The following is a 54,281-nucleotide window of genomic DNA, read 5'->3' as shown; positions in this document are numbered from 1 at the left end:
GCGAGATACTCAAAAAACTACAGCCCGTGGAATAGATTCAAACCGAGGACGTGGTCCGGAATCCCTGGGTCACCCCAATGTGGACCGGCCCGCGAACCGCCGAATCCCCTGCACATCGCACCGACCATCCGCCCGAAGTCGAGTCAGGCTAGCGGCGCACGGACCCGGTCAGGGCCGCGTGTGCACGCTGCGGCCCGGGCTCGCGGAGGAGCCCCTCGGCGAGCGCCGCCAGCCGGTCCCGAGCTTCGCCGTTCAGGGCGAGCATCCGTCGCGCCGCTCCGGCGAGCCGATCGGGAGTCGCGGAGTTGGGGTCGAGCACTGCCGCGACGCCGGCGTCCTCCAGGGCGGCGGCACCCGCGAACTGGTCGGTCGAGAATGGCAGGACGACGAGCGGAACGCCCGCCGTCATCGCCTCCGTGACGCTGTTATTACCGCCGTGGCTCACCGCGAGGTCGGCACGACGCAGCAGGGTGATCTGGGGCAGGAAGCCGCGCACGAGCCAGCCGTCGGGGATCCGGCCGAGCACTGACGGGCCGGTCGCGCCGACGGCGAGGGCCACCCGGACCGGTCGTCCGTCGACCTCCACCTCGGCGAGCGCGGCGGCCACGCGCGCGAGCACGTCGTCGCGCACCGCAAGAAAGCTGCCAAAGCTCACGTAGACGAGCGGGTCGCTCGACGCATCGAGCCACGCCTGCACCTCGGCATCGGCGGGCTCCTCTCGGACCGCCGAGCCGAGGAACGCATGCGGAGGCAGCTGCGCGGTGCGGGCGGGGTCGTGCAGCTCGCCCGGGTAATTCAGCAGCAGTACGTCGCCGGTTTCCGCGAAAGCATCCGTGCTGCGGGGCGCGGAGGGGTCGAGCGCGGCGAGCGCGGCGTTCCACTCGGCGGTAAAGGAGTCGCGCACCTCTTCGCAGAGAGTGCGCAACGCATCGAGGTCGTCCGGTTCCGGCGCGAAGGCGTCGGGCCAGACCGGCGGGAAGCCGTAGACCTCGCCGGGCACGGTCAGCGCACTCGGATGCCCGAGTACAACATCGCCGTAGGGCACCCGGAGCGCCCGCAGCACGACGCGCGCCGTGAAGGCCAGGTGGTCGACGACGATCGCGTCCGGCCGCACCTCGTCGAGGATCTCGCGCAGTCGAGCGGACACGCCTGCCGGATCCCAGAGCAGGTCGGTCAGCCGCTCGCGCGCCTGATAGGTGAGCGTCGGAACCATGCCGCGTCGCGTGGCGTCGAAGAAGCCGCGGAGCGAGGCGCCCTCGTCCGGCGCCTGGTCCTGAGTGCGGATCGTGCCCGGGTTCGACCCGCGTCCGAGGCGTAGCGGGACGTGCTCGAAGCCGAAGCTGTCCACGATCGAGCGGGTAGCGTCGCCCGTCGCGACGACCACCCGCTCCTCCGCCCGCTGCCAGGCCGTCCCGAGCGTCGCGAGCGGGAGCAGGTGAGAGGCGTAGTCGGGACTGACGATGAGCAGGGTCACGAGGCCCTCAGGACGGAGCCCGAGCGGAGGGGATGCTCCTGGTCCGCTGTCGCACGCGTGTAGACCTCCGCCAGGGCGCGCGCCATTGCCCGCACCGTGTAGCGGTCGGCGACCATCGCCCGGCCGCGGGCCGCGGCGCGTTCGCTGAGCGGGCCAGCCGCCAGGTCGAGCGCGGCACCGGCCGCTCCCGCGAGCGCCGCGGAGTCCGAGGTGTCGATGAGGAACCCGGTCTCTCCCTCCTCGACATACGTCGCCGGTCCGCCGGTCGCGGGCGCGACCACGACCAGACCTGCGGCAAGCGCTTCCAGCAGAGCGATGCCGAACTCCTCCTTCATGCTCGCGCAGACGTACGCCCCGCCGGACGCGGCCAGCCCGGGCCGACCATGCCGAACGGCTCCCAGCCAGCGCGCGACCGTGCCGTTCGGGCGGTGCCCGGCCACAAGGAGACCCTCGCCCGCGACGGCAGCGATGCGATCAAGCTGCTCGCGCTCGTCCGGACTCGGCTCGGTCACGTCTCCGCCGACAAGGAGGAGGTTCGCCCGGGCACGGAGCGCGGGATCCGCCGCCCATGCCTCCGCCAGAGTCGCCATCCCCTTTACCCGGTGCAACCGGCCGACGCTGAGTAACAGCGGCAGGTCACGCCTCGCTTCCGGGAGCGCGGCGAGCAGCCGATCCAGCAGCGCGAGGTCGTCACCCTCGTCGGGGGCGACCGACTCGCCCGCTGCCGACGCGCGCGCGGCCTCCTCGCCACGCTCGACCAGGCGTACGTCGATCCCCTCGGGGACGATCGAGTGCCGCTCGGGATGCGCCGTGATGTCGATGCCGAGCAGATCCTGCATCGTCTCGGCGAGGCTCCCGCGGGGGAGGAGCACGGTGTGGGCGGCGTCGGCGGCAAGACGCTGCACCAGACGCACCCGGAACCAGAAGTGCTCGCTCGCGTCGCGCTCGCCGAAGTCGGCGCGGGTCAGCGCTCCGGAGGCGTCCAGCCCGGCAATCAGCGCGTGCGGGTCCGGAGCGAGGGTGAACACCACGGGGATGTCGAGCTCGCGCGCGACCGCGGCGGCTGCCAGCGATCCGACGTCCGCCATCCGCAGGTGCAGCACGTCGACGCGCCCCGCCGCTCGCAGGATGCGACGGATGCCGCGTTCGGCGGCGATTCGGCGGCTCCAGGCCTGGGGCATCGCCACGGCCGGGCCGGCGAACGGTACGGGAGCGAAGGCGTGCCCGGAGGAGGAGAGTTCGCCGAGGGCGCGCTCGGCTTCGGCCGGGGTCCCGCGCGAAAGGGTGAGCACGCGCTCGATCCCGTCCTGCTCCACGAGCGCATCGCCGAGACGCACGAGCAGCGTCGCGATACCGCCATTGTCGCCCGCGCCCACGCGGGTGAGCGTGCCGTCGATATCAGCGTGCACGAAGAGCTGCGCGATCGTCGCTCCGGCCGTCGGGGCAGGAGCGGGGGCCAGGTCCGCGAGCGCCAGCCGGGCGAGCGGCCCGATCGGGGCGGCCTCCTCCGCCAGCCGGGTCAGCAACAGTTCGGCGTCATCGGAGCGGCGCTCGCCCAGGGCCTCGGTCGCTGCGGTCCGCGCGTTCAGGCTCTCGCGGCGATCGGCGGCGAGGTGCAGGAGGGTCCGCTCGGCGATCGCGCCGGGAACCAGTCCCAGGGTCTCCACGTAGCGGCCGCGCGCCTCAGCGTCGCTCTCGCCGATGAGGGCGCTCTCGAGCGCCACGGCGAGCAAGTCGGGGGTCGAGGAGGCCCAGAGAACGAGCGTGCGCTGCGCGAGCATGCCCGCGAAGTCGCCGTCGCGGACCATACGCAGCAGCGGACCCACCGCGGCCGGGCGCGGCAGCCGTCCGCCGAACGCCCAGGCAGCGTGCTCGCGGAGGAAGGGGCGCTGGTGCTCGAGCAGCAGCAGCAGCGAGAGATCGGCCTCCTCGTCGAACACCTGCGCGAGCGAGTGCACGGCGGCGATGGCGGTCAGCTGATCGGAGGGGTCCAATGCCGCCCGGGTGAGTAGGCGCACAGCGCGGCCCCCGCCATCGCTGACCGCCGCGACGGTGAGCTCATCCGCCGCTCTGATTGCCTCAAGCAGGGTGGGTGCGGCGCGGACGGCGTCGAGAACGGTCTGCGTGGCCATGGTTCACCTGGTCTGTCGGAGTGGATCGTGGGAGGCGCGCGGCTTCCGGGAGCGTCAGGGAGCAGCGGCCCCCCCTATCGAGCATGCCGCGGAGCCGGCTGGGATTTCGCCACTTGCGTCTGAACTCCCACCGCGATAGGCCCGGCTGTCAAGGGGGTACTGCCGAAGCCAGGGATGCCCTGTACCGCGGCCGGGCCATCGGTGGACGGCGTGCATCCAGACACTCGTCGTTCCTCCTCCACGGGCGCTGAGAACCGCCCGCCGGACATTGCACACCTCCGCAATCGAGCTATAGCGTGTCTTCCACCAACTCGCGTTATATCGCGTCACGATCACGCGCCTCATCAGGCGCAGGAGGAGGAGCTCATGTCGCTCGAGAAATGGCTCGTGCAGGCGGGCGAATCGAAGGTCATCGACCTCGATGTCGTCCGCTCGGTCTCGATCGCCCTGGTCGGCGGTCAGATTGACGTCATCGCCCACGACGAGCCCACGGCTCACGTTGAGGTGGCCGAGGTGAGCGGTCGCGCTCTGAAGGTCTCGATGGACGGCGACCGTCTCGAGATCGACCACATTCAGCTGCGCTGGGACACCATCGTCGATGTCGTGAAGGGTCTTGGCCGCCGCGGCGACCGCGCCGCCATCAGCCTCCTCGTCCCCCGCGGCATCGCCCTGAAGTTCGACACCGTCTCGGCCGACGGCCTCCTCTCCGGCCTGCACAGCGACGCCCGCGTCTCGACGGTCGGCGGCGACATCGTCATTGACGGCCTGCACGGCGACATCGAGGTGAACACCGTGCACGGCGAGCTCTCGGTCCGCCATCACACCGGCCGCGTGAGCGCGCGCACCATCTCGGGCGACGTGACCGCCGCCGGCGCACTGACCCGTGTCTCGGTCGACGGTGTCTCGGGGAGCGTCTTCGTCGATGCCGATGGCACTCCCGACCACATCCAGTCCAACACCGTCAGCGGCGACCTGACGGTCCGCATCGATGAGGGCCTCGGCGCCCGCTACCGGATCAACACGGTCTCGGGGACCCTGCAGCTCGACGGCTCGATCGTGAAGGGCACCTTTGGGCGCGGCTTCACCTCGACCACCGGCTCCCTCGACTCGACGTGGGTCGACGTCGCCGCCAACTCCGTCTCGGGCGACGTCACCGTCGTCCGCCGCGCAGCCGCCTCCGCCACGGCCTCCGTCGGCGAGGAAGGCGGCTGGGGCTCGCCCGGCTCCGCTCCCTCCGATGAGCAGCGCCCGTCCGACGGAGGTGTGCTGTGAGTCCCGTCTTCGGTCACGGCCGCCTCCGCCTCTACCTGCTCAGCCTCCTGGCCGAGGAGCCGCGTCACGGCTACGAGCTGATTCAGGCTCTGAGCGAACGCTTCGGCGGAACCTACGCCCCCAGTGCGGGGACCGTGTATCCGCGCCTGGCGAAGCTCGAGGAGGAGGGCCTCGTCACGAAGGAAGCCGACGGCCGCAAGACCGTCTACTCCATCACAGAGGCGGGCCGCGCGGAGCTGGCGAACCGAGCGACCGACCTGGGCGACATCGAGGAGGAGCTCACTGACTCCGTTCGCCGCCTGGCCGACGAGGTACGCCTCGGAGTTGCGGAGGCGATGAAGAGTCTCCGCGCCGATCTCGCGAGCGCCGCCCGCGCGTCCGGCGGGCGACGCCCCGAGCACACCGCCGAGGAGCACGCCGGTACACCCGCATCCCCGGCGCAGGACAAGCCGGACGCGCAGGAGCACCCCACGACAGACGCGCGCACCGCGTCGCGCCTGGCCCTTCGTGACGCCGAAGTGCTGCTCACCGAGTTCCGCGACGAACTGCGGGCCGAGTTGCGCACCGCCGCCGCCACGGGATCCGTCACCCCCGCGACCGCCACCGCCCTCCACACGGCGCTCACCCAGGCTCGCGCGGCGGTCCGCTCCACCCTGACCTAACCCCGCCCGCCAGGGAATTCCGAACCGTCGAGGGAGCCAGCGTTCACGGGCCGCCTCGACGGTTCGGGGTTCCCTCAGCAGCGGACAGCCGTGGCCCTAGCGGCCGGCCTCGTGGATGTCGCGCGCCTTCGTGACGCGCGCGGGGTCGACCGGGTTCATGCCGAGCACGATCTTGCCGCGCGAGTGACGCTTCTCCAGGTCCTCGAACGCGTCCTGCACCTGATCGAACGGGTAGAAGCCCGAGACCAGCACGCGCAGCTTTTGATCGCGGACGAGTCCCACCAGTTCGCCGAGGATCTCGGTGTCGCGCCGGGCGGTCTCGGCGTCGGGCCAGACGGCCCGCAGCTCGATCTCCTTGCGGTCGTCGCTGGAGTGGAAGCGCCCGTCGATAATGCCGAGTTCGTCGGCCAGCTCGGGATTCGTGCCGCCGAAGTTGTCGAGGAACACGCTGACTCCGTCGGGGGCCGCCGCGAGAATGCGCTCCGCGATCCCGTCGCCGTAGATGATCGGCTTCACGCCGATCTGGCGCAGGTAGTCGAAGTTGCGCTCACCGCACGTGCCGATGACGGTCGCGCCGCGGAGCTTGGCGAGCTGGATCTCGAGGCTGCCCACTCCACCCGCCGCCGCCGAGACGACGACGGTGTCGCCGGCCCGCACACGCGTAGCCTCGAGCGCGCGCCAGGCCGTGACTCCGGCGAGGAACAACGCCCCGCCGACCTCCCAGCTCACCGCAGCGGGCTTGGTGACCAGATTTTCCCGTGGCACGACGACGTGCATGGCGTGCGAGCCGACGAGCGCGTGGCCAACCACATCGGTGCGTAGCTTGAGGTCGCTGACCCCCTCACCCAGGCCGATGACGACGCCCGAGAAGTCGGTGCCCTGGCGCATCGGGAACGCCGCGGAGTGGTCGGAATCGAACTCCCCCTGCCGGATGAACGCCTCCATGTGGTTCACCCCGGCGGAAAGGACCTCGACGAGGACCTCCCCGCGGCCCGGGCTGGGGCGCTCGACGTCGGCGATGTCGAGGACCTCGGCACCACCGAAACGGGAGTACTGGACAACGCGGCTGGAGGTCTGGCTGAGGCGGGACATGCTTCATCATCGTCCCGCGACGCCGAAAGTCCTGACCCCCAAATGGGGTCGTGCAACTCAGGAGGCGTCGCTCGGGCAGTACAGCTGGGTGCGCGGACCGGAGCGGTCGATGACGTGCTCGGACATTGGCTGTCCACAGAGCGGGCAGGCCTGACCGGCGGGCGCCTCCTGCTCGGGCTGATCGTAAGGGCCCAGCGGCGGCGGGCCGATCCAGGGGAAAAGCCGCGCGTTGAAGCGCTGATAGAGGGAGCCGGTCTTCTTCCGCGTCATATCCTTAGTGTACTAAGCATCAGCCCACGAGGAGAGGAAGCCGCTGTGGATCCCGCCGCGCCCACTGCCGCCACACCCGCCGACGCCGACCCGCTCGCCCTGCAGAACCAGGTTTGCTTCTCGCTCGCGGTCGCAGCGCGCACCGTCATCGGCCTCTACCGCCCGGTGCTCGAGCCGCTCGGCCTCACGCATCCGCAGTACCTCGTGATGCTGGCGCTCTGGGAGCACAGTCCGCGCTCGCTGGCCGACCTCAGCATCGCCCTGCGCCTCGAGCCAGCGACCCTCAGTCCCCTGGTCAAACGTTTGGAGGCGGGCGGCCACGTGACCCGCGCCCGGAGCTCCGGCGACGAACGCCGCCTCGATGTCGCCCTCACCGCCTCCGGAGCCGCACTGCGTGAGCAGGCGTTGCAGGTCCCTCCACAGATCCTCGAGCGCCTCGATCTCCCCCTCGACGAGGTGACGGCACTGCGCGACAGCCTCACGCGCCTCGTCGGAGCCGCCATGCAGCCGCCCACCGAACCCGCGGTCTAAGCCTCAGAGCCGGCACCACGGACCCGCCGGGAAAACTCCCGGTCACAGCGCGGGATCAGCCCCCGCTCGGCGCACTCTCGGCCTTCTTGACTGCCCTCCTGCACGGAGTAGTGTCGTCGCACGTGACACACGAGGGTCCCCCGACCGGCGCGGACGGATCGCCGACCGACGCGACCGAGCTGCGCACCGCGAAGCACTTCTTCATCGGGGAGCCGCTGCCGAGCGACAAGCTCGAGGGTCAACTCCTTCAGAAGCGGTTGGCGCTCCCCATCTTCGCGAGCGACCCGCTCTCCTCTGTGGCCTATGCGCCCCAGGAACTGCTGATGATCCTGCTGCTGGGCGGGCTCTCCTTCCTCACGTTCGCGCCCTGGGTCGCGGCCTGCGTCGTCGTCCTGCTCGTCGTCGTGGTGCTCAGCTACCGGCAGTTGATCCGGGCCTACCCCTCGGGAGGCGGCGACTACGAGGTCGCGCGCACCAACATCGGCGAGACGGCCGGCCTCACGGTCGCGTCCGCGCTGCTCGTCGATTACGTTCTGACAGTCGCGGTCTCGGTGGCGTCGGGCGTCGACAACATCATTTCGGCCGTGCCCGAGCTGGCTCCGCTGCGCGTCGAGCTGGCCATCTTCTTCGTCGTGCTCCTCGCGGCGGTCAACCTCCGCGGTGTCTCGGAGTCGAGTCGCGCGTTCGCCGTGCCGACCTACCTCTTCGTCGCGAGCGTTGCCGTCATGGTTGTCGTCGGCCTGGTCCGGACCGCTGTCGGCGACACGCCGGTCGCGGAGTCGGCGGGCTTCACCGTGCAGGGCGAGCAGCTCACCCAGGCGGCCGTCGTGCTCCTCCTGCTGCGCTCCTTCGCCAGCGGCTGCGCGGCGCTCACCGGAGTCGAGGCCATCTCCAACGGCGTCCCCGCCTTCCGCGCACCCAAGGTCAAGAACGCACAGCGCACCCTCGTCGCGATGGGCGTGATCGCGATCACCCTCTTCATCGGACTCACCGCGCTCGCTCTGCTCTCGAACGTGCACTACGCCGAGAACGCCTGCCACCTCGTCGGATTCACCGACTGCGCCACCACACCGCAGCGCTCCGTCATCGCCCAGGTCGCCGCGGCGACCTTCGGCAACAACACAGTCCTGTTCTTCATCATCCAGGCCGCGACCGCCGCCGTCCTACTCCTGGCGGCGAACACCGCCTTCAATGGCTTCCCACTGCTGGGCTCAGTGCTCGCCCGCGACGGCTACGCACCCAAGTCGCTGAACACCCGCGGCGACCGCCTGATCTACTCCAACGGAGTGATCATCCTGGCGCTCGTCGCCGCACTCATCTTGCTCGTCTACCAGGCCTCGCTGACGAGCCTTGTGCAGCTGTACATCATCGGCGTCTTCGTGTCGTTCACCCTCGGGCAGTCGGGCATGGTGAAGCACTGGGTGCGGATGATTCGCTCCGGCGAGGGGTCGCGGACCGTCTCGACGAGCCTTGCGATCAACCTGTTCGGAGCAACACTGACCTTCGCGGTCCTCGTCGTCGTCACGATCACCAAGTTCACCCACGGCGCCTGGCTCGTCTACCTCGTCATGCCGATCCTGGGCTTCCTGATGGCCGGCGTGTACCGCTACTACCGCGACGTCGAGAAAGAGATCGAGGTCGACCCGACCACGACCTTCGGCGCCAACGGCGACCACGCGATCGTGCTCGTAGGCCGGATGAACAAGCCGACTCTGAAGGCGCTCGATTACGCCATCGCCGCGCGGCACGAGACTCTGGAGGCGGTGCACTCCTCCATCGATGACGCCCAGACCGCGCAACTCAAGGCCGACTGGGAACGGATGGACATCCAGGTCCCGCTGCGCTGCGTCGCCTCGCCGTACCGCGACATCTCGTACCCGCTGATCAAGTACATCAAGGCGCACCGGCTCGAACACGGCTCGGAGATCACCACGGTGTACATGCCGCAGTACATCGTCGGGCACTGGTGGGAGGCGTTCCTGCACAACCACAAGTCCCGCCGGATTCGCCAGAAGTTGCTGTTGCTGCACGGCGTGACCGTGGCGCTAGTGCCGTGGCTGCTCGACTCCTCCGAGCTGATCTACGGACGTCGCTCGCGCCCGATCCCGGGGCAGACCCGCCGCGGCGAGCCGGTACGACCGGTGACGCGTCGGCCGATCCCGCCCGCGTCGTCCCTCCCGCAGGGTGCGGCCGGCGAGGGCGCCCCGCGCATCGGCGTGCAGCGGCCGTCGTCCGCTGCCCGCGCCCGCTCGAAGCGCCGCTAACGCCCCGCGCGCGACACTCCACAAGTTGTCGCACTCGAGTTCGAGTGCGACAACTTGTGAACACTCGCAAGACGCCGTCGTCCGCACGCTCCCGCGAATAGCCAAAAGTTGTCGCACTCGGCGCCGAGTGCGACAACTTTTGGCTACTCGACGGCAGTGCGCAGCAGTGCGGGGCCGGAGGTGCGCGGCCCCCGGAACGGGTAGAGGGCCCGCGGCATGTGCCGCGAGCCCCCGGTTTCCCCTTGTGCCTTCCCCCGAAGGCGGCCCGCCCCAACGGGCCGTGTCCGACGTTATCGGGGGACTGCGCATCGACACATCCACCTCGCGACGGATGCTTGTCCTCCACCGAGCGGGGATGCTAATGCCGCTCGCGACTCAGGCCGAGGGCTGACGGACCGTCAGCCGCCACAGCGCGGCGACAGCGACGACCGCGCCTCCCGCACCCGACAGGACGAGGACCGCGGCTCGCACCGCGAGCGAGCGGCACGCACTCCCGAACGGATCGACGTCGGCCCCGGCGAGCATGATCCCTGCGGGGACGACCGCGGCAGCGAGCACCACCGCCCCGGCAACGACCCGCGCCGGCTGGCGTCCATCCGGCTCGAGCGGCTGAGGTCGGCGGCCGACGTACCAGGCCGTCGCGCCGATCCCGAGGCCGAGCAGCCCGAGCATGTCGCCGCCGCACTCAGCCCACTCGTAGCCAACGAACGGCCCGAGCTGCTGCCGCAGCATCGGCACGGCCGAGACGAAGAGGCCGCCCCGACGGGTGAATCCGTCCCCCAGCACGTGACTCGCCGCCCCGATCACAATGCCCACGGCGGCGAGGACGGCCAGCCGCATCCGGGCGCGCATGCCGCTCGGTGGAGGGCACCGCGGGCGGAACCGGGAGCGGACGCGGGCGGGCGCGAGGTCGCGCCACGCCGGAGCGACGAGTGAACTCCAGAGAATGAGGACGAGCAGGCCCAGCAGGAGATCACCGGTGACGACGTCAAGGAGCGAGTGCGTCGACACGTTTGCGGCTCCCAGGGGGAGATAGAGCCCGACGTCCGGCACCATCGCGCCGATGGCGACAGCGGCAGCAGGGATCCGCCCGTTCGAGAACGCGAGCGCGACGACGGCATGGCTCGGTGTGAAGGGCACGACAGGCACGCTAGCTAAACCGTGTCCTCACCCGTCGCCCGGGCACAGAGCGTCGGTCGCCCCTCACCAGCAGCAATCGCCCGGCCCCCTCCCCCTCGGCTGTCGCGCCGGTGGTATCCGCCGTCAGGAGGAGCACGATCCCTGGCACGAAGAACCAGGCCCAGTTCCCACCAACGAGCATCCCGGCGACGAGGTGGAGCCTTCCCCTGGCCCCACTACGCCCGCGCGCCGCTTCCTCGTCGGAAGTCCGGCCCGCTCCCTCCCCGTCCCGCGCCCTCGTCATGCCTCGACGCTAGGGCGAGCATCCCCCGCGCCGCTTCCCCCACCAGAGGGAGCCGACCGCGCCGCTTCCCTCGTTATCCAGAGCCACCCGCGCCGTCTCCCCCGCCAGGGGGAGCCCTACTCGGGGGACTTAGAGCGTGGCGACCGTAGAATCGCACGGAAGTTCGGCCCTCCGGGCCCGGCGATGACGGAACGGAGCGGGTGTGCGGAAGGCGTTCGCGGTCCTCCGCCTGACCCTCGCCGGCCTCGGCGCGGTCGGACTCGTCGGCGACTTCTTCTACACGCTCGGCTTCCGGGCGTTCCAGATCGACAACTTCTTCGCCTACTTCACGACCCAGTCGAACATGGCCGGGGTCATCGTGCTCGGCCTCTCGGGGTTGCTCACCCTGGCGCGCGAGCGGGAGCCGCGCTGGCTCAGCACCGCGCGGGCACTGGTCATCACCTACATGGTCGTCTCGGGAATCGTCTTCGCGCTCATCGCGGTCGAGTCGAACGCCCGCGGTATCCGCGTGGATGTGCCCTGGTCGAGCGCACTGCTGCACTTCATCATCCCGAGCGCCGCGATCCTCGATTGGATCCTCGGGCCGGGTCGGCGTCCCGTCTCCTGGCGTGCAGCCCTCACCGTGTTGGGCTTCCCGATTGTCTGGGGCGTCATCACCCTGGCGCGGGGCGCCCTCATCGGCTGGTACCCGTATTTCTTCCTCGACCCGGCGCAGGTCGACGGTCCGGCGATGTTCGTGCTGTACGACGTGATCGTGCTGACTCTGATCTCGGGCATGGCGGCGTTCGTCCTCGCGCTCGGGCGCGTGCGACCGCTCCGCGCCGAGCCCTCGCCGGACTGGCACGGCCCGCTGGCGAGCCTGCGCGAAGTGGTCAGCCGGGGACGACGGCGAACGGCTCCAGCGCCGCCCGCGCGAGGGTAAGCAGCTCGTCGTCGCTCAGCTCCTGTATCGATAGCGCCTGGTCCGCGCCGACCAACCCGACGAGAACCGCCGCGCCCGTGGACGGCTCAAGGTTCAGCCATTCGGTAATTCCCGCCTCGGAGCCCACGAGCGACCAGCGGGCGGGAGCCGCGGTGTCCCAGAAGGGCGCGTCGAAGCGCAGCCAGAGCGTGTCGACAACTCCCGAGCCGAGTGCGGCGATCGCCGCGCGGTGCGCAAAGGGCAGCGGCGGATCGAACGCGACCGCGTCCGTCTTCAGCACGCCGATCGGCACGGTCACCAGGACACGGTCCGCCGCGAAGGACTCCCCCGTGCCCAGTCGGATGCTTGTTCCGGTCTCCGTGTAGCCGATCCCGCTGACCGCGACGCGCAGCGAGACCGCGACGTCTGTCAGCAGCGTGTCGATCAGCCGCGCGAGCCCGTCGGTGAGCAGTGCGGTGGAGGCATCGTCCGCGTCCTCGGTCACGACGGCGTCGGCGGAGGCATCGCCCAGGCCATACCAGGACGAGAGCTCTTCGGCCGCGGCACCGGTGCGCAGGGCGGCACCACCCGCGAGGAAGGCGGCGACCCGCGCAGCGTCGCCTGAGTCGGCTTCGGCCGGGTTGGGGGCACCGGAGCCGGCGAACGACTCGGCGAGGGACAGGTCCTCTGGCTGCTCCGCTCCCCACCTCAGCGCGCGGGCGAGGGCGTCGGCCGCGGTGGATCCGGTGTCGAGGACGTCGCCGTCCGTGTCGGTCGCGCGATGACTCGACAGGTCGAGCGCTGTCATGACGACTCCCGCGTCGGCGACGCTCTCGCGCAGGGCCGCGCCGGCGCCGGTGAGTGCCCAGGCTCCGCCCTCGACCGCGATCGGCCAGCCGTCGGGTCTCGACGTGGCGATTCGGCCACCGGTACGATCGCGCGCCTCCACGACGGTCACGTCGAAGCCCGCGTCGAGCAGGCGCCGGGCGGCGACGGCTCCGGCGAGCCCAGCGCCGACGATCGCGATCCGCTCGCCTGGGTCGGCAACGGCGGTGATCTCGATCGCCGCCCGCACTCCAGAATTCCACGCCCCCTGGAGCGTGCCGGGGGATACGGTATCGGTCGCCTCCCCCGCGAAGAAGAGGCGGTCGAGCACGGCCGCGCCGAGGTCGCTGCGGTGCTCGGGAGTCGCGCCGACGGGGAGGAAGGAAACGGAGCCGAGCGCGTAGGGATCAGTGCCCCAACTGGTGCGGACGAAGGCGGCAGCCGGCGGAACCGCGGAGGTACTCACCGTGGGCACGGGCGCCTTGGTCACCGAGCGCGACGGCGCCGGACGCGACGGCGTGCACCCGGCAAGCACAACGAGACCGGCTCCCGAGACGGCTCCCGAGAGGAAGAGGCGGCGTCCGATCGTCATCCGGGCCATCCTACGGTCTTGCCCCTCAAGGAGGGGAGCCATCCGCCGCCCTCGTGCCCTGCTTCGGCACGGAAGGCAAGGCCGCGCGGGTGGCGCACGGCGAGTGGTAGGACTGGGACATGAGCAACGACATCCGCGAACTCCCCGAGGGCGAGACGTATCTCGCCCTTTTCCAGGGCGGGCCCTTCGATGGCCAGACCGAGACCCGCGTCAGCACCGACGGGGGGTACGAGAAGGAGGTCGACGTCTACGCCGCCGTCGACGGCCAAGAGACGCACCTCGTCTACACTGCCGTCGCCGCGAAGGAGGTCGGCGAGTCGGTGCACGTGACCTACACGATCGACTCCAGCGACTCCGACCCGATCGAGGACCCGGAGGATCGCGGCGGCGGATTCCAGTAGCGCCCGCATGTCGGATGCCGCCCCTGCCCTGCGCTCTGCAGGGCAGGGGCGGCATCCGCGTCTGGGGACGCGCCACTCGGTGGCCATCCATCCTCCGGCACATAGGCTGATGCTTCCTCACGTCGTTGTGGATCATCCACCGCCGCTGCCCCCTGGAGCCACTGCCTTGCCCGATCCCCTCACCCGCCCGTCACTCCTGCGCGCCGCCGCAGCCCGAGAATGGCTCCGCCAGCGCGGCGGCGACTTCGACCACGACCCCGCATTCACCCTGATCGGCCACGAGGCCGTCGCCGCGGACATCCGACTGTGGCGGATCTGGCACACGTCGGGCTGTGTCCGACTCGAACCCGATGCGTGGGGCGATCCCGCCGCCGTGCTACTCCTGCTCCCGCTCGAGGGCGCGATGACCGTCGCACTCGGAGGGGAACGAGCAATCGTTGGCCGCGGATCCTTCGCCGCCCTGCCCACCGGTTCCGCCGCGTCAATCAGCACCGGTGGGTCGACGGCGCGGCTCTCCCTCCTGGTCCGGCCGTCAGTGCCACCCAGCGGCCTGGTCGTGTCCTCCTCGTCGGCCCTCGGTGTCCTGACGGCGGCGGCGAACGCGATCCTCGAAGCACCGCCCGTCCCGTCCGACCCGGCTGTTCCCGGTCTGCGGACGGCTCTGCAGGGGCTGGCCACCGCCGTTCTCGCCGAGTGAGTACCGAGATCACGGCGACCGTGTCAACCCTCCTCGCCTGACCCATCCGGTCGGTCGTCGTCCTCGAGCATCGAGTGACGCCGAGCGACGGCGCCGGAAGGAGCACGGACCCATGACCGAGATCACCGCCCACCACGGCCTCTTCAAGGACACGAAGCTGCATGTCGACGACACCGGCGGCTCGGGTCGCCCGGTCGTCCTCATCCACGGCTGGCCGCTCTCCGGCGAATCCTGGAAGGAGCAGGTTCCGGCGTGTGCCCAGGCCGGCTACCGCGTCATCACCTACGACCGCCGCGGCTTCGGGCGCAGTGACAAGCCGCTCACCGGGTACACCTACGACACGCTCACGGAGGACCTGCACGCCCTGCTCACCGAGCTCGACCTGCAGAACGTCACTCTCGTTGGCTTCTCGATGGGCGGCGGAGAAGTGGCGCGCTACTTCTCGAAGTACGGGGCCGAGCGCCTGCACAGCGTTGTTTTCGCCTCCGCCGTCCCTCCCTATCTGATGAAGACCAGCGACAACCCGGACGGTCCGCTCGAGAAGTCGCAGGCGGCCGGAATGACGGCCGGGCTCACCAAGAGCCAGGACGACTTCTACGACCAGTTCACCACCGAGTTCTTCTCGGTCAATGGCGAGCTGAAGGTCACTGAAGCGCAGCGCCAGGAGGCGCTCACTCTCGCCAAGCAGTCGTCCAAGGTCGCCGCACTCGCGTGCATGACGGCGTTCGCCAGCACCGATTTCCGCGACGATCTGACTCGCGTCTCGGTCCCGTCGCTCGTCATCCACGGCGACGGCGACGCTACCGTCCCCTTCGAGGGCTCGGGCGCACGCACCCACGCCGCTGTTCCGTCCTCCGAGTTGTACGTCGTCAGCGGAGCCCCCCACGGCGTGAACGTCAGCCACGCCGAGGAGTGGAACCGCGTCGTCCTGGAGTTCCTCGCGAAGTAGGCACTCGCGACGGGGCGCTCCGCTTCGATGGTGGGTCCCGTCGCGCGTTCGACATCGAGGTCAGATGCGCCCGAGGGGCCTATTTCGCACGTGCTGGCGCATCCTGACCTCGGTGACGAACACTCAGGACAGTCGCGTGATAACCGCTCGGGCGATCCGCCGACCTGAGCGGTTGGCTCCGATCGTCGACGCCGTCGGTCCATAGCCGGCGAAGAATACTCGGGGGTCGGTGAGGGAGGCACCGTCCACGACCGCGATCCCGCCCTCGCGCTCTCGCAGGCCGAGCGGGGCGAGGTGCCGCAGTTCGGGCCGGAAGCCGGTCGCCCAAATGATCGCGTCAGCCCGGGTGAAGGAGCCGTCCGGCCAGCGCACTCCGTCCTCCTCGATCGCTGAGAACATGCCGCGCTCGCGCAGCACTCCGCGCTCGATCCCGGCGACGACGCGGCGGGTACGCTGCACACCCGTGCCGCCGACAATGCTCGGGAGGGGCATCCCCGCGCGAGCGGCGCGGTCCTGCTCCGCGACCGCCTCCACCGCGGACTCGAACGCGAGCTGCTCTCCGTCGCGGTAGATCACCGGGCGACGCGTCGCCCACGTGAGCGAACGCGCCACCCGCTCGAGCTCGAGCAGGAACCCGATCGCCGAGGTGCCGCCGCCGACGACCAGCACCTGCTGTCCCGCAAAATCCGCCGCGCGCACGTACTCGGTGGTGTCGATCTGGACCCCGCGGAACCGGTCGCGCCCGGAGTAGTACGGCACGAATGGCGATCCCCACGTGCCCGTCGCATTCACGAGCACTCGCGCCCGCTCGGTCGCGCGGTCGGTCTCGATGACAAGCGGAGAGCCAGTGTCGCCGAATGACGCACTCGTGACACGCCGGACTGCCTCCGGTCGCTGGACCTCGAGGCCGAACTCCTCCTCGTAGCGTCCGTAGTACTCACGGACGACATCCCGCGCCGGACGCCGACGATCCGCGGAGGCGAACGACAGGCCGATGCGCTCCATGCCGGGGAGGTCGTGCACGCGGTGAGCCGAGCCGAGCCTGAGCGCTTCCCAGCGGAATTGCCAGGCGCCGCCCGGCTCCGGCCCACGATCGAGGATCACCAGGTCACGCCCCGGAACAAGACCCAGCCGCTGCAGGTAGTAGGCGACCGAGAGTCCCGCCTGGCCAGCACCGATCACCACGACGGGCCGCGCCTCGAGTGCTCTGTCCACACTGCTCCTGACGCGGTCGGGGACGGACGAACGGCCGCCCGGCAGGCCGTGGCCCGGGGTGGCGTGTTCCCCGTCTGCTAAACTACCGCGTAGATTTGAACTTTCCCTGTCTGCTCTTTTCCCCAGCCGGCTCACCATCCGTCTGGCCTGTCATCGTGAGGGGGTCACCCATGGGGCGCGGCCGTCAAAAGGCGAAGAACACCAAAATCGCCCGTGAGCTGAAATCGTTCAGCCCAGCGGTCGATTACAGTGCGCTCGAGCGCGAGCTCAGCCACCCGGACGAGCCGGACTACTCGAAGTGGATCGACGCTGACGACGAGGGCGACGACGCCGACCTCGTCGAGGAGCCGCACCAGAAGCGTGCCTGATCCGTCGTCTGGGTCGCTCGGACAGAGCGGCCCCGATCTGCGTGACGGCGTGGTCGAACAGCTCTCGTCGCGGATCGCCTACGAGACGCCGTGGATTCGCGTTCGTGAGGACGACGTGCGCTGGCCGAGCGGCAGCCGCGGCGTCTACGCCGTTGTCGAGCGCGACGACTACTCCCTCGTCCTCCCCCGCGAACGCGACGGCTTTTGGCTTGTCGAGCAGTTCCGCTACACGGTCGGACGCCGCGCGTGGGAGTTCCCGGCCGGAGGCTGGCCGCACGGTTCTCCGGGCGGCGATCCTGAGGCTCTCGCCCGGGCGGAGTTACGAGAAGAGACGGGACTGCGCGCCGGGCGGCTGACGCACCTTGGGCGACTCGCCGAGGCTTACGGCTTCGTCTCTCAGTGGGTCGACGTCTTCCTCGCGGAGGAACTCGAGCACGGCGAGCACGAGCGCGAGGACACGGAGCAGGACATGCGGCAGCAGTGGTTCGCCGACCGCGACGTCGCGGCGATGATCCGCTCCGGCGCCATCGCCGAGACCGCAGCCGTCGCCGCACTGGCGCTGTTCTGGCTGGAGCGCGGTCCGACCGGTGAGGCACGTCCTCGCGAGATTCACACCGGCACGCAGAATGTCGGTGGCGCCTGCAAGATGTCGGTGGCGCCTGCAAGACTGGCTGAATGAGTTCTCCCACGCTCTCCCGGCTACCGGTCTGGCAGTCGGAGCGTCGCGGGAGCGACCTCGACGAGGCTCGCGAGTTCTTCGCCGGCTCGTACAACGGGACGGGGTTCCGCGCCGAGCGCACCGCGGTGCCCTTCGGCTACCGCTACACGTCCACAGGTCCGGGCCCGGTGAGCCTGCACTCCGCGTCGTTCCTCGGTGCTGTGCGCGGCACCGTCGATCCGGGCGGCGTCTACGTCGCCCTCTGGCTCAACGAGGGCCGCGCCGCGGTCGACCTCGGCCGGAACGAGCGTCGTCTCGTGGCAGGTCGGCCCGCGATGTTTCCCTCCGGCCGGCCCTTCGGCTTCGAGGCGCTCGAGTACCGGGACGCACTCGTGCACTTCGAGGCCGCGCATCTCGAGCACGTCGCGGCGGAGCTTCACGGCACCGAGCCGGGGCCGCTGAGCTTCGCGGCCCTCGCCCAGGATGCGGCCACCTGGTGGAACGCGATCCGCGTCCTCCGCGACACCCTCGCCGCGACCCGGGCACCGTCGACGCTCCAGCGCGACTCCGCCGCCCGCGTCGCCTCCCTGGCCGTGCTGCACTGCTTCGCTCACCGCATCGCTCCGCTGCCCGCCGCGCCTCCCTCGGTCAGTGCTCGACGCCTGCGCCGCGCGGTCGAGTTCGTCCAGGCCAACGCCGATCTCCCCCTGGGAGTTGCCGACATCGCGGAGGCGGCGGGGCTCACCGTCCGCGGCGTGCAGCTGGCGTTCCAACGTGCGTTCTCCGAGACGCCGCGTCACTACTTGCGCGGGGTGCGCCTCGAGCGCGCGCGTGACGAACTGCTCGCCGGAGCGCCAGGCGGACTCGTCATCGGCGATGTCGCCGCCCGCTGGGGCTTCGTCAGCGGCGGCCGCTTCGCCCAGCACTACGCGGCCCGGTTCGGCGAACTCCCGAGCGAGACGCTGCGCCGCTGATCCGCCGACCGTGAGCCCCACCCCCAAGTCCCGCGCCGGCTCCGGTCGCCGCCCGGTCAGCCCGCGTAGGAGCCGATGAGGCGGACCGCGCCGCCATCGACACCCTTCGCGCCCTGCTCGAACCCGTCGAGTGCCCGCATCACGGTCGAGACCCGGCCTGCGACCCACGCCGGCACGCCTGAGCGCTCGAGCCTCGCGACGACATCCGCTGCGGAAGTGGCAGCGACCACGGCGACCATGCCGATGCCGAGGTTCCAGGTGCCCTCCGTGCTCTCCAGTGTCGCGCCCGACATACCAGCGAGCGCGCGGAACACGTCGGACGGGCTCCAGCTCGAGCGCTCCACCTCAACCCAGGAGCCGCGGGGCAGCACGCGGGCGACGTTCGCCGCGATCCCGCCTCCCGTGACATGGCTGATCGCGTGCACGGCCGAGCCAAGTTCCGCATCATCGAGGACGTCGAGCAGCGGCCGGGTGTAGAGCCTGGTCGGCTCGAGCAGCACCTCGCCGACGACACCGCCCAGCTCGTCGGAGTGGTCGGTGAAGCCGATCCCGCGCTCGGCGAGGATGTGGCGCACCAGCGAGAACCCGTTCGAGTGCAGTCCGGAGGAGGCCATCGCCACCACGAGATCGCCGTCCCGCACACGGTCGGCGCCGCGCACCTGATCCGCCTCGACCGCGCCCACTGCGGCTCCCGCCACGTCGTAGTCGTCGGGCCCAAGCAGGCCAGGATGCTCGGCCGTCTCGCCGCCGACGAGGGCCGTGCCCGTGGCGGAGCACGCGCGCGCGACGCCGGCGACGATGTCGGCGATGCGCGACGGGACGACTTTCCCGCAGGCGATGTAGTCGGTCATGAAGAGAGGACGTGCGCCGACCACCACGATGTCATCGACGACCATCCCCACGAGGTCCTGCCCAATCGTGTCGTGCTTGTCGATCGCCTGCGCGAGCGCCACCTTGGTACCGACGCCGTCGGTCGAGGTCGCGAGCAGCGGTGCGCGGAAATCGCGGAGGAAGGAGACGTCATAGAGGCCGGCAAAACCGCCGACACCGCCCAGGACCCGACCGTCATGCGTCGCGGACACCGCCGTCTTCATCAACTCGACCGCGAGATCCCCCGCCGCCGTGTCGACTCCTGCGCGCGCATAACTGCTCGTCTCATCACTCACCCGACGACCCTACCGACTGCCCGCCTCCCCCTCCCCCTCCCCCTCCCCCTCCCCGCGAAATGTCGCGAGATACCTCCGCCCGGACGAGATCGCCCGCCGCGGCACGGCATCTCGTCCGTTCCCCGCCATCTCGCGAGCCCCGCGCCCCGATGCGGCAGCATCGAGTGCATGACAGTCGAGCGCGTGGGACCGGCAGACGTGGACGAGGTGCGCGCGTTCCTCCGCGCGGCCGACCTGACACTCGCGGGGCTCGACTCCCCCACCGTGCGTCTCTGGCTTGAGCGCGACGACGACGGCCGCGTCGTCGGCAGCACAGGCTGGGAGTCGAGCACCGACGGCCGCCACGCGCTGATCCGGAGCGTCGCCGTCGCACACCGCGGCACTGGAGCGGGGAGCCGCCTCGCCCGGCACGCCCTCGGCGACGCCGCCGCGAGCGGTGTGCGCCGCGCCTGGCTCTTCTCCCGCCGCTCCGGCCCCTTCTGGCAGTCGCTCGGCTTCGCACCCGCCGACCGCGACACGCTCGCCGCCGCGCTCGCCGACACTCACCAGGTCCGCCTCTTCGCGGAGACCGGGCAGCTGGCCCGCGAGATTGCCTGGTCGCTCCCGCTCATCCCTGGCGCGAGGACCGGCTGGGCGATGGAGTCGCAGTGACGCTCCTCCCGGTCGAACCAGGGACCGGCGGCGTGGCCGGCGCACCTCACCCGGGTTCCCACGCGCCCGGGCGGATCCGCCGAGCGCGAGCCATTAGGGGATGCGCTCCCCTCATGTCAGGATGGACCGTCAACCCCCCTGCTATCCCCTTGGGAGCTCCTCCGGCATGTGCGGAATCGTTGGAATCGTCTCCTCCGGGCCGGTCAACCAGTCCATCTACGACAGCCTCTCGCTCCTGCAGCACCGCGGCCAGGACTCGACCGGCATCGCGACGGCCGACGGCAACACGCTCCACATCAAGAAGGCTGCGGGGCAGGTCCGCGAAGCGTTCCGCACCCGCGACATGCGCTCGCTGCTCGGCACGATGGGCCTCGGTCACGTCCGCTACGCGACGAAGGGCAACGCCGAGCGCGAGGAGGAGGCGCAGCCGTTCTACGTGAACGCGCCATACGGCATCATCCTCGTGCACAACGGCAACCTCACGAACACCCGCGAGCTCACCGAGGAACTCTTCCGCGTCGACCGTCGCCACCTCAACACCACCTCCGACACCGAGCTACTGGTGAACGTGCTCGCGAACGAGCTCCAGGCCTCGATGTCGGGCCGCGACCTGGACGCCGACGAGGTGTTCGACGCCGTCGCCCGCGTGCACGAGCGCGTCGAGGGCTCTTACGCCACCATCGCGCTGATCGCCGGAGTCGGGCTGCTCGCCTTTCGCGACCCCTTCGGCATCCGTCCGCTCATCGTCGGCCGCCGCAGCAACACCGGCGCGCCGGACGACTGGGTGGTCGCCTCCGAGTCGCTCGTGCTCGAGGCGCAGGGCTTCGAGATCGTGCGCGATGTCGCCCCGGGCGAGGCCGTCTTCCTCACGTCCGACGGGCAGATGGCGAGCCGCCAGTGCGCGAAGGACCCGCGGCTCATCCCGTGCTCGTTCGAGTACGTCTATCTCGCGCGTCCCGACTCCGTCATGTCCGGAATCTCGGTCTATGAGGCGCGCCTGCGCCTAGGCGACCGCCTCGCCGGCACCGTCGCCCAGTACACCCCGAGCGGAGCGATCGACGTCGTCATGCCGATCCCCGACTCCTCCCGCCCCGCCGCGATGCAGGTGGCGCAGAAGCTCGGGATCGAGTACCGCGAGGGCTTCTACAAGAACCGCTACGTCGGGCGGACGTTCATCATGCCGGGGCAGGCGGTCCGCAAGAAGTCGGTGCGGCAAAAGCTGAACGCAATGTCGAGCGAGTTCGCGGGAAAGAACGTCTTGATCGTCGACGACTCGATCGTGCGCGGCACGACCTCGAAGGAGATCGTCGAGATGGCGCGCGCGGCCGGCGCGAACACGGTGACCTTCGCCTCCGCGGCGCCGCCCGTACGCTACCCGCACGTCTACGGGATCAACATGCCCTCACGCCAGGAGCTGGTGGCCCACAACCGCCCGATCCCCGAGATCGCGGAGGCGATCGGCGCCGACCACCTGATTTACCAGGAGGTCGCCGATATGAAGGCGGCGATCCTCGAGGGTTCGACGGTGACCGACCTCGAGACGAGCTGCTTCACCGGCGAGTACATCACCGGCAGCGTCACCCCCGAATACCTCGACTGGGTGGAGCGCACGCAGCTGAGCTGATCGCCCCCGGAGGCGCGACGTGATCTGGGCCGGGCGGGTCAGCACCTGCTCGGGAGCGTCGCAGGGCGCGTCAGAGAGGAGCTCATTGTCTGCGGTTCCTGCCACTATGGGCGTGCGGCGCCGGGCGTGCGATGCAGGAGGGGTCGCAACTTTGCCGTACATTGACGCGCATGCAAAACTTGCCTGAGCGTCACAAAACCCCAGGTCAGATGTACTTGTACTACCTAATTCAGCGCTGGCACCAGAGCTTCCGTTGATGGTCGCTCCAGTGCGAAGTCAAGTTAATGCTGTGCGGGCGGGCGGCCTATCTGCAGCCGGGGCGGTGTTCTGCGGGGCTGTCCTGGTGCTCTTTTATGCAATCCTCGCGCTCCGCATCACCCTGCCCGCGGGCACAAGCGAACTAGGTGTGCCTGGCATTCTCGCCGCATTGGGTCTATTTGGCGTAGCCTTGGGTGGGTTTTTCTGGACAGCTGCAACGCTGCGAAGGCATGGCGTAACCCGCACCTACTGGTCGTTCCCGGTGCTGGCCGTCGCCGGGGCCGGGTTGAATATCGCGCAGGTCACGCTGTTGAATGGTCCGTATGGTCAGTGGCTTTCTGGAGCCCCGTGGCCGGTCGTGATCTGCCTATGGTCTGGGCCGTCGATTCCTGCGGGGCTGGCTCTTCTGGCTACGTATCTTGTGCTGCGCTCTCGACGCTCAAACGGATAGGAGTTGCAGTATGGATTCAAGTAGGGAGATGGCTTAGTGGCTGTGACGCGCCTCAGAAGAAGCCAGGTACTGTGCCGGCGTTCTGGGACTGGCTGGACCACGGACACTCTGCAGGGCTCCTCTGCAGCATCGACAAGATTGCGGACGAACTGAAGGCGATGGCGGACGAACTGTCGACGTGGGCGGGCGGTCGTGGCCCGATGTTCCTTCAGATGGACCAGGCGTCACTACCGAGCCTTGCGGCAGTCTCAGTCTGGGCGAACAGCTCGAATTTCACTCCGGCCGCCATAAGCCAGTTCCTCAGTGTCGGGGACTTCCAGCTCGTGGCGTACGCCCACGCGCATGACCACACCGTTGTAACCCACGAAAAGGCGGAACCGAAAGCAACTCGGAAGATCAAGATCCCGGACGCCTGTGCCGCTATGGGTGTCCCGTGCATCGACCCCTTCACGATGCTCCGGGCGGAGAGCGTCCGCTTCGTTTTGCCCGGGGTATCAACGGCCTGAGCTTCCCTCTGGATAAGTTCTGCAGCGTGACCGTCTCCTCGGGAACGATGAAGAGTGACGATCTCGATCCGAGTCCTCTGTGATCGAGATAGGCGCCGACCCCGCGGCGCATCCACTCAAGGCGGCGATCATCACCGGCAGCGTCACCCCCAAATACCTCGACTGGGTGGAGCGCACGCAGCTGAGCTGATCGCTGAGCGAGCGAGGGCTGCACACAGACACAGGCGGCACGCAACCGCTGCCGGGGATCGGCGGTCCGCTCCATGATCGGAGCGTGCGCGATCGGCGCGCATCCAGACGAGGAGTTCCCGTGTTCTACCGCATTCTGCCGTTCCTGCTCACGTATATCGCACGCCGCGTCTCGAAGACGCAGAAGGCGAAGCGGGTAGCGGGCGGACGCTCCGGCGCGAGCACCCGCCGTCGCGCGTCGCGCCGGGGCCGCTGAGGCTCGAGGCGGCGGTCCGGGAGGTTTAGTCGCGCTCGGACGGAGTCGCCGCGTCGCCCTCGTCGGTGATCGGAGCCGCCGACTCCACCCGCTCCGCCGGCTCCTCACGCTCGACGATTCGCTCCGCTGTCGTGCGCACCACTCGCCGACCGACGACACGGTCGAGCAGCACCACGACGAGACCCGCGAGTGCGCCGAACAGCGTGACGAAGAGCAGCAGGCTGAAGCCGAAGACCTGACCTCGCGAGAACCCCTCGGTCTCGGGGAGCGCGAAGGTCAACACGAAGGCGACGATCGCGCCGAGCCCGGCACCGAGCGCCAGGATGCGCCACACGCGCGGGGAGCGCCGAACGTCCACCTCCTCACGGGAGACCTCAGGGCGCGGCGAGGAGTCGAGCGGATCGGTCATTCGTCCATTCTCTCCCGCTCGGGCACGGGCAACGAATTCCCTGAGCCGGCCCGCGAAAGGCTCACAGCGCGTGGACGAGCCGAGCCGCCTGCGCGCGCAGCTCGCGGACGACGGTGCGGACCGAGAGCCGCTCCGCCCGGTCCGGCCGCATCAGCGCGACGATGTGCCGCACCGAGTTCACCCCGCGCAGCGGCTTCACGACGACGCCCACGCCTCCCGCCGTATACCGCGGCAGCACTGCGATTCCCAGGCCGGCCGCGACGAACGCCTCCGTGACGCGCGTGGAGGCGAAGCGCTGCTCCACCCTGACCGCCTCACCCGACGCGGTCTCGATGTCCTGCATGACACGCTCGAAGGGGAAGCCGTCCGGGACACCGATCCAGGTCTCGCCGACCAGGTCAGCCGCCGACACGGTCGCGCGGTCGGCGAGGCGGTGACCGACCGGCAGCCCGATGTCGAGCGGCTCGACCATCAGCTCGGCCATCGCCAGCCCGCGGCCAGCCCAGGCGCTCCGGCCCGTGGGTGAGTGGGCGAGGACGATGTCGAAGTCGGCAGTGAGATCGGCGAACTCGTCGGTGCCGGGATCGGCGTCCTCGCACTGCACGACGAGTCCCTCCACGCTGCGCAGCGCGACGAGGGCGTTCGGGAGGAGCATCTGCCCGGCGGTCGGGAACGTCGCGATCGTCACTTCGCCGATCGGGTTGTTCTTGAACGTCTGCCAGACCGCGTCCGCCCGTTCGAGCGCAATGGCGATCTCGGTGGCGCTGCGGGCCAGCTCCCGTCCCGCCGCGGTGAGCACGACCCCCCGTCCCGACCGCTCGATCAGCGGCACGCCCGCCTCGCGCTCGAGCACCTTGAGCTGCTGCGAGACCGCGGAGGGGGTGCGGTGGGTCGCCTCCGCGACCGCGGTGATCGAGCGGCGCATCGAGAGTTCTCTGAGCAGTTCCAATCGACGCACGTCCATGTAGGAACGCTACACGTCAACTCAAGAACAGTTCGGTTGTCCTAAGGAACGCGCGGGCTGATAGTAGACGTTGTACCCAGCATCCCGGCGGATGGTCTGATCGCCGCCGCAACGAAAGGCAGAACACTCATGAGCATCGCAATCCTCGTCGTCCTCAGTGGCCTCGCCGCATGGGGCACGGTGTCAACGGTGCTCGTCGCCCGCCGCGACGGCTACCGTCAGGTCCCCGCGCAGCACTGAGCCCCGCGCTCGGCGACAGCACCTCATCGCGTTCCGACGCCGTCTCCCTGGGGAGGCGGCGTTCTCGCGTTTCCGGTGGTCGGTGCACGAAGGGCCCCCGACCGGAGTCGAGGGCCCTTCGTCGTGCACGTGCTACTTCGAAGCGGTCCGGCGACGCAGTCGCGCCACCGTCATGCCTAGCCCGAGCAGGAGGGCCGCGATCCCGGCGGCGAACGCGGGCGTCGCGTCGACCCCGGTCTCGGCGAGGTGGTGCGTCGATCCGCCAGACGCCACCGGCACGGCCGGGACGGTGGTCACGGGGTTCGTCGGTACCGCGGTCTCGACCGGATCCGGGGCGGGCGCAGCCGCGGCACCCTCGGCGACCGTGAGAGTGGAGCGAACCGAGACGCCGGTCGTCGGCAGCGAGAACCGCAGCTCGTGCTCGCCGGCGGTGAGTCCGACCGTCGAGAAGCTCACGGCAGCCAGGCCCTGCTCGTCCGTCGTCGACACGACACTGTGGTCGATCGCGGCACTGGCGACCTGCGTTCCGTCGATCAGCACCTGCACCTCGTCGTCATGGACGGCGGAGTTGTTCACATCGAGCGAGGACAGGCTGTACGAGAGCGTGTCGTCGCCCTCGGCGCTGGTCTCGGTCACACCGATCGAGCGCGTGGCGGGGTCGGGCGAGACCGGCGAAAACGCAGCCATGTACTCGGTGAATGCGTTCAGGTCGACGCGGCCGGAGTCGGCCTTGTCGGCGCCGTTCGCCAGTTCGGTGAAGCTGTCGCCGCCGGCCGCGAGGAACGAGTTAGCAACGACCTTGAAGGTCTGGTCGTCGGTGATCCGCTCGCCCTGGAAGAAGACGCCGGTGATGTGCGATCCGACCGCGGCGGCCGGGTCGTAGGTGTACGACAGGCCGGCCGAGATGCCGAGGTGCAACTCCGGTCGCGTCTTGCCCGGCTGCCACTGCTGCTCCAGCACCGTCCTGATCTGGGCGCCAGTCAGCGTCTGGGTGACGAGGGTGTTGGCGAAGGGCTGGACGACCGCCGCCTCCTTGTAGGTGACGTTGCCGTCGGCGTCATTCGCACCGCTCGAGGCGAAGAGGATGTCCTGGCGCATGCCGCCCGGATTCATGAAGGCAATCTGCGTGCCGAGGTCGGCCTGCGTGGCCCAGAGCTGGGCGTCGGCGACCAGGTTGCCGATCGTCGACTCGGCTCCGCGGTTCTCGGAGCCGTCGGACTGCACGCCGCGGCGCAGATCGGCGGTGACGGAGCCGATCGAGACCGCGCCCTTCACCTCCGCCACCGCGACCGCGTCGGCAACCAGCGCAGCGACGTCGCGCCCGACCGGAGTCGAGTCGGCGGCGTAGCGGGGCTGGTACACGGTCGAGACGACACCGGTCTTCGGGTCGGTCACCTGAACCGGGGTCAGCGTGTCGATGAGTTCCGAGGTCACGGAGACGAGATCACCACCGGACGGGTCGACGGTGATGGCGAGGTGCCCGAGGTGGTTGCCGTACTGTCCGGCCTGCACGACCGGGAGCGTCTTGCCGCTGGGGAGGGTCACGACCTGGCTGTAGGCCTGGTGGGTGTGGCCCGACACGATTCCGGCGACCTGGTCGCCGATCCCGTCGACGATCGCACCGAACGTGCTACCGGCGTCGGTGAAGTCAGCGTCCGCGGTCTCGGCGCCCTCGTGCACGACGGCAACCACGACGTCGGCCTCCAGGTTCTTCTGCGCCGCCGGCACGGAGGAGTCGGCGGAGTCGTCGATGCCGTCGCGCAGGCGCGCAGCCTCGGCGTTCACCGAGTCAACGACCGGGGCGACGTCGAGGGTCGCGATGCCGTCCGGGCTGACGAGGTCGGGCAGGCTCGCAGTGGTCGCACCGACGAAACCGACGGTCACGCCGTCGAAGTCCTGGACGAACGAGGGGGCGTAGGCGTGCTCACCGGTGCCCTTCTCGAGGAGGTTCGAGGAGAAGTAGTCGAAGTCGGCGCGCGGGATGATCCGGTCGTCGAGGTCTGTGCGGGTCTTGTCGAACTCGTGGTTACCCACGGCCGAGGCCGAGACGCCCATCAAGTTCAGCGCGTCGATGCTCGGGTCATCGTTCTGCACCAGCGAGGTGAAGGTCGAGGCACCGACATTGTCGCCCGCGGACAGGAGCATCGAACCGGTGGGGTTCCCGGCCGAGAGGGTGGCGTACGCGGAGGCGAGTGACGCGGCGCCGGGCACGCTGCCGTCGATGCTCGAGCCGGCCGACGCCTCGAGGCGACCGTGGAAGTCGTTCATCGTGTACACGTCGATGACGCGCTCGTCGGCCGCCGAGGCGGGGGCTGCTCCGAGCAAGGCCGCAGCCGCGACGACGCCGACAATCGCGGCGGAGAGAGAACGGGAGTGGCCGGGGCGGCCGGAGGCAGAGCTTCGCATCTGGTGGAGTACTCCAAGCATCGAGCGCACGATCCGAAGGCGATTCGTGCCGCGTGAGGGGGATATTCCCAGACAACCCGACGGCGCACCCCAGGTCAAACTGTGCGGCGTCAGATCGTCACGGCGTTTACGAGAAGTTAACTCGGCGCCAACCCCGTGGTTCGGAGGATCGGCAGGAACGGCGAGAGGTCGGCGCGGACCCCCGACGCGTGGATCCGCCCGCTCGCGAGGCCCTCGCTCCACGGGAGAGCGCCGGTGGCGAGCGGGAGCCAGGTCGCCGCGTCCATCTCGATCACGTTCGGCGGCGTGCCGCGGGTGTGGCCTGGTCCTTCGACGCACTGCGCGGCCCCGAACGGGGGCACGCGCACCTCGACGCTACGCCCCGGAACGGTCGTCTCGATGATCTGCAACAGGAACCGCACGGCAACCGCCGTCGTGTTCCGGTCCGCTCCACCGGCGAGCGCCGCCCGCACCGCCGCCTGTCCGCCCGCCTCATCAATCCTGCCCTTAGCCACCCCCCTATCCTCCCCGCCTGTCCCCCTCCGCCCGTCCACCCCCGTCTCGCGGAGCGGCGGACGGCGCGGGCGAGGGCTCGGCAAGGCGGGCCTATCCTGTCAGGGTGAAGATCCTTGTTCTCGGTTCCGGTGCCCGCGAGCACGCCATCATCACCGCTCTGCTCGCCGAGCCGGAGCAGCACGAGATCATCGCCGCCCCGGGCAATGCGGGCATCGCGCGCGACGTCGAGGTCATCCAGTTCGATACGAACAGCCCGCGCCTGGTCAGCGACTTCGCCGTGGAGCAGGGTGTCGAGCTGGTCGTCATTGGCCCGGAGGCGCCGCTGGTCGCCGGCGTCGCCGACGTGCTCCGCCGACGCCGCATCCCCACCTTCGGACCCGACCGCGGCGCAGCCGCCCTCGAAGGCTCGAAGACCTTCGCCAAACGCGTGATGGACATGGCCCGCGTCCCCACCGGCCGCGCCACCCGCGTCTCGACCCTCGTGGACGCGACCCGCGCGATCGACGAGTACGGACTCCCGTCGGTCGTCAAAGCCGACGGGCTCGCCGCGGGGAAGGGCGTTTTGGTGACCGAGTCACGCAGCGCCGCGATCGCGCACGCCGAGTTCTGGCTCCAGTCGGGCGATGTCCTGATCGAAGAGTTCCTCGCCGGCCAGGAGGTCTCACTGTTCCTCCTCTCCGACGGGCACGACGTCGTCCCCTTCTCCCCCGCGCAGGACTTCAAACGCCTCGGCGACGGCGACGAGGGTCCGAACACCGGCGGCATGGGCGCCTACTCGCCGCTCCCGTGGCTCGCGGACCGGTGGAGCAGTGAACGCGCCTTCATCGACGAGGTCATCGACACGGTCGCCATTCCGACGATCCGGCAGTTGGAACGCGAGCGCACCCCCTTCGTCGGCCTCCTCTACTGCGGCCTCATCGTCACGGATGCGGGGCTGCGCGTGATCGAGTTCAACGCCCGCTTCGGCGACCCCGAGACGCAGGTCGTCCTCCCCCGGCTCTCCTCGCCGCTGTCCGCACTACTGCACGCGGCCGCCACTGGCTCGCTTGCCTCTGTGCCGTGGCCCGCGTTCTCCGACGAGGTGGCCGTTACCGTCGTGCTGGCCAGCGAGGGCTACCCCGAGAACGCCGTCACGGGCCGCACGATCACCGGACTGGACGCGGCGGCCGCGGTCCCCGGAGTCACTCTTGCCCACGCCGCGACCCAGATCGTTGATGGTCGCTTCGTCGCCACTGGCGGCCGAGTGCTGAACGTCGTGGCCCGGGGAGCCGACTTCGCCGAGGCGCGCGAGCGGGCCTACCGGGCGCTGGACCTCATCCACCTCGACGGCGGGACGTATCGCCGCGACATCGCTCTGCGCGTCGCACTGCGCTAGTCGTCCACGCTGCGCTCCCTGGGCGGCACGGCGCAGGAAGGGTCAGCGGGAGGCGACGACGGCGCGGAGGGCTTCGGCGAGGTGAGGGTGAGCGAAGGAGAAGCCCGACTCCTCCAAGCGGGCGGGAACGACCCAGCGGCTCTTGAGCAGGAGTTCGGGCTCGGTCCGGAGCAGGAACGTCGCGGGCTCGAGGACGAAGCGCGGCGCGGGCAGGCCGATCCTGCGACCGACCGCGGCGCGCAGCAGCCGGGAGAGTTCGATGTTGTCGCTGGGGTTCGGCGACGCGAGGTTCACCGGTCCCGCCAGCCGTGACCCCTCCAGGAACAGGATCGAGCGGTAGACGTCCTCGACGTGGATCCAACTGAAGTGCTGCCGCCCGCGCGTGCGCCGGTAGTCGTGGTGCACCCCCGCCTCGCGCCGATCGCGCGTCGAGGGCCACGGCCCGTCGAACTGCGGCCCGCCGAGCCCGAACCGCGCCAGCCGCAGCAGGATCGCCGTCGCGGGACCATCACCGAGCACGATCGTCATCCGCAGCGCGAGACGCCGCACCCCGGGCGTCTCCCCGGAGAAAAATTCCGCCTCCCACGCCCGTGCGACCTCGACCGAGAAGCCCTCGCCGAGCACGCCCTCGTCCTCGGTGTTCGCACGTTCCTCCTCGTGCCGATAGATCGTGGCGGTGCTGGCGTTCATCCACACGGGCGGAGGCGTCGCGGCGGCGGCGACTGCACGGTGCAGCTCGGCGGTCGTCTGCACCCGGGAGCGGAGGATTTCGGCCCGGTTCGCCCGTGTGTACCGGCAGTCGACGCTCTTGCCCGCGAGGTTGACGAGCAGGCGCGCGCCGTCGAGCACGCGCGTAATTCCGGCCGTGTCACCCCACTTCCCGTCGGGGCCGGAGCGGCCGATCCGCTTCACGTTCCAGCCGTCGGCGGTGAAACGCCGGGCGAGATCGGTTCCGAGGAAACCGCTCGCCCCGGCGAGGACGACGACGGGTTGATGTCTTGCGTTCATCGGACCATCGTGGCACCGCCCAGGCCGTCCGAGTGACGAACGTCGATCATCGCCCACCCGCCGTCAACCCCCTACGCGCTCCCCCGCACACCCGCTTGCATGGAGCCATCACACGAGGGAGAACCATGACTCCGGAATCACCCGAGCAGACGCCGCCCGGCACCGAGGCCGAGCTGACCCCGAAGGCCGACCACGGGGAGACGAGCTACACCGGCACCGGTCGCCTCAGCGGCAAGGTCGCCCTGATCACGGGAGCCGACAGTGGGATCGGCAAGGCGGTCGCGATCGCATTCGCCCGGGAGGGCGCCGATGTGGCGATCTCGTACCTCAACGAGCACGAGGACGCCCAGGACACGGCGAAGTGGGTCCGCGAGGCGGGCCGAGAGGCACTGCTCCTCCCCGGCGACCTCCAGGATCCGGCGCACTGCCGCTCCGTCGTCACCGAGACCGTGGAGCACTTCGGTCACCTCGAGGTGCTCGTCAGCAATGCCGCGTTCCAGATGAGCCGCGAGAGCATCACCGACATCCCCGACGAGGAGTGGGACCGCACGATCGCGACGAACGTGAGCGCCTATTTCCATCTCGTGAAGGCGGCTCTGCCGCACCTCACGACGGGCGCGTCGATCATCGCGACGAGTTCGGTGCAGTCGGACCAGCCGTCCTACCAGTTGCTGCCCTACGCGGCGACGAAATCGGCGATGCTCAGCATGACCGCGTCCCTTGCCCAAGCCCTCGGCGAGAAAGGGATTCGGGCCAACTCCGTCGCCCCCGGGCCGATCTGGACGCCGCTTATCCCCTCCACCATGCCCGAGGAGGCGGTGGCCGAGTTCGGCGAGCAGGTCCCGCTCGGTCGGCCAGGTCAGCCGGCCGAGGTCGCACCCGCGTACGTCCTCCTCGCCTCCGATGAGGCGAGCTATATGAGCGGGGCGACGATCGCGGTCACCGGCGGAAAGCCGATCCTCTGATCCCGCTTCAGGACGTCGCTCACCCGCGCGTTCCTGCGATAGGTTCGCCCGGATGAGCGTGCAGATCCGCAGTATCGAGACGGCGGTGCCGGCTACCGTCCTGCGCCAGACAGAGGCCCGCGACCTCTTCCAAGCACAACCCGGGATCAGCCGGCTCGGCTCCCGCCTGATCGGAGCGGCATTTGACGCGTCCGGAATCGACACCCGGGGCACCGTGGTCGACGAGCTCGACCGTGTCAAGCGGGAGGGCGACAGCGTCTTCTACGACGCGGCCCAGGGCCGGGTCCTCGATCCGGGCACCGCGGCGCGCAACGCGCTCTATACGGAGCGCGCTCCCGAACTCTTCACCCAGGCGGCGGAGCGCGCACTGGGGGCTGCGTCGCTGAGCGCGGAGGACGTCACCCACGTCGTCACCGTGTCGTGCACCGGCTTCTACGCACCCGGACCCGACTACCAGCTCGTGCGTCGCCTCGGCCTCGCCCCCTCGACGCAGCGTTTCCACCTCGGCTTCATGGGCTGCTACGGCGCGTTCCCGGGGCTGCGGGCGGCTCGGCAGTTCTGCGAGGCGGATCCGGAGGCGGTGGTCCTCGTCGTCGCGGTCGAGCTGTGCACCATCCACGTGACCAGCTCAAATGATCCCGAGCAGATCGTCGCCACCTCCGTCTTCGCCGACGGGGGCGCCGCGGCGGTCGTCACCGCGCGCGAGCCCGCTCCCGGCACCCCCGTGCTCGAACTCGACGCCCTGGCGACGACGCTCACCGACGAGGGCGAGACCGAAATGGCATGGACCATCGGCGACCACGGCTTCTCAATGCGACTGAGCACGTACGTGCCGGCGATCATCGGCGCGAACATCGAGGCAGCAGTCGCTCCGCTCCTCGCGAGCGCCGCTGTCGGGATGGACGACGTGGCGCGCTGGGCGATCCATCCCGGCGGCCGGAGCATCCTCGACAAAGTGCAGACCTCGCTCAGCCTCAGCGACGAGCAGATGCGTCCCTCGCGCGAGGTGCTGAGGACGCGCGGCAACATGTCGAGCGCGACGGTCCTCTTCATCCTGCAGCGGCTCCTGCATGGCGAGGCGGTCGACGGCGAGCGGATCGGCGCGATGGCGTTCGGTCCGGGCCTCACCGTCGAGCTCGCTCTGCTGACCAAGCGGGGCGGACAGTGATGCCGCGCGCTCCCCTGGCCCCCGACCTGCGCCACCGCGAGGTCTCGGCCCAGGAGCTGATGGACGATCCGGACTGCGACCGAGCCCTGCTCGATGCGACCTATGCGCGCTTCGGCACCGTGAACCGGCTCGTGTCGGGCTGGCGGGGCCTGTACCGCTCGCGCGTGCGGCCACTGCTGGGCAGTGACGCGCCGTTCCGCCTGCTCGACATCGGGTCGGGAGGCGGCGATGTCGCCCGCTCGCTCGCGGGCTGGGCGCGCGAGGACGGCCTGCGCCTGAGCATCACCGCCGTCGATCCGGACGAGCGCGCCTCGGCCTTCGCCACCTCGACACCCACCCCGGCCGGAGTCGAGTTCCGCCGAGCGAGCAGCGCCGACCTCGTCGCTGAAGGCGCGCGGTTCGACCTCGTCACCTCCAACCACGTCCTGCATCATCTGAGCCCCCAGGACCTCGACGCGCTTCTCCGCGACAGTGAGAGCCTCGCTCCGCGCGCGCTGCACAACGACATCGAGCGCTCGCGGCTGGCGTACACGGCATACCTCCTCGCGACGCGCCCGATCGCCGCCGGTTCGTTTATTCACTACGACGGCTCGCTCTCTGTGCGGCGCAGCTTCACCGCGGCGGAACTGCGCGCGGTCGCGCCCGAGGGCTGGCGGGTGGAGCGCGCGGCACCCTACCGGCTGCTGCTCACCCGGGGCGAGATCTGAGCGGAGCGGGTCGCGGCTGACGACGTCAGCCGCGTGAGCGCGGTGCGCCACCGACATCCGCGATCACGCCCGCGACGGCCACCCAGCACCTAGGCGGTCGCTCCGCCTGCGCGGTCAGGATCGTTCACCCAGCCGGAGACGAGCGCGGCCAACTCCTCAGCGCCGCTGTCGGAGAGGTGAATCCCGTCGCTGAGTGCGACGAATCCCTCCGCGGCGGCGCACTGCGCGAAACTCCACCCGAGGACCCGGCGCCGGACAGCGGCGCGGAGCACCATCCGAGACCCGCCGAACGACGGCCCCGCGGCGCTCGCGTGCCGCTGGCGCAGAGCCACCAGGCGCTCGTGGAGGGGGAGAACGGTCACGCCCGCGTCGCCGCAGACCGCCCGGATCACCGTATTCGCGGCGCTGATCGCCCGGGCAGCCTCGTCTCGGCCGTGCTCCCCCACGGGAGGGAGCGAGCACACCGCAATCGCGGCGGTCGACTCGTGGCGCAGTCGGCGGACCAGCTCGGTGAGGTCCTCCCGAAAAATCTGCTCGGAGCCAGCCCGGTCGAGGCGGTCACGTCCGCGCGCGCTCGAGAGTCGCCGCAGGGTGTCGTTCGTGCCGAGGAGGACGACGACGTGGGTCGCCTCCCCGAGTGCCAGGCGCGGCAGACGTGGGAACGCGGAGCTGACCCGGTCGCCATCCACACCCGCATTGGTGATCACGGAACCGGGAGGCAGCGTCGCACCGACCCGCGGCAACCACGGCGAACTGGATCTCCCGCGCGTGATGCTGTCACCCACGGCGACAAGCCTGACGGCGTCCCCCTGTGCAGCGGTCATGAGAGCCCCGCAGCGCGGTCGATCCGATCGGCCAGCGCGGCGCCCGCGGTGCGAGCGAAGCTCTCCGTGAGGTGATCGTCGTCGCGGTAGACGACGACCCCGCCGATCACGGAGTGGCAGGTCGCGTCGTCGCAGAAGAGATCCGTCGTGTCGATCAGCGGGAGACCGAGTCTCGCGGCGATCCGCTGGGACTCGTGGTCGTCGAGGGGTGCGTCCTGCCAGCGGGATACGGAGCAGGGGTCGCTCCGCGCGCCGACGGAGACGGTCGACGCTAGGCAGCGCGGGACATCCGACCCCGGATTCGGCACGTCGCGGAGAATCAGCACCCGGCGGGCGGCGTCTTTCCAGGACGAGATCGACGCGACGGCCGAGTCAACGACGTCCTCCGACGCGTCCGGGACGCCGGTCCGCTCCTGCACGTAGGCGGCGGCGTGGGAGCCGTAGATCACCGTGTCGAGGTCGTCGCGATGCCGCAACTGGTCCCCGACCCAGGCCGACCACGCACTACACGCCGACGAGACGACGGCCTGGGACGCGCGACCGCTGACATCCGACAGCAGGCATCCGCCGTGGAAGTACACCTCGACGTTCCAGTGGCGTGCGTCCGCAACCTCGCGCAGACCGTCAGCCCACATGGCCGCGTGGGAGTCGCCGACGAGCGCGATCGTTCTCGTCGCCCCCGGGGTCCTCCAGACGCAGTGCTTGTTCAGGACGTCGGTCCCAATGAGGTGGTGCGCGCATCCCTCGAGAAAAGGAGGAGTGCCCTCGACCACGCCGACGTCGGCCGCCGACACGGCCGGTTCCAGGTCGCGCGGAAGCTCGAAGCGGTCGGAGCACGACTGCGCACTCATCGCACGCGCTCCCGCGCAGGGGTCGTCGGCGGCGAGCCGCGCGGAGACGTCAGTGCGGAGGGAGTCGAGCTCGGCCTGCGAGCGCGCCAACTGCACGGCGCTCGCCAGGACACCGACGAGGGCGAGGACGGCGACCATCCGGAGCGACCGGTCGATCGGCGAGCGGAGCTTACCCAGCGGGCCGCGGGGCGGGAAGCGATTCATCGTGCACCCGCCCGGAACCGGTTCTCGACCAGCCGATGCGTCAGCTCTGCAAGCATCACGGCGATGGCCAGGACGACGAGCAGAGACGCCGCGGAGAGCGGACGGGACTGCCCGGCGCCCGCAACGATCGCCGGCGCGAAGATGAGGACCGGCCAGTGCCACAGGTAAATCGCGTACGACCGGGTCGCGACGTAGTCGATGATCGGATGCCCGCAGGCGCGAGCAAGCCGGGAGCCCGCGGCGGGAGTCCCCGCTGCAATGACGAGCATCGCTCCTGCGACGGGGATGGCCGCGATCCAGCCGGGGAAGGCCAGAGCGGGAGTCACAACGACCAGGGCAGCACCGAGCAGCGCGGCGCCGACCAGCGCCAGAGGGAGTCGCGCGCGCGCCGGCGGCTGCGGGAGGAGGCAGAGAACCGCCCCGCCGAGGAACTCCCAGGCACGCACGCCCGTGTTGAAGTACGCGGCTCCCGGAGCAGTGGCCGTCAGCCAGATCGACAGGATGAAGGAGCCGGCGGCCAGCACGAGGATTGCGGCCCTGACCCGGCGGCGGTCGATCCGCAGCACGCGAGCGGCGGCGGCCACTCCGACGAGCGCCGCTGGCCAGAGCGCGTAGAACTGCTCCTCGGTCGAGAGCGACCAGAAGTGCTCGAGCGCCGTCGGCGCGGCTCCTGCCGAGAGGTAGTCCACCGCCTGGAAGACCAGGGCCCAGTTCTGGACGAGGAAGATCGACGACAATTGCTGGACGGCGGTCCCGTCGCGGTCGATCACGGGCAGGACGATCGGGGCGAGCAGCGCGACCGTAGCGATGACCGTCAGCGCGGCCGGGAGGAGCCGCGCGGCCCGGCGCAGCCAGAAGCGACGGAGCCGGATGCGGCCCGTCTCGTCGAGCTCGCGGACGAGGTGCGACGTAATCAGGAAGCCCGAGATCACGAAGAACACGTCCACCCCGACGAAGCCGCCCGGCAGTGCGGCGGGCCAGTAGTGGTAGACGACGACGCTCACGATCGCGAGCACCCGCAGCGCCGCGATCTCGGTGCGGTGACCGCGGGGAGCCGCGATCGATCGGGGTGAGCCGAGGGGCGCAAGCCGCCTCGGAGCGGCGGGCTCGCGGACCGGACGTCCGAGGGCCGCGGGCTCGCGGACCGCCGAGCCGGGAGTCGGGAGCCGTGCTGGCACAAGCGCGTGAGAAGTCATAGCTTCATCGCACCAGAGCGCAGCGCTCTCGTCAGTGCAGCACGGTGGACATCCGCGGTAGTGCCTGCTCTACCGCGTCGGTCGTGGTTCCGTCAGGGTGGTTCCGTCAGCGTGGTTCCGTCAGCGTGGCGGCTCGACGTCGCGGTCGGACGAGTCGGCACGCCAGGACCGGGCCGCCTGCCAGCCAGCAATAGCCAGGATGAGGAGGCCGCACAGCACCGTCAGCAGGTTGGGCACGGAGAAGCCGGTTCCCGCAATGGAGTTGATGCCCGCGCCGAGCACGAACACACCGCCGAGAAGGTAGAAGATGACCCTCGTCTTCACCGTTCCACCGCTTCCATCGACCTGCACAGGACGAATCAATTCTAGTGCTGCACTGCGGAATCGGACGCCTCGGGCGGACCTCCCACACCGCAAAGGCCCGCGAGAGACGACGGCTGTCCTCAGGGCTGAGGCCCGTCACTCCCGTGCCCGGAATGCACAGCTCGTCGGCCCTTCCGGTACTCCCAGAGTGCCGTCACCAGCATCAGGCTTCCACTGACCACACCGAGCACCGCTGGCCCGAGCGCTCCGCCGCCCGTCAGCACGGAGAGGCTGGCTCCCGTCACAAGCAGTCCTCCGATGAGCAGGAGCATCGCTGTACTTCCCTGAGTCATCGTCGTCTCCCTTTCTCGTGGTGATGTCCGCGCGATGAATCCGGCACCGAGATGAATCCGGCACCAAGATGTTCTTTTCTCTCCGGCCGAGTTCTCTCCCGGGTGTACTCCTGAGGACCCACGACAGTAAGCCTCGCGAAAGGGGGAGACAAGAGAAAGCCAGCGAGGCCCGAGGAGGCCCCCAAGCTCCACGACCGCCGCAGAGGAATCGACTCCGCGGACATACGTCGGCTATCGTGGCGCTCGCCGCCGCTTTGTCCCCTCCGTGGCACTGTCCCGGGCGGCCCGATGAACGAAAGGTGCCCGTGGCCACGCTCATCTACGGACCGCAGAACCTCGAGATCGAGTTCGAGGAGCGCGTCCTTGCGCACCTCAAGGTCGCCGTCCTGTCGAAGCTTCGCCGCAACGAGGCCTTCTCCCTCTCTTGGATCGAGGACGCCGACACCGGTCACGGTCGCAGCTCCGTGTGGCTGCATCCGTCCGTTCCGCTGCACTTCCGCTTCGCCGAAACCCACCAGCCCAAGCTCAACCGCATCTGGATCGAGCAGATGCTCAGCGTGGCGAGCATGCACGGCGAACTCTCCGTGCTTCCGGAGCCCGAGGAGCAACGCCAGGGGGCATGAGGGCTGCCTCGCGCTCCGGCATCCGTCAACCCGCTCCCCCGTGCGCGGGTCGAGACGTACCGTCGAGATGACGCTTCAGAGTCATGAGCTTCAGATGTATCGCGGGGCGTCGACGGACGGAGACGACCATGACGAAGATCACGCGAACAACCGGACTCCCCACCCTCACCCCGGCACGAACGCTTCGCAAGGAGCACCCGATCGAGTCGCGCGGAGTGCCCGACTCGGTCTCCGTCGACTCCCAGCCGGTCATCGGCTGCAGGATCAACGTCAGCGGCCACTCGTTCGTCGTCGAACTCGACATGGCCAGCATCTTCCTCCGGCAGGTGCGCCGAAGCCTGCGCGAGGGCGACGGCGGGCTTGTTCTGCTGCGTCATGTCGACGGGATCGAGATGATCCCGTTCTTGCGCTCGACCCCGTTCGAGGTCGTCGATCTGGTCTGCCCGGAGGGCGTGGAGCCGGCTGAGGCGCGCGCGGCGCTGGGTTTGCACGCCCGATAGCTGTCGCCCGGCCCGCCCGACTGCACCCACCCCGTCAGGGGGGCACTCCCGCCGCCAGGGCTGGCGTGCAACCGATTCTGTCAGGCGCGTCAGCGGCGCGATTGGTTACCCTCTCTATATGAGTAGACCTCAGCCGACTGCCGCTGCCCTCCAGGCGAAGCTTCGCCGCACCCGTTTCGTCGTCGTGATCCTGGTGGCGGCGGGGCTGTTCCTCGGAGTCGTGGCGCTCGCGCGCGGCGAATCCGGGAACGCGCCGCTCGCCTCCCCCGCCGCCACCGCCGAGGAGAAGCAGAAGCCGCAGATCGAGCGCCGCGACCCGGGCGATCCGGCCGCGATCGGCTCCGTCGATGCGCCGGTCGTCCTCACGGAGTGGACCGACCTGCGCTGCCCGTTCTGCGCGCAATTCGGCCGCGAAACCTTCCCGGCGATCGTGCAGGACTACGTCGACGCCGGGAAGGTGCGGGTCGAGTTCCGCGATGTCGCCTTCTTCGGGGAGCAGTCGGAGCAGGCGTCCGTCGCCGCCCACGCCGCCGGGCGCCAGGGACTGTTCGCCGCCTACCTCGACACCGTCTTCCGCGCCGCGCCCGAGTCGGGGCACCCCGACCTTCCCCGCGAGAAGCTGATCGACTTCGCCCGCACCGCGCAGGTCCCTGATCTCACCCGCTTCGAGGCCGACCTCGATGACCCCTCCCTGCTCCAGGCCGTGCAGCAGGAGACAGCGGCCGCCCAACGGCTCGGCGTCACCAGCGTCCCCTTCTTCGTCGCCGGTGGTACCGCCATCTCGGGCGCTCAGCCGGCCGACCACTTCCGCTCCTTCCTCGACTCCGCCCTCGCTGGCGCCTGAGCGGTGGAGCTCGGACTCCTCGGCGCGTTCGCGGGCGGCCTGCTCACACTGCTCAGCCCGTGCTCGGTCATGGTGCTGCCTGCCTTCTTCTCCTACGCCTTCGCGACTCCCTCGGAGGTGCTGACCAAGACGGCCGTGTTCTACCTCGGACTCGTGACGACCCTGGTGCCGCTCGGGATCCTCGCGGGGACGGTCGGTGCGTTTGTCGCCGAGCACCGGGAGACCGTCATCACCGTCGCGGCGGTGCTGGTCATCGCACTCGGACTCCTGATGCTCAGCGGGCTGCCCCTGCCCTTCTTCTCGCACCACGTCGCCGGCGGCACCACGACGGCCAGCGTCTACACGCTGGGGACGGTCTACGGCCTCGCCGGGGTGTGCGCGGGTCCGGTGCTCGGAACAGTGCTGACCTTCGCCGCGATGGGTGGTGATCCGCTCGCGGGCGGAGTCGCGCTGCTCGTCTTCGCGGCGGGGATGGCGTTTCCCCTCCTCGTCCTCAGCCTGCTCTGGGCTCGGATCCCCGTGGTGCGTCGGCTCGTGCGGCCGCGCGAGGTGCGGCTCGGCCGCTGGCGCACGACGCTCTCGGCCCTGGTCGGCGGTGCGATCACGGTGGCGCTCGGCGTGCTTCTCCTGGTGACGCACGGCACCACGTCGCTCGGCGGCGGGCTCGGCTCCTCCGCAGCCGTGCGGCTAGAGGGCTGGACGCTCGATGTGGCCGGCGCGGTTCCGGATGCGGTGGTGCTGATCGTGGTGGTCGTCCTCGCGACAGTCACGGTCGTTGCGATGCGGCGGCGCGCACGGCGCTGAGCGAGCCGTGGCCGGGGCCGGGACACCGCGGTCAGTGGGGAAGCGACTCCTCGATCAGTCCGACGATCCGCGGGTCGTCGGGCTCGACCGTCGGTCGGAACCGGTGGACCGTGCCGTCGGCAGCGATGAGGAACTTCTCGAAGTTCCACTTCACCCGGCCGGCCTTGCCGTTCTCGTCCTCGGCCTTCGTCAACTCCGCGTAGAGCGGATGCGCGGCACGGCCGTTCACGCGCACCTTCTCGAACATCGGGAACGTGACTCCCCACGTGGTGGAGCAGTACTCCTTGATCTTGTCCTCGTCGCTCAGCTCCTGTAGGAACTGGTTGCTCGGGAAGCCCAGCACCGTGAATCCGCGGTCGCCGTAGGTCTTGTGCAGGGCCTCGAGCTTCTCGTATTGCGGAGCGAGGCCGCACCGCGAGGCCACGTTCACGATCAGCCGCACAGGCGGATAGTCGGCGAGGGTCGACACAGTGCCGTCGATCGTGGTGAGCGGGATGTCGGCGATCGTCACGGCGGCTCCTTCTGTCTGGTGCCTCGAGGCTACCCCGCTGCACCCCCTCGCCCAGGGAACCCCCAACCGTCCAGGGCGCCCGGTGTGAAGTCTCAGGACATGGGTGACGGTTGTCGGAGGTTCCCTGGACGGTTCGGGGTTCCCCGGCAGCGGGGTTCCCCGCGGAGGCGCGCGGGGCCCACTATGGGGGATGGCCCGGTCGCAGCAGCTCGTCTCGGTGGGCGGACGGACGCTCCGGCTGACGAATCTCGACAAGGTGGTGTACCCGGAGGCGGGATTCACCAAGGCGAGCGTGCTCGCGTACTACGCCTCCGTCGCCTCCGCGATGCTGCTGCACCTGGCGCGGCGCCCGGTCACCCGCAAGCGGTGGGTCGACGGAGTGGGCACGGCCGAGCGGCCCGGCGAGGTCTTCTTCGAGAAAAACCTGCCCTCCTCCGCCCCCTACTGGCTGAGCCGCACCCGGCTCGCCCACTCGTCGCGCGACGTCGAGTACCCGCTGATCGACGACGTCGCCGGGCTCACCTGGCTGGCGCAGCAAGCCGCGCTCGAACTGCACGTGCCCCAGTGGCGCGTGGGCTCCGATGGCGAGCGCCGCCCGCCCGACCGCCTTGTGCTCGACCTCGACCCGGGCGAGGGGGCGGGCCTGGCCGAGTGCGCCGAAGTCGCATTTCTCGCGCGCGACCTGCTGGAGGGAATGGGCCTCGCCCCGTTGCCCGTGACCAGCGGGAGCACGGGCATCCACCTCTACTGCCCGCTCGACGCCTCGGCAACCAGCGACCAGATCTCGGCCGTCGCGCACGAGCTTGCAAAAGTGCTCGAATCAGACCACCGCGATCTTGTCGTCTCGGACATGAAGAAGACTTTGCGCGAGGGCAAAGTCCTCGTCGACTGGAGTCAGAACAGCGCCGCAAAGACCACGATCGCACCGTACTCGCTGCGGGGACGCCTCCGCCCGGCCGCCGCCGCGCCCCGCACCTGGGAGGAGCTGGGCGCCGAGGGCCTGCGTCATCTCGCACCTGACGAGGTGGTGGAGCGCCTGCGCAGCGACGGCGACCTGCTCCGGCCGCTGCTCGCCGCTCGCGGCGCCGGGCTCGAGCCGACGCCCCAGCGGATGGCAGGTTTCGCCGCGACCGACGCCTCCGCCGACCGCCTCGCCACCTACCGCAGCATGCGCGATGCGTCGAAGACGCCGGAGCCCGTGCCCGAGGCCGGATCCGCAGGCTCCTCCTCGGGCGACACCTTCGTGATCCAGGAGCACCACGCGCGGCGCCTGCACTACGACTTCCGGCTCGAGCACGACGGCGTGCTGGTGAGCTGGGCCGTACCCAAGGGTCCGCCGCTGGACGGTGATCCGAACCGCCTGGCCGTGCAGACCGAGGACCACCCGCTCGAGTACGCGACCTTCGAGGGCACGATCCCCGCTGGCGAGTACGGCGGCGGGGAGGTCCGCATCTGGGATGAGGGCACCTATGCGCTGGAGAAGTGGCGCGAGGGCGCGGAGGTGATCGCCGTGCTGACCGGACGCCCCGACGGCGGCCTCGGCGGCGAGCCCCGCCGCTATGCGCTGCTGCACACCGGGTCGACAGCGGGCGCCGAGAAGAACTGGCTGCTGCACCTGATGGCTCCCGGTCACGGCAAGGGCCGCGGGACGCAGCGACGGGGCTCGACGGGAGCGCCCGCGGCGTCCGCCGCATCCCAGCCCGCACCTCCCACCCCGCGTTCGGACGCCGCCGCACGCCGCCCCATGCTCGCGACACCCGGACGTCGCCACGACGTGCACCCCAAGGCCGCGATCGAGATGAAGTGGGACGGCTACCGCGCCCTCGTGCGGGTGCAGAGCGGCAGGGTCACGCTGACCAGCCGCAACGGCAACGACCTGACCCCCGCCTTCCCGGATCTGCTCGGGCCGCTGGCGGAGGCGTGCGCCGACGCCGTGCTCGACGGCGAGATCGTCGCGCTCGACGCCCGCGGCCGTCCCGACTTCGGAGCCCTGCAGGCCCGCGGCGGGGTGACGAAGCCGCACGAGATCGAGGCGGCGGTGCGCACGACTCCGGTGCACCTGATGGTCTTCGATCTGCTCGAGCGCGGAGGCGAGGACCTGACCGACCGCGACTACGACTCCCGCCGCGCCGAGCTCGTCGAACTCGTCACCGAGAACGAGCGCGTACACGTGCCTTCAGTCTTCGACGGCGATGTGGAGGAAGCAATGGCGACCAGCCTGACCCTCGGCCTGGAGGGCGTCGTCGTCAAGCGCCGCGACTCGCGATATCACGAGGGCAGCCGGTCGCGCGACTGGATCAAGCTGACCCACCACCGGCTGCAGGAGGTGGTGATCGTCGGCTGGCGTGAGGGGGAGGGCGGCCTGCAGGGCTCGGTCGGCGCGCTGCTCACGGCGATTCCCGACGGCGACGCGCTGGTCTACTCCGGTCGCGTCGGCACCGGCTTCAGTGACCGCGAGCGCCGCGGCCTCGTCGCCCGCCTCGGCGAGCACGCGACCGACGAGCCCGCTGTCTCGGTGCCGCCGCTCGAGTCGCGCGGCGTGCACTGGGTGTCGCCGGTGCTGGTGGGCGAGGTCCGCTACCGCGAGCGCACCTCCTCCGGCACCCTGCGGCAGCCCGTCTGGCGCGGCTGGCGCGCCGACAAGTCTGCGACGGAGGTCCGCATCGAGGAGCCCGGGCGCTGAGGTGCCCGAGAGCGTCGCGATTCGTTGCGAGACGCAGCCTTCTCAGGCACGTCAAGCATGCGGCGGCGGCCCGCGCCTCAGTCGAGGCGAACGCCGCGCAGGAGGAGCAGGGTCGCGCCGACCGCCGCGCCGGTGCCGATGAGGACACCACCCGCTCCGGCTGCGGCGGCCAGGGCGCCGAGAAGGCTCGGCAGCGCGATCAGCCCGAGCCGGTTGCCCGCGAGGCGCAGCGCCAGGGCGCGGCCGTGGCGGTCGGCGGGGGTCCGCTCGATCAGCCACGACATGGTGATGGGCTGCCCGATTCCCAGACCGAGGCCGAGCAGCGCGACAGCGGCGAACAGCAGCACGGTCGGCGCGGGCAGAGCGACCAACACCAGGCACAGCGCCGAGACGAGGATGCCGCCCACCATCACCCGGGTGCGGCCGAGCCGCGCAGTCGCAGCACCGAGCAGGAGGCGCGACGCCATCGACGCGAGAGCGCGGACGGTCAGCAGCGCGCCGACGAGCCCCGCCGGCAGTCCGCGTTCGGTGCCGAGGGCGGGGAGGTAGACGACGGTCAGGTCGACGGCGGCGACGACCGTCGCGCTGGTCAGCAGGGCACGGGCGAGGCCGGGCACGCGCAGGAGGCCAAGTGTCGACCCGGAAGAGGGCGCCTGCTCCGACACCTTCTCGCGCCGGGCAGGGCTGCCAATTCCCGCCGTCACCGCGAGGAGCAGCACGGCGAGCACCCCGCCCACGAGGAACAGCGGTGCGGGATCCGGCCGCACCGAGCCGCCGGCGAACACCGGGATGAAGGCCGGGCCGATGGCTTGCCCGAGTGAGGCGGCGAAGGTGTAGTAGCCGAAGCGGCTGTCGAGGCGGGTGCCTCCGGTCCCGCCTGCCACGACGGTCTGCTGCCCCACAACGCAGCCCAGGTGACCCGCTCCCAACATCGCTATGCCGACGAGCAGCCCCGCCACACTCCCGCCGGCCAGCAGCAGCACCGTCGCCGCCCCGACGGCGACCAGCGCGCCGACCGCCATCACGAGGCGCGCCCCGACTCGGTCGACGAGCCCGCCGACCGGCAGCGCGATCAGCAGCGGCACGAGCGCGAAGGAGGCGCCCAGCGCGCCGAGCGCCCATCCCGGCACCTCGAGCTGGATGGCCTGGTAGACCGCGGCGGGCCGCAGGAGGAACGCGACGGCCTGAATGAGCACGGCGTGCGTCAGCAGCGCCGGCGTCGCGAGACGATCACGCACGCGCGCTCCTCTCTGCGGGCGCCCGGCGCGCCCTCCCCCATCCTCGTGCACGAGGTGGAGGTCGCCTGAGCCACACCCTTCTTCCCATCACCATATTCGTATGGTACACTCGTCGTGGCGCAGGTCGTTCTGATCGCACTGCGCTTCGGGAGGCGCGTCGCCGCGTGGCCGGCACGAGGTGCACCCCGCTGCCGTGCCGGTCGCTGTCGGCGGCGCGTCTCCCGCACAAAGCACTCCCCTGCGGTTCTATCGTCTGCCGCAGAGGAGGACGGGCGCGGCCTCTGCGCTCGTTGAGTTGCCCGGGAAGGCTCGTCTCCGCCCTGAGATCGTGCCTTCTCGGGCGACTCAGTCCCCTGGGCACGCTCCTCGATGCTCAGGAGAGCCGGGACACCAGCAGTTCGAGCAGTTCGTCCACGCCGTCGACCCGCTGCGGCGCTGCCCCGCCGCACGGCCGGTAGCTCGGCGGATCGGTATGCAGGACGTGACCGACCGGCTGCCCCTTTTCCCACACGGTGAGGAGATAAGCGCCAGCGCCTTCGTCGGGTGCGCCGATCTCAAAGACCCGGCCGCGGAGAGTCGCGCACTGCGGTTCCTTGCGTGCGAGGCACACCCAGCGCGGATGATCGCAGGTCATCGTGCCCGTCCTCTCCGGCCGGTCATCAACCGTGCCTGCGACGAAACGGATCGTCGGCGATCGTGCCCCCGACGTCCGCTCTCACTACGGTACGTCCGGCTTTCTGGCAGTGCTGAGGGGTTCACGGCCGCGACTCGCAGTGCTACCAGGCAGTTCTGCGAGCCTCGGATGCCCGCTGACGCCCGGCTCCTGATCACGAAGCGGTACGTGGCCGATCGGACGAGTGCGTCGGGGCCATAGCCGCGGAACAGCGGGCCTGTTACCGTGAACAACAGCGCCGCTCCTCCCGGATCGGCACCCCCTGATCGGAAAGGTCTCGACGATGAGACGACGCTCCCCGGAGCCCCCTGCCGCGCCTCGGCGTCGCGCACGATCCCTCTTCCTCTCGGCTCTCGTCTGCACGAGCGTCGCCCTCAGCGGCGCACTCGTCCCCGTGCCGGCCCAGGCCGTCGACGTCCCGGCGCCCAACGCGCACTACGACATGTCGCACGCAGGCTCCGCCCTGCTCGACATCTCGGGCAACGGACGCACTGCGACCCTGAGCGGCCTCACCGACGCATCCTTTACCGATGCCGGCGGCGATCAGGTCGCTCGCTTCCGGGCCGACGGTTCCGCACGCCTCCCCCAGGGCCTCGTCACCGGCACCGACAACGCGTTCGCCGTCGAGTACACCGTGAAGACGCAGACCGCTGCCAACCAATTCGGCTGGGTCATCGGCGACGGCACAGGCGCATGGAACACCACGCAGCTCGGCAACCATGTGTTTGTGAATCCGCGTAGCCCCGACGGAACACCCAGCGGTCAGGTGCTCGCCGGCATTCGCGTCAAGGACAGCGGTAACGGTGAGACCCGCATGCCCTTCGGTGGCGGTCTCAATCCCGGATTCACCACACTCACTCTCGTGGGATCGGGCACCGGCTCGAGCACCACGCTCACCCTCTACCGCGACGGCACGCAGATCTCGACCGTCACGGCGGCCAAGTCCCTGTCGAGCATCGTCCCGACCGGTCAGACGCTTGGTTACCTCGGCCGCTCCCTCTATACCGGCGACGCCCTCCTCACCGCCGACGTCACCGACGTGAAGTTCTGGGACACCTCGCTCACGGCCGAGCAGGTCGCGGCGAGCATGCCGACCGCCGCCGCAAAGTCGTCCGCGACCTCGGCGCTGCTGCGCTCGGACATCCAGCCCGTCCTCCTCGCCGAAAACCCCTCGCTGACCGCGGTCTCATCCAATCTGACCCTCCCCGCCGCGAGCAGCGGCGTCCCGCTTACCTGGTCGTCCTCGAACACGGCGGTCGTCTCGAACACCGGAGTCGTCTCGCGCTCGATCTCGCAGAACACCCCGGTCACCCTCACCGCGACCACCGCGCAGGGCGCGAGCATCACCTTCGATGTCGTGGTGCTCGCCCCGAGCATCAACGACGACCTCGACGCGCTGAAGCTGGCCACCCGGACCACCGAGAATCTCCCGCTCGTGGTAGCGGGTGCCACGAACGGCACCGCCATCACCTGGACCTCCTCCGACCCGGCGCTCGTCACCCCGACGAACACCGCGTACACCGCCCCGGCGGTCGGAGCAGCGGACCCGTACCGTGGCGGGGGCATCGTCACCCGCCCGGCCTACGGCTCCGGCGACAAGCCGGTCACGCTGACTGCGAAGGCCACACTTAACGGAGTCACCGAGACGCGCGAGTTCACCCTGACGGTCGCCGAGCTCGGCCGCACCGCCCCTGACGCGGGCTACGCCTCGGCGTACTTTAAATCGGACGGCGACGAGAAGATCTACCAGGCGGCGACGTCCGGCAATGACTTCTTCACCTTCTCGCCAGTCAACAACGGCCAGGCCGTCATCACCTCGACGTCCGACACCAGGGGCCTGCGCGACCCGTTCATCCTCCGCTCGCACAACGGCGACAAGTACTACATGGTCGCCACCGACCTGTGCATCTCGTGCGGAACCGGCTGGGGCGACGCCCAATCCAAAGGCAGCCTGAAGATCGAGGTCTGGGAGTCGACCGACCTCGTCACGTGGACCCGCACGAACGGCGCCGACACCGGCATCACGGTCAACCAGCCGGCCGCCGGCATGACCTGGGCCCCGGAGGCGTACTGGGACGACGCTCTGCAGTCGTATGTCGTCTTCTTCTCCTCGCGCCTCTACTCCGACGCAACGAAGACAAATAGCGACAAGCTCTACTCCCGCGTCTTCTCGGTAATGACCCGCGACTTCCGCACTTTCACGAAGCCTCCGACCACCTGGCAGGACACGGGCTACGCGCGGATCGACTCGACGATCACCAAGATCGGCGACTACTACTACCGCTTCACCAAGAATGAGGAGGGCGGCGCCGCCGGCACTCTGGAGGCCGGAAAGGACATCTTCCTCGAGAAGTCGACGGTGTTGACCGCTCCGACGACCTCGTCGAACTGGAGCGCCGACCCGACCACCACGTGGCAGCTCACCGACACCCGGATGACCTCGCTCGAGACCGGCCAGGCCGGTGAGGGTCCCGAGATCATCAAGCTGAACGCAGGCGACCCGAACGACACCACGGGCACCGGCGACGGCTACGCGTTCCTCGTCGATAACTACGGCGACGGCGGTTATAAAGCCTTTATCACCTCAGGAGCGGCTATCGCCGGCAGCTCGCAGTCGAACCGCCTCTCGCAGTCGGCCGACTGGAACGTCTCGCCCAAGAGTCGGAGCGGCCTCCCGGCCAGCCCCCGTCACGGCGCGTTCGTCAGCGTTCCGCAGACGGTCCTCACGGCCATGAAGAACTGGACAGGCGTCACCGCTGTCGACTCCACCACGACCCTCACCGCCGACGGCCGCACCGTCACGGCGTCAGTCGCGGCGGCCGACAAGGGCGACGTCGCCGGATCGGTCACCTTCACCGGCGGCTCGTGGAGTTCGACTGTGCCGCTGACCGCCGGCTCGGCGAGCGTCACCGTCCCGGCCGGAGTGACGAGCGTCGCCGCCTCCTACACGGGCTACGCCGACAATCTCGTGCGCACCTCGGCCTCGGCCGCGGTCTCCCTCGACACCCTCGAGCTCGCTCCCACCGTCTCGACGCGCTGCGTCGCCGGGAAGGTCGTGCTCACGGTGGCCGTGAAGAACGCGGACACCGCGGCGGCGGACGTCACGATCGACTCGGCCTACGGCTCGAAGTCGTTCACCGCGGTGGCTCCCGGCTCGTCGGCCTCCGCCGCCTTCACCACCCGCCTGGCCGCCACCCCGGCCACCACGGTAACAATCACCGGATCCGCGCCCACCCAACCCACCTTCACCGCCACACCCCCGGTAGCCGCCACCCGCTGCTAACCCGCTAATCCCCCGCCGCGAGATGCCTCTTGAGTACGCGACACGCCGACGAGAGCGTACTCAAGAGGCATCTCGCGGGAGGGGGCAGGAGGCGGGGGGTCAGCGGGTGGGGGCGAGCAAGTCTGCGTGGTGGGCGGCGGCCACGTTGGGGTGAGCGCGGAGGCGGTAGCGCAGCGCGTTCTCGCCGTACGTTTCGAGGATGGGCGCGTTTGTCGGGTCGACCGAGAGACCGGACTTCAGTTCTTCGGGCAGCGGGAGCGAGGGCATCGACGCCGAGAGCGCGGGATTGAAGAAGAACGGGATCGAGATCCGGTCCGTCCCGATCAGCGGCGAGATCACCCGGTGCAGCGTCGCCTTGAGGTAACCGCCCGTCGCCAGCTCCAACATCTCGCCGATGTTGACCACGAAAGACCCGGGCAGCGCCGGCGCCTCGATCCAGGACCCGTCGTGCTCGACCTGCAAGCCGCCCTTGCCCGGCTCGACCAGCAGCAGCGTCAACACTCCCCCGTCGCGGTGCGCCCCAACGCCCTGCTTTGGCTCGGGATCGGAAGTGCCCGGGTAGCGAACGACCTTCACCAGCGAGAACGGCCGCTCGGCGAACGCCTCATCGAACACATCCTCCGGCGCGTCGAGGGCGAGCGCCCAGGTGCGGAGCAATCGGATGGCGACCGCGGCGAGCGCCTCGTGCCAGCGTTCGAAGACCTCGCGGAACTCCGGCAGCGTCTCCGGCCACAGGTTCGGCCCCTCGAGGCGCTCATAGTCGGGGACGCCGGGGCCGCTCTCGACCGCCGGCCGGTCGATCCCGATGTCGACCTGCTCGCGGTAGTCCACGTCGCCGTTGGTCAGCTCGGTGCCGAAACGGGTGTAGCCGCGGAACTGCGGGCTCAGCGTGTTCTCGATCGCGAGCTTCTCGTCCTCCGGCAGCGCGAAAAAGCGGCGGGAGACGGCAACGACATCGTCAAGGAGATCCTGTGGCACTCCGTGACCAACGAGGTAAAAGAAGCCTACGTCGTGCGTGGTCTCGCGGAGGTCGCGGCGGAAGGCTGCTGCTTCTGCCTCCCCCTGGTCGAGGCGGGACAGGTCGAGGATCGGGAGCGAAGTGGTCATGTATCAAGCGTGACGCAGACGACGGCATCCCGGTTGATTGTTACGACAACCACAACGACGAGCCTCGCCAATCCGCGGAGGAAAGCCCCTCTCCGCACCGACGAGACCCGCCAGAAGCGCCGGATGTTACGGCGTGGGCATGCCGCCGTTGACGTGCAGCGTCTCACCGACGACGTAGCTCGACTCCGGGGAGGCGAGGAACACGTAGGCGGGAGCGAGTTCGGCCGGCTGACCCCAGCGGCCGAGCGGCGTCTGCGAGCCGACCTCGGGCAGCTTGTCGGACGGCTGGCCACCCGCGGTTTGCAGCGGAGTCCAGATCGGGCCAGGGGCAACGACGTTCACGCGGATTCCCTTGGGCGCGAGCTGCTGCGCGAGCGCCTTCGAGAACGTGTTGATCGTGGCCTTGGTACTGGCGTAATCGACCAGCATCGGCGAGGGCTGGTAGGCCTGGATCGATGAGGTGCTGATGATCGCGGAGCCGGGAGCGAGGTGCGGCACGGCCGCCTTCGTCATCCAGAACATCGCGTAGACGTTGGTCTTGAAGGTCTCGTCGAATTGCTCGTCTGAAAGTTCGAGGAAGTCCTCGACGTGCTGCTGCTTGCCCGCATTGTTCACGAGGATGTCGAGCCCACCCAGGCCCTCGACGGCCTTAGCGACTGCACCGACGGCGAAGTCGTGGTCGGTGAGGTCACCGGGGATGGCGACGGCGATGCGGCCGGCCTCCTCGATCACCGCGACGACCTTCTTCGCGTCGGACTCCTCCTCGGGCAGGTAGACGATCGCGACGTCGGCGCCTTCCCGGGCGTAGGCGATGGCAACGGCCGCGCCGATGCCCGAGTCGCCGCCTGTAACGAGCGCCTTGCGGCCGGAGAGACGACCGGAACCGCGGTAGGTCGACTCGCCACGGTCCGCCGGGTCGTCCATCTTCGAGTCCAGGCCGGAGCCCTCCTGGTACTGGGCTTCAGTGTCGATGTCGGCGAACATCGCGGCGGGGTCTTGGAACGTGTACTGGTCCTTCTGGGAAGTTTGGTCCTTCTGGAAAGCCTGGTCATTCTGCGAAGTCATGTCCTCGACGCTAGGCGCGTGCCTGCGTTGATCTCGCGTGCTTGACAGCCCCGGTGCCGCAGACCACAGCGAGGAGTCAGGAGGGGCGCGGATCGGCGAGAATGGTCGAGTGACCCGTGACGACTCCCTGTCCTTCGACACCACGGCCCCGCTGCCCGGCTGGCAGCACGCCTACTCCGGCAAGGTCCGCGACCTCTACACTCCCGATGACGCCGACCCCGTGCTCGGTGCCGACCGCATGCTCGTCGTCGCCAGCGATCGCGTCAGCGCTTATGACAGCGTCCTCGAGCCGGGCATCCCCGGCAAGGGCGAGCTGCTGACCGCCCTCTCGCTGTGGTGGTTCGCGCAGCTCGCCGACGTTCCGAACCACCTCGTCCCGGGGGAGATCCCGGAGCAGGTGCGTGGCCGGGCGATGCTCGTGAAGACCCTGGACATGTTCCCGATCGAGTGCGTCGTCCGCGGCTACCTCTCGGGCAGTGGCTGGAAGGAGTACCGGGCGACCGGCTCCGTCTGCGGCGTCCCGCTCCCCGAGGGCTTGAACGACGGAGACGAGCTCCCCGAACCGATCTACACCCCGGCGTGGAAGGCCCCGCAGGGCGAGCACGACGAGAACATCACCTTCGAGCGCACCGTCGAGATTGTCGGCGAGGAGGCGGCGGAGGCGCTGCGCACCCTCTCGCTGCGGGTCTACGCGGAGGCGTCCGCTCTCGCACTGGCTCGCGGCGTGCTGCTCGCTGATACCAAGTTCGAGTTCGGCGTCGATCGCACGAGCGGAGTAGTCACGCTCGGCGACGAGGTGCTCACCAGCGACTCCTCCCGCTACTGGGACGCTGACGCCTACGACGCCGGCATCCGCGGGCAGTCGTTCGACAAGCAAATCGTGCGCGACTGGCTCTCGGACAACTGGGACGGCCAGGGCGTTGCACCAACCCTCCCCTCCGAGATCGTCGAGCACACCGCCGCGCGCTACCGCGAACTCCTCAAACGCTTGACGCGCTGAGACACGGATCCGTGGACGACGACCACCCCCACGTTCGGCTCCAGGCCGGCGGCGGGGATCCCGACGAGGCGCGCCACCGCCTCGCGAGGCTCTACAACGGCGATGAATGGCGCGCCGCGACCACCGGCTCTGCATTCACCTATCGCTACGCCGCGATCGGCGACACCGGCATGACGCTGCGCACCTCACGGATGTCCGGACGGCTCGCCGGCGGTGTCGGCGACTCGGGCGACGTCGTGGTGCAGTGGATCGTCGGCGGTAGCGCCCGCGTTGACCTGGGCGCCGCGATGATCACGATGGAGCCGCACCGTCCGGTGCTCTTCCCGGTCGACCGGCCGTTCTCGTTCGACTACCTCGACTTCGACCAGCGCCTCGTACACCTCGACCGCGGAGTGGTCGACCGCGTCGCTGCCGAGCACGGCCTCCTCGGCCCGCTGGTCTTCGACTCCGAGCACCGGGCCCAGGAGCCGGCGCTGCGGCGGTGGCGCAGCGCCGTGGCCGCGTCCGCCCGTGCCCTGCGCAGCGAGCGCGTCGAGCCGCTGCTCTGGGACGAGCTCACCCGGGCCACCGTGTCCGCCCTCCTCGAGCTCTACCCTCCGCAGACGGCACCGATCCCGCCCGAGCTGCTCGCACCCCGCAACGTGCGGGTGCGCACGGCGGTCGAATACGTGCATGCCCACAGCGCTGAGCCGATCGGTCCGGCCGAGATGGCGGAGGCCGCCGGCCTGACGGTGCGCGGGCTGCAATCTGCGTTCCAGCGCGTGCTCGGACTGCGGCCGATCGCCTACCTCCGCCTGGTCCGGCTCGACCGCGCCCGGCTCGAACTGACCGCCAGCTCCCCGCGAGACACCACAGTCGCCGCGATCGCTCGGCAGTGGGGCTTCGGCAACCCCGGCCGGTTCAGCGCGGCCTACACCGCGCGCTTCGGCGAGGCGCCGAGCGTCACCCTGCAGGGCTGAGGAGTTAGCCCCTCACGTCCGGCTGCGCCTCCAGGATCGCGCTCAGCCCCTCCAGCAGAGCCGCGACGCTGGTCGCCTCCGGCTCGGGGACGACGCCCGCGACCCTCGTCCGGATCTGCTCATACGTCGGATCGTCAGTGTCGACAATCGCCTGCTGCGCGCGCTTCGACTGGTGGGTTAGGATGGTATAAGTTCCTTGATCGCTACCTCGATGGATTTGACGCATCGGGTCGGCCACGCTGGCGTTGGCCAGCCGATCCACCACATACCAACGGGTTTACTGACGGATTGTCTCAGCCCGCGGATCTGGTTTCAGGCGATGTCATAGAGCGCATAACCTTCCTGAACAAGGATGGACTGCCCCTGGATGGAAACTTCGCTGCTCCGCCCGGCACCCCTTTCGACCAGCTATCGCTCCCGCCCGACCGGCTGAGCGGCAGCACCATCAAGCTGAACTATCGAGTCCTACGCCCCCTCCCGGATGGTGTGCAGATGGGAGAGATCGCTCCGGGTTTCGAGCAACGAGGCGGCGGCACGCAGTATCATTTCCCAGGCGGCCTGGAACGGCTCGTCGAGCTTGGATATCTTGAGGAGATCAAGTGACAACTGAGGACTTTGCTCAGCGGATGAGTTTGCTCGGCTATAGCCGCGAAGCTGCACTTGACACGGTCTGGATTGCTTCCAATCCACGAGACCTCACGGGGCGTGAGTTCAACATAGTTCCCGTCGACGACGATCAATACGAGATCCTCAAGCCCAGCGATAGGGCTGGCTACTTCCCCGCAATGACGGATGACGGTGGCGACTTCAAGGGATCCTTGGACGAGGCGTTTGAGTACATTCTGGAGGTCAGCAAGCGGAGGAAGCTTCGGTTAGGGGCGTAGCCGATTTTGAGGCATGACCGACTAATGTCGAGATTGCGCCGGCCAGGCTCGTGTCAGGGTCCCGTCAAAGCCGTCGTTGGGTGGCTTGACTGGGAGTTGTGGCGTGTGACACGCCAGTGTTGAGGTGGCGGAGCAAGCGTGGTGTTCGTGCTGAGGATGGAAGTTGTTCCAGCGCACCATCCGCGAGAGACACCACGCCTGCTCTGTCATCTTCCCCTGCTCTTGACGTGTCCGTCGAATCAGAATCAGTCGGCTTCGCGCGCCCGCGGCTGATCGAGTTGCTGTCGAGGGTTCCTCGCCTGGCTCGGTTCCGGGTGGGGTGACACGGTCAGCGGAGCGCTGCAGTTGAACGTGCAGGACATGGCGACCGGTATCTACACACCCTCGCGACCAGTGACGAGGCGCGCTCGAAGTTGTGGAACCAGCTGACCACGACGGTCGGGCAGGTCGCCTCGGGGAACACGTTCGTGATCGGCGAGATCGTCGGGAATCTTACCCCTTTCGGTGCTGCGGCGAAGGTGAACAAGCTCGAGAACCTGCTCAACAAAACCGACGACCTCGGGCGTCTGGTCACGAAGGCCGATGACCTCGACTTCGGGAAACACGTCACGATCGCTGCCGCGAGTGATGCCACCAGCGCACTGGACTGGCTCAAAACCCATTCCGGCGCGGGAGGAGTGACAGTCAGCGACGAATTCACGCCGTCAATACGGCCCGCAGACGGGGTTGACGGGTCGACCGTGACGTCGCGTAGTGGAGGTTCAGACTTCGATGCTGGAAATCGTGGAGGCGGTGGTGATCAGTTACCTGCCGATGC

At 69.7% G+C, this 54,281-nt stretch carries 54 protein-coding genes; 30 read left to right on the top strand and 24 right to left on the bottom strand.

The genetic code is table 11. The features are described 5' to 3' along the window. Positions 1-148: 148 nt before the first annotated feature. Both HRF29_RS13985 and HRF29_RS13980 read right to left on the bottom strand, forming a co-directional pair. A complete protein-coding gene (locus HRF29_RS13985) occupies positions 149-1,474 on the bottom strand; it encodes a glycosyltransferase family 1 protein (protein ID WP_173249455.1) in 1,326 nt (441 codons plus the stop codon). Next, on the bottom strand, positions 1,471-3,606 hold the full coding sequence (locus tag HRF29_RS13980; RefSeq protein ID WP_173249454.1) for a glycosyltransferase: 2,136 nt from the start codon (positions 3,604-3,606) through the stop codon (positions 1,471-1,473). The genes HRF29_RS13985 and HRF29_RS13980 overlap by 4 nt, the downstream gene beginning before the upstream one ends. 366 nt (positions 3,607-3,972) lie before the next feature. Between HRF29_RS13980 and HRF29_RS13975 the strand changes: the two genes are divergently transcribed. Next, the gene (locus HRF29_RS13975; RefSeq protein WP_246227103.1) at positions 3,973-4,878 is read left to right on the top strand and encodes a DUF4097 domain-containing protein; all 906 of its coding nucleotides are present in this window, start codon (positions 3,973-3,975) and stop codon (positions 4,876-4,878) included. After that, entirely contained in the window at positions 4,875-5,540 is a 666-nt protein-coding gene (locus HRF29_RS13970; RefSeq protein WP_173249453.1) for a helix-turn-helix transcriptional regulator, read from the top strand. The genes HRF29_RS13975 and HRF29_RS13970 overlap by 4 nt, the downstream gene beginning before the upstream one ends. A 96-nt stretch (positions 5,541-5,636) precedes the next feature. Here the strand turns inward: HRF29_RS13970 and HRF29_RS13965 are convergent, their stop codons facing one another. Continuing rightward, a complete protein-coding gene (locus HRF29_RS13965) occupies positions 5,637-6,632 on the bottom strand; it encodes an NADP-dependent oxidoreductase (protein ID WP_173249452.1) in 996 nt (331 codons plus the stop codon). 57 nt (positions 6,633-6,689) lie between these two features. Next, complete coding sequence (locus tag HRF29_RS13960) at positions 6,690-6,902, bottom strand: hypothetical protein (protein WP_173249451.1); 213 nt, start codon at positions 6,900-6,902, stop codon at positions 6,690-6,692. 45 nt (positions 6,903-6,947) lie between these two features. On the opposite strand from HRF29_RS13960, the gene HRF29_RS13955 reads away from it, so the two are divergent. Continuing rightward, the gene (locus tag HRF29_RS13955; RefSeq protein WP_173249450.1) at positions 6,948-7,433 is read left to right on the top strand and encodes a transcriptional regulator, SarA/Rot family; all 486 of its coding nucleotides are present in this window, start codon (positions 6,948-6,950) and stop codon (positions 7,431-7,433) included. Between the two features lie 179 nt (positions 7,434-7,612). Further along, complete coding sequence (locus tag HRF29_RS13950; protein ID WP_173249460.1) at positions 7,613-9,697, top strand: APC family permease; 2,085 nt, start codon at positions 7,613-7,615, stop codon at positions 9,695-9,697. A gap of 375 nt (positions 9,698-10,072) precedes the next feature. Here the strand turns inward: HRF29_RS13950 and HRF29_RS13945 are convergent, their stop codons facing one another. Further along, positions 10,073-10,837, bottom strand: a complete 765-nt coding sequence (locus HRF29_RS13945) for a DUF4184 family protein (RefSeq protein ID WP_173249449.1) — start codon at positions 10,835-10,837, stop codon at positions 10,073-10,075. A gap of 485 nt (positions 10,838-11,322) precedes the next feature. Here HRF29_RS13945 and HRF29_RS13940 point away from each other — a divergent pair, with 485 nt between their 5' ends. Beyond that, positions 11,323-12,042, top strand: coding sequence for a Pr6Pr family membrane protein (locus HRF29_RS13940; protein ID WP_173249448.1), 720 nt, complete (start codon positions 11,323-11,325; stop codon positions 12,040-12,042). Here the strand turns inward: HRF29_RS13940 and HRF29_RS13935 are convergent. Next, positions 11,993-13,438: an NAD(P)/FAD-dependent oxidoreductase gene (locus HRF29_RS13935; RefSeq protein WP_173249447.1), complete on the bottom strand. Its 1,446-nt coding sequence runs from the start codon at positions 13,436-13,438 to the stop codon at positions 11,993-11,995. The genes HRF29_RS13940 and HRF29_RS13935 overlap by 50 nt on opposite strands. Positions 13,439-13,557: 119 nt before the next feature. Here HRF29_RS13935 and HRF29_RS13930 point away from each other — a divergent pair, with 119 nt between their 5' ends. From HRF29_RS13930 to HRF29_RS13920, 3 genes are all read left to right on the top strand, one after another. Further along, on the top strand, positions 13,558-13,839 hold the full coding sequence (locus HRF29_RS13930) for an oligoribonuclease (RefSeq protein ID WP_173249446.1): 282 nt from the start codon (positions 13,558-13,560) through the stop codon (positions 13,837-13,839). 166 nt (positions 13,840-14,005) lie between these two features. Beyond that, complete coding sequence (locus HRF29_RS13925; protein ID WP_173249445.1) at positions 14,006-14,536, top strand: cupin domain-containing protein; 531 nt, start codon at positions 14,006-14,008, stop codon at positions 14,534-14,536. A gap of 112 nt (positions 14,537-14,648) precedes the next feature. After that, a complete protein-coding gene (locus HRF29_RS13920) occupies positions 14,649-15,485 on the top strand; it encodes an alpha/beta fold hydrolase (protein ID WP_173249444.1) in 837 nt (278 codons plus the stop codon). Between the two features lie 123 nt (positions 15,486-15,608). Here the strand turns inward: HRF29_RS13920 and HRF29_RS13915 are convergent, their stop codons facing one another. Further along, positions 15,609-16,700, bottom strand: coding sequence for an FAD-dependent oxidoreductase (locus HRF29_RS13915; RefSeq protein WP_343043754.1), 1,092 nt, complete (start codon positions 16,698-16,700; stop codon positions 15,609-15,611). A 170-nt stretch (positions 16,701-16,870) separates the two neighbouring features. Here HRF29_RS13915 and HRF29_RS13910 point away from each other — a divergent pair, with 170 nt between their 5' ends. From HRF29_RS13910 to HRF29_RS13900, 3 genes are read left to right on the top strand one after another with little or no spacing between them, the layout of a single operon-like run. Then, on the top strand, positions 16,871-17,068 hold the full coding sequence (locus HRF29_RS13910; protein WP_173249442.1) for a DUF3073 domain-containing protein: 198 nt from the start codon (positions 16,871-16,873) through the stop codon (positions 17,066-17,068). After that, a complete protein-coding gene (locus HRF29_RS13905; protein WP_343043753.1) occupies positions 17,061-17,747 on the top strand; it encodes an NUDIX domain-containing protein in 687 nt (228 codons plus the stop codon). Before HRF29_RS13910 ends, HRF29_RS13905 begins: the two co-directional genes overlap by 8 nt. Next, the gene (locus HRF29_RS13900; protein WP_173249441.1) at positions 17,744-18,700 is read left to right on the top strand and encodes an AraC family transcriptional regulator; all 957 of its coding nucleotides are present in this window, start codon (positions 17,744-17,746) and stop codon (positions 18,698-18,700) included. Before HRF29_RS13905 ends, HRF29_RS13900 begins: the two co-directional genes overlap by 4 nt. Before the next feature lie 56 nt (positions 18,701-18,756). On the opposite strand, the gene purM is transcribed toward HRF29_RS13900, so the two are convergent. Then, the gene (purM, locus tag HRF29_RS13895) at positions 18,757-19,866 is read right to left on the bottom strand and encodes a phosphoribosylformylglycinamidine cyclo-ligase (protein WP_173249440.1); all 1,110 of its coding nucleotides are present in this window, start codon (positions 19,864-19,866) and stop codon (positions 18,757-18,759) included. Between the two features lie 168 nt (positions 19,867-20,034). Between purM and HRF29_RS13890 the strand changes: the two genes are divergently transcribed. From HRF29_RS13890 to HRF29_RS15240, 4 genes are all read left to right on the top strand, one after another. Then, complete coding sequence (locus HRF29_RS13890) at positions 20,035-20,517, top strand: GNAT family N-acetyltransferase (protein WP_173249439.1); 483 nt, start codon at positions 20,035-20,037, stop codon at positions 20,515-20,517. 166 nt (positions 20,518-20,683) lie between these two features. Next, a complete protein-coding gene (gene purF / locus HRF29_RS13885) occupies positions 20,684-22,141 on the top strand; it encodes an amidophosphoribosyltransferase (protein WP_173249438.1) in 1,458 nt (485 codons plus the stop codon). A 780-nt stretch (positions 22,142-22,921) separates the two neighbouring features. After that, positions 22,922-23,356, top strand: a complete 435-nt coding sequence (locus HRF29_RS13880) for a DUF4411 family protein (RefSeq protein WP_173249437.1) — start codon at positions 22,922-22,924, stop codon at positions 23,354-23,356. A 310-nt stretch (positions 23,357-23,666) separates the two neighbouring features. After that, on the top strand, positions 23,667-23,801 hold the full coding sequence (locus HRF29_RS15240; protein ID WP_281357350.1) for a hypothetical protein: 135 nt from the start codon (positions 23,667-23,669) through the stop codon (positions 23,799-23,801). Positions 23,802-23,826: 25 nt separating this feature from the next. On the opposite strand, the gene HRF29_RS13875 is transcribed toward HRF29_RS15240, so the two are convergent. The 4 genes from HRF29_RS13875 to HRF29_RS13860 all read right to left on the bottom strand — a co-directional run bounded on the left by HRF29_RS13875 (position 23,827) and on the right by HRF29_RS13860 (position 28,335). After that, positions 23,827-24,210, bottom strand: coding sequence for a hypothetical protein (locus HRF29_RS13875; RefSeq protein WP_173249436.1), 384 nt, complete (start codon positions 24,208-24,210; stop codon positions 23,827-23,829). 61 nt (positions 24,211-24,271) lie between these two features. Continuing rightward, positions 24,272-25,174 (bottom strand): LysR family transcriptional regulator, encoded by a 903-nt coding sequence (locus tag HRF29_RS13870; protein WP_104266007.1) that lies wholly within the window; start codon positions 25,172-25,174, stop codon positions 24,272-24,274. 372 nt (positions 25,175-25,546) lie between these two features. Beyond that, positions 25,547-27,820, bottom strand: a complete 2,274-nt coding sequence (locus tag HRF29_RS13865; protein ID WP_173249435.1) for a bifunctional metallophosphatase/5'-nucleotidase — start codon at positions 27,818-27,820, stop codon at positions 25,547-25,549. Between the two features lie 137 nt (positions 27,821-27,957). Next, complete coding sequence (locus tag HRF29_RS13860) at positions 27,958-28,335, bottom strand: sterol carrier family protein (protein WP_173249434.1); 378 nt, start codon at positions 28,333-28,335, stop codon at positions 27,958-27,960. Between the two features lie 104 nt (positions 28,336-28,439). On the opposite strand from HRF29_RS13860, the gene purD reads away from it, so the two are divergent. Then, positions 28,440-29,711: a phosphoribosylamine--glycine ligase gene (gene purD / locus HRF29_RS13855; RefSeq protein ID WP_173249433.1), complete on the top strand. Its 1,272-nt coding sequence runs from the start codon at positions 28,440-28,442 to the stop codon at positions 29,709-29,711. Between the two features lie 42 nt (positions 29,712-29,753). Here the strand turns inward: purD and HRF29_RS13850 are convergent, their stop codons facing one another. Next, a complete protein-coding gene (locus HRF29_RS13850; RefSeq protein WP_173249432.1) occupies positions 29,754-30,719 on the bottom strand; it encodes an epimerase in 966 nt (321 codons plus the stop codon). A 125-nt stretch (positions 30,720-30,844) separates the two neighbouring features. On the opposite strand from HRF29_RS13850, the gene HRF29_RS13845 reads away from it, so the two are divergent. From HRF29_RS13845 to HRF29_RS13835, 3 genes are read left to right on the top strand one after another with little or no spacing between them, the layout of a single operon-like run. Continuing rightward, entirely contained in the window at positions 30,845-31,684 is an 840-nt protein-coding gene (locus tag HRF29_RS13845) for an SDR family oxidoreductase (protein ID WP_173249431.1), read from the top strand. A gap of 52 nt (positions 31,685-31,736) precedes the next feature. After that, complete coding sequence (locus HRF29_RS13840) at positions 31,737-32,852, top strand: type III polyketide synthase (RefSeq protein ID WP_173249430.1); 1,116 nt, start codon at positions 31,737-31,739, stop codon at positions 32,850-32,852. Then, on the top strand, positions 32,852-33,559 hold the full coding sequence (locus HRF29_RS13835; RefSeq protein WP_173249429.1) for a class I SAM-dependent methyltransferase: 708 nt from the start codon (positions 32,852-32,854) through the stop codon (positions 33,557-33,559). The genes HRF29_RS13840 and HRF29_RS13835 overlap by 1 nt, the downstream gene beginning before the upstream one ends. Positions 33,560-33,648: 89 nt before the next feature. Here HRF29_RS13835 and HRF29_RS13830 read toward each other — a convergent pair whose 3' ends face one another. The 5 genes from HRF29_RS13830 to HRF29_RS13810 all read right to left on the bottom strand — a co-directional run bounded on the left by HRF29_RS13830 (position 33,649) and on the right by HRF29_RS13810 (position 37,290). Next, positions 33,649-34,383 (bottom strand): SGNH/GDSL hydrolase family protein, encoded by a 735-nt coding sequence (locus HRF29_RS13830; RefSeq protein ID WP_173249428.1) that lies wholly within the window; start codon positions 34,381-34,383, stop codon positions 33,649-33,651. Further along, entirely contained in the window at positions 34,380-35,438 is a 1,059-nt protein-coding gene (locus tag HRF29_RS13825) for an SGNH hydrolase domain-containing protein (RefSeq protein ID WP_173249427.1), read from the bottom strand. The genes HRF29_RS13830 and HRF29_RS13825 overlap by 4 nt, the downstream gene beginning before the upstream one ends. After that, complete coding sequence (locus HRF29_RS13820; RefSeq protein ID WP_173249426.1) at positions 35,435-36,634, bottom strand: acyltransferase family protein; 1,200 nt, start codon at positions 36,632-36,634, stop codon at positions 35,435-35,437. The genes HRF29_RS13825 and HRF29_RS13820 overlap by 4 nt, the downstream gene beginning before the upstream one ends. A gap of 120 nt (positions 36,635-36,754) precedes the next feature. Then, the gene (locus HRF29_RS13815) at positions 36,755-36,985 is read right to left on the bottom strand and encodes a hypothetical protein (RefSeq protein ID WP_173249425.1); all 231 of its coding nucleotides are present in this window, start codon (positions 36,983-36,985) and stop codon (positions 36,755-36,757) included. A 92-nt stretch (positions 36,986-37,077) separates the two neighbouring features. Next, the gene (locus HRF29_RS13810) at positions 37,078-37,290 is read right to left on the bottom strand and encodes a hypothetical protein (RefSeq protein ID WP_173249424.1); all 213 of its coding nucleotides are present in this window, start codon (positions 37,288-37,290) and stop codon (positions 37,078-37,080) included. 305 nt (positions 37,291-37,595) lie between these two features. On the opposite strand from HRF29_RS13810, the gene HRF29_RS13805 reads away from it, so the two are divergent. The 4 genes from HRF29_RS13805 (at position 37,596) to HRF29_RS13790 (ending at position 40,061) form a co-directional block, all read left to right on the top strand. After that, complete coding sequence (locus HRF29_RS13805; RefSeq protein WP_187698477.1) at positions 37,596-37,913, top strand: DUF7882 family protein; 318 nt, start codon at positions 37,596-37,598, stop codon at positions 37,911-37,913. 128 nt (positions 37,914-38,041) lie between these two features. Continuing rightward, entirely contained in the window at positions 38,042-38,413 is a 372-nt protein-coding gene (locus tag HRF29_RS13800) for a hypothetical protein (protein ID WP_173249423.1), read from the top strand. A gap of 118 nt (positions 38,414-38,531) precedes the next feature. Continuing rightward, on the top strand, positions 38,532-39,257 hold the full coding sequence (locus tag HRF29_RS13795) for a DsbA family protein (RefSeq protein WP_173249422.1): 726 nt from the start codon (positions 38,532-38,534) through the stop codon (positions 39,255-39,257). A gap of 3 nt (positions 39,258-39,260) precedes the next feature. Continuing rightward, positions 39,261-40,061 (top strand): cytochrome c biogenesis protein CcdA, encoded by an 801-nt coding sequence (locus HRF29_RS13790; protein WP_173249421.1) that lies wholly within the window; start codon positions 39,261-39,263, stop codon positions 40,059-40,061. 31 nt (positions 40,062-40,092) lie between these two features. Here HRF29_RS13790 and HRF29_RS13785 read toward each other — a convergent pair whose 3' ends face one another. Next, the gene (locus tag HRF29_RS13785; protein ID WP_173249420.1) at positions 40,093-40,572 is read right to left on the bottom strand and encodes a glutathione peroxidase; all 480 of its coding nucleotides are present in this window, start codon (positions 40,570-40,572) and stop codon (positions 40,093-40,095) included. Positions 40,573-40,762: 190 nt separating this feature from the next. Between HRF29_RS13785 and HRF29_RS13780 the strand changes: the two genes are divergently transcribed. Beyond that, positions 40,763-43,255: an ATP-dependent DNA ligase gene (locus HRF29_RS13780; protein ID WP_173249419.1), complete on the top strand. Its 2,493-nt coding sequence runs from the start codon at positions 40,763-40,765 to the stop codon at positions 43,253-43,255. A 77-nt stretch (positions 43,256-43,332) separates the two neighbouring features. On the opposite strand, the gene HRF29_RS13775 is transcribed toward HRF29_RS13780, so the two are convergent. Together HRF29_RS13775 and HRF29_RS13770 are read right to left on the bottom strand one after the other, a co-directional pair. Continuing rightward, positions 43,333-44,493: an MFS transporter gene (locus HRF29_RS13775; RefSeq protein ID WP_173249418.1), complete on the bottom strand. Its 1,161-nt coding sequence runs from the start codon at positions 44,491-44,493 to the stop codon at positions 43,333-43,335. A 373-nt stretch (positions 44,494-44,866) separates the two neighbouring features. After that, the gene (locus HRF29_RS13770; protein ID WP_173249417.1) at positions 44,867-45,127 is read right to left on the bottom strand and encodes a hypothetical protein; all 261 of its coding nucleotides are present in this window, start codon (positions 45,125-45,127) and stop codon (positions 44,867-44,869) included. 322 nt (positions 45,128-45,449) lie between these two features. Here HRF29_RS13770 and HRF29_RS13765 point away from each other — a divergent pair, with 322 nt between their 5' ends. Further along, a complete protein-coding gene (locus HRF29_RS13765; RefSeq protein WP_246227101.1) occupies positions 45,450-48,449 on the top strand; it encodes an immunoglobulin-like domain-containing protein in 3,000 nt (999 codons plus the stop codon). Between the two features lie 99 nt (positions 48,450-48,548). On the opposite strand, the gene HRF29_RS13760 is transcribed toward HRF29_RS13765, so the two are convergent. Beyond that, positions 48,549-49,556 carry an isopenicillin N synthase family dioxygenase gene (locus HRF29_RS13760; RefSeq protein ID WP_173249416.1) on the bottom strand — a complete coding sequence of 336 codons (1,008 nt, stop codon included), beginning with the start codon at positions 49,554-49,556 and terminating at the stop codon, positions 48,549-48,551. 126 nt (positions 49,557-49,682) lie between these two features. Next, positions 49,683-50,621 (bottom strand): glucose 1-dehydrogenase, encoded by a 939-nt coding sequence (locus tag HRF29_RS13755; protein ID WP_281357348.1) that lies wholly within the window; start codon positions 50,619-50,621, stop codon positions 49,683-49,685. A gap of 109 nt (positions 50,622-50,730) precedes the next feature. Here HRF29_RS13755 and HRF29_RS13750 point away from each other — a divergent pair, with 109 nt between their 5' ends. Both HRF29_RS13750 and HRF29_RS15415 read left to right on the top strand, forming a co-directional pair. Beyond that, on the top strand, positions 50,731-51,621 hold the full coding sequence (locus HRF29_RS13750; protein ID WP_343043752.1) for a phosphoribosylaminoimidazolesuccinocarboxamide synthase: 891 nt from the start codon (positions 50,731-50,733) through the stop codon (positions 51,619-51,621). Positions 51,622-51,632: 11 nt separating this feature from the next. Continuing rightward, a complete protein-coding gene (locus HRF29_RS15415; RefSeq protein ID WP_173249415.1) occupies positions 51,633-52,580 on the top strand; it encodes a helix-turn-helix domain-containing protein in 948 nt (315 codons plus the stop codon). Between the two features lie 4 nt (positions 52,581-52,584). On the opposite strand, the gene HRF29_RS13740 is transcribed toward HRF29_RS15415, so the two are convergent. Next, positions 52,585-52,845, bottom strand: coding sequence for a hypothetical protein (locus HRF29_RS13740; RefSeq protein ID WP_173249414.1), 261 nt, complete (start codon positions 52,843-52,845; stop codon positions 52,585-52,587). 23 nt (positions 52,846-52,868) lie between these two features. Between HRF29_RS13740 and HRF29_RS13735 the strand changes: the two genes are divergently transcribed. The 3 genes from HRF29_RS13735 to HRF29_RS13725 form a co-directional block, all read left to right on the top strand. Beyond that, positions 52,869-53,183: a TNT domain-containing protein gene (locus tag HRF29_RS13735; RefSeq protein WP_173249413.1), complete on the top strand. Its 315-nt coding sequence runs from the start codon at positions 52,869-52,871 to the stop codon at positions 53,181-53,183. Next, entirely contained in the window at positions 53,180-53,464 is a 285-nt protein-coding gene (locus HRF29_RS13730) for a hypothetical protein (RefSeq protein ID WP_173249412.1), read from the top strand. The genes HRF29_RS13735 and HRF29_RS13730 overlap by 4 nt, the downstream gene beginning before the upstream one ends. Before the next feature lie 467 nt (positions 53,465-53,931). Then, positions 53,932-54,281 (top strand): hypothetical protein (locus HRF29_RS13725; RefSeq protein WP_173249411.1); only part of this gene is annotated, 350 nt, incomplete at its 3' end.

Origin of the sequence: Rathayibacter agropyri (assembly GCF_013249015.1) — a bacterium.
GTDB lineage: Bacteria > Actinomycetota > Actinomycetes > Actinomycetales > Microbacteriaceae > Rathayibacter > Rathayibacter agropyri.
This window is presented reverse-complemented; position numbering and strand designations above follow the sequence as displayed.

Coding starts and splice junctions, on each gene's coding strand:
- HRF29_RS13980 (WP_173249454.1), bottom strand. CDS start 3,606: ATGGCCACGCAGACCGTTCTCGACGCCGTCCGCGCCGCACCCACCCTG.
- HRF29_RS13975 (WP_246227103.1), top strand. CDS start 3,973: ATGTCGCTCGAGAAATGGCTCGTGCAGGCGGGCGAATCGAAGGTCATC.
- HRF29_RS13965 (WP_173249452.1), bottom strand. CDS start 6,632: ATGTCCCGCCTCAGCCAGACCTCCAGCCGCGTTGTCCAGTACTCCCGT.
- HRF29_RS13960 (WP_173249451.1), bottom strand. CDS start 6,902: ATGACGCGGAAGAAGACCGGCTCCCTCTATCAGCGCTTCAACGCGCGG.
- HRF29_RS13935 (WP_173249447.1), bottom strand. CDS start 13,438: ATGACGATCGGACGCCGCCTCTTCCTCTCGGGAGCCGTCTCGGGAGCC.
- HRF29_RS13930 (WP_173249446.1), top strand. CDS start 13,558: ATGAGCAACGACATCCGCGAACTCCCCGAGGGCGAGACGTATCTCGCC.
- HRF29_RS13920 (WP_173249444.1), top strand. CDS start 14,649: ATGACCGAGATCACCGCCCACCACGGCCTCTTCAAGGACACGAAGCTG.
- HRF29_RS13910 (WP_173249442.1), top strand. CDS start 16,871: ATGGGGCGCGGCCGTCAAAAGGCGAAGAACACCAAAATCGCCCGTGAG.
- HRF29_RS13900 (WP_173249441.1), top strand. CDS start 17,744: ATGAGTTCTCCCACGCTCTCCCGGCTACCGGTCTGGCAGTCGGAGCGT.
- HRF29_RS13890 (WP_173249439.1), top strand. CDS start 20,035: ATGACAGTCGAGCGCGTGGGACCGGCAGACGTGGACGAGGTGCGCGCG.
- purF (WP_173249438.1), top strand. CDS start 20,684: ATGTGCGGAATCGTTGGAATCGTCTCCTCCGGGCCGGTCAACCAGTCC.
- HRF29_RS13875 (WP_173249436.1), bottom strand. CDS start 24,210: ATGACCGATCCGCTCGACTCCTCGCCGCGCCCTGAGGTCTCCCGTGAG.
- HRF29_RS13870 (WP_104266007.1), bottom strand. CDS start 25,174: ATGGACGTGCGTCGATTGGAACTGCTCAGAGAACTCTCGATGCGCCGC.
- HRF29_RS13865 (WP_173249435.1), bottom strand. CDS start 27,820: ATGCGAAGCTCTGCCTCCGGCCGCCCCGGCCACTCCCGTTCTCTCTCC.
- HRF29_RS13850 (WP_173249432.1), bottom strand. CDS start 30,719: ATGAACGCAAGACATCAACCCGTCGTCGTCCTCGCCGGGGCGAGCGGT.
- HRF29_RS13845 (WP_173249431.1), top strand. CDS start 30,845: ATGACTCCGGAATCACCCGAGCAGACGCCGCCCGGCACCGAGGCCGAG.
- HRF29_RS13840 (WP_173249430.1), top strand. CDS start 31,737: ATGAGCGTGCAGATCCGCAGTATCGAGACGGCGGTGCCGGCTACCGTC.
- HRF29_RS13835 (WP_173249429.1), top strand. CDS start 32,852: ATGCCGCGCGCTCCCCTGGCCCCCGACCTGCGCCACCGCGAGGTCTCG.
- HRF29_RS13830 (WP_173249428.1), bottom strand. CDS start 34,383: ATGACCGCTGCACAGGGGGACGCCGTCAGGCTTGTCGCCGTGGGTGAC.
- HRF29_RS13825 (WP_173249427.1), bottom strand. CDS start 35,438: ATGAATCGCTTCCCGCCCCGCGGCCCGCTGGGTAAGCTCCGCTCGCCG.
- HRF29_RS13820 (WP_173249426.1), bottom strand. CDS start 36,634: ATGACTTCTCACGCGCTTGTGCCAGCACGGCTCCCGACTCCCGGCTCG.
- HRF29_RS13810 (WP_173249424.1), bottom strand. CDS start 37,290: ATGACTCAGGGAAGTACAGCGATGCTCCTGCTCATCGGAGGACTGCTT.
- HRF29_RS13800 (WP_173249423.1), top strand. CDS start 38,042: ATGACGAAGATCACGCGAACAACCGGACTCCCCACCCTCACCCCGGCA.
- HRF29_RS13795 (WP_173249422.1), top strand. CDS start 38,532: ATGAGTAGACCTCAGCCGACTGCCGCTGCCCTCCAGGCGAAGCTTCGC.
- HRF29_RS13780 (WP_173249419.1), top strand. CDS start 40,763: ATGGCCCGGTCGCAGCAGCTCGTCTCGGTGGGCGGACGGACGCTCCGG.
- HRF29_RS13770 (WP_173249417.1), bottom strand. CDS start 45,127: ATGACCTGCGATCATCCGCGCTGGGTGTGCCTCGCACGCAAGGAACCG.
- HRF29_RS13765 (WP_246227101.1), top strand. CDS start 45,450: ATGAGACGACGCTCCCCGGAGCCCCCTGCCGCGCCTCGGCGTCGCGCA.
- HRF29_RS13760 (WP_173249416.1), bottom strand. CDS start 49,556: ATGACCACTTCGCTCCCGATCCTCGACCTGTCCCGCCTCGACCAGGGG.
- HRF29_RS13755 (WP_281357348.1), bottom strand. CDS start 50,621: ATGACTTCGCAGAATGACCAGGCTTTCCAGAAGGACCAAACTTCCCAG.